The 57,671-nt window shown below is 40.5% G+C and carries 51 protein-coding genes (1 of these 51 running past the window's edge); 35 read left to right on the forward strand and 16 right to left on the reverse strand.

The features are described from left to right. The 5 genes from EG2_RS09205 to EG2_RS09225 form a co-directional block, all read left to right on the forward strand. Positions 1–464 (forward strand): DeoR/GlpR family DNA-binding transcription regulator (locus tag EG2_RS09205; RefSeq protein WP_409359864.1); only part of this gene is annotated, 464 nt, incomplete at its 5' end. 19 nt (positions 465–483) lie between these two features. Beyond that, entirely contained in the window at positions 484–1,878 is a 1,395-nt protein-coding gene (locus EG2_RS09210; RefSeq protein ID WP_060814466.1) for a M24 family metallopeptidase, read from the forward strand. Positions 1,879–1,952: 74 nt separating this feature from the next. Continuing rightward, positions 1,953–2,789 (forward strand): Cof-type HAD-IIB family hydrolase, encoded by an 837-nt coding sequence (locus EG2_RS09215; RefSeq protein ID WP_060814467.1) that lies wholly within the window; start codon positions 1,953–1,955, stop codon positions 2,787–2,789. A gap of 148 nt (positions 2,790–2,937) precedes the next feature. Then, entirely contained in the window at positions 2,938–3,888 is a 951-nt protein-coding gene (locus tag EG2_RS09220) for a hypothetical protein (protein ID WP_060814468.1), read from the forward strand. A gap of 208 nt (positions 3,889–4,096) precedes the next feature. Beyond that, on the forward strand, positions 4,097–5,758 hold the full coding sequence (locus tag EG2_RS09225; protein ID WP_060814469.1) for a peptide ABC transporter substrate-binding protein: 1,662 nt from the start codon (positions 4,097–4,099) through the stop codon (positions 5,756–5,758). Between the two features lie 264 nt (positions 5,759–6,022). On the opposite strand, the gene EG2_RS09230 is transcribed toward EG2_RS09225, so the two are convergent. After that, on the reverse strand, positions 6,023–6,598 hold the full coding sequence (locus EG2_RS09230; protein ID WP_005470607.1) for a polymer-forming cytoskeletal protein: 576 nt from the start codon (positions 6,596–6,598) through the stop codon (positions 6,023–6,025). Positions 6,599–7,391: 793 nt separating this feature from the next. On the opposite strand from EG2_RS09230, the gene EG2_RS09235 reads away from it, so the two are divergent. Then, positions 7,392–7,592: a cold-shock protein gene (locus tag EG2_RS09235; protein WP_003125681.1), complete on the forward strand. Its 201-nt coding sequence runs from the start codon at positions 7,392–7,394 to the stop codon at positions 7,590–7,592. 226 nt (positions 7,593–7,818) lie between these two features. On the opposite strand, the gene EG2_RS09240 is transcribed toward EG2_RS09235, so the two are convergent. Both EG2_RS09240 and EG2_RS09245 read right to left on the reverse strand, forming a co-directional pair. Beyond that, positions 7,819–9,603 carry an ABC transporter ATP-binding protein gene (locus EG2_RS09240; RefSeq protein WP_060814470.1) on the reverse strand — a complete coding sequence of 595 codons (1,785 nt, stop codon included), beginning with the start codon at positions 9,601–9,603 and terminating at the stop codon, positions 7,819–7,821. After that, positions 9,584–11,326: an ABC transporter ATP-binding protein gene (locus EG2_RS09245; RefSeq protein ID WP_060814471.1), complete on the reverse strand. Its 1,743-nt coding sequence runs from the start codon at positions 11,324–11,326 to the stop codon at positions 9,584–9,586. Before EG2_RS09245 ends, EG2_RS09240 begins: the two co-directional genes overlap by 20 nt. Before the next feature lie 82 nt (positions 11,327–11,408). On the opposite strand from EG2_RS09245, the gene EG2_RS09250 reads away from it, so the two are divergent. Next, entirely contained in the window at positions 11,409–12,248 is an 840-nt protein-coding gene (locus EG2_RS09250) for a MerR family transcriptional regulator (RefSeq protein WP_060814472.1), read from the forward strand. A 280-nt stretch (positions 12,249–12,528) separates the two neighbouring features. Here the strand turns inward: EG2_RS09250 and EG2_RS09255 are convergent, their stop codons facing one another. Then, positions 12,529–13,815: a metallophosphoesterase gene (locus EG2_RS09255; RefSeq protein ID WP_060814473.1), complete on the reverse strand. Its 1,287-nt coding sequence runs from the start codon at positions 13,813–13,815 to the stop codon at positions 12,529–12,531. 518 nt (positions 13,816–14,333) lie between these two features. Here EG2_RS09255 and EG2_RS09265 point away from each other — a divergent pair. Beyond that, positions 14,334–15,671, forward strand: a complete 1,338-nt coding sequence (locus EG2_RS09265; RefSeq protein WP_060814475.1) for a CHAP domain-containing protein — start codon at positions 14,334–14,336, stop codon at positions 15,669–15,671. 325 nt (positions 15,672–15,996) lie between these two features. Further along, positions 15,997–16,467, forward strand: a complete 471-nt coding sequence (locus EG2_RS09270; protein WP_060814476.1) for a nucleoside deaminase — start codon at positions 15,997–15,999, stop codon at positions 16,465–16,467. 565 nt (positions 16,468–17,032) lie between these two features. Here EG2_RS09270 and EG2_RS09275 read toward each other — a convergent pair. Beyond that, positions 17,033–19,177 (reverse strand): HelD family protein, encoded by a 2,145-nt coding sequence (locus EG2_RS09275; protein WP_060814477.1) that lies wholly within the window; start codon positions 19,175–19,177, stop codon positions 17,033–17,035. Between the two features lie 353 nt (positions 19,178–19,530). On the opposite strand from EG2_RS09275, the gene EG2_RS09280 reads away from it, so the two are divergent. From EG2_RS09280 to EG2_RS09325, 11 genes are all read left to right on the forward strand, one after another. Then, positions 19,531–20,568 (forward strand): oxidoreductase, encoded by a 1,038-nt coding sequence (locus tag EG2_RS09280; protein WP_060814478.1) that lies wholly within the window; start codon positions 19,531–19,533, stop codon positions 20,566–20,568. Between the two features lie 144 nt (positions 20,569–20,712). Then, positions 20,713–21,030, forward strand: coding sequence for a PadR family transcriptional regulator (locus tag EG2_RS09285; RefSeq protein ID WP_060814479.1), 318 nt, complete (start codon positions 20,713–20,715; stop codon positions 21,028–21,030). A gap of 4 nt (positions 21,031–21,034) precedes the next feature. Then, positions 21,035–21,874, forward strand: a complete 840-nt coding sequence (locus EG2_RS09290) for a DUF1129 domain-containing protein (protein ID WP_060814480.1) — start codon at positions 21,035–21,037, stop codon at positions 21,872–21,874. Between the two features lie 134 nt (positions 21,875–22,008). Continuing rightward, positions 22,009–22,956, forward strand: a complete 948-nt coding sequence (locus tag EG2_RS09295; RefSeq protein WP_060814481.1) for a tocopherol cyclase family protein — start codon at positions 22,009–22,011, stop codon at positions 22,954–22,956. A 78-nt stretch (positions 22,957–23,034) separates the two neighbouring features. After that, on the forward strand, positions 23,035–25,014 hold the full coding sequence (locus EG2_RS09300) for a S9 family peptidase (RefSeq protein ID WP_060814482.1): 1,980 nt from the start codon (positions 23,035–23,037) through the stop codon (positions 25,012–25,014). A gap of 318 nt (positions 25,015–25,332) precedes the next feature. After that, complete coding sequence (gene rpmG, locus EG2_RS18375) at positions 25,333–25,485, forward strand: 50S ribosomal protein L33 (protein ID WP_071870140.1); 153 nt, start codon at positions 25,333–25,335, stop codon at positions 25,483–25,485. 58 nt (positions 25,486–25,543) lie between these two features. Continuing rightward, positions 25,544–25,663, forward strand: coding sequence for a putative metal homeostasis protein (locus tag EG2_RS18825; RefSeq protein ID WP_021150266.1), 120 nt, complete (start codon positions 25,544–25,546; stop codon positions 25,661–25,663). Positions 25,664–25,694: 31 nt separating this feature from the next. Further along, positions 25,695–25,874, forward strand: a complete 180-nt coding sequence (rpmF, locus tag EG2_RS09305) for a 50S ribosomal protein L32 (protein ID WP_060814483.1) — start codon at positions 25,695–25,697, stop codon at positions 25,872–25,874. Between the two features lie 16 nt (positions 25,875–25,890). Next, positions 25,891–26,289, forward strand: coding sequence for a hypothetical protein (locus EG2_RS09310; protein WP_060814484.1), 399 nt, complete (start codon positions 25,891–25,893; stop codon positions 26,287–26,289). Between the two features lie 201 nt (positions 26,290–26,490). Further along, positions 26,491–26,718 carry a hypothetical protein gene (locus EG2_RS09315; RefSeq protein ID WP_060814485.1) on the forward strand — a complete coding sequence of 76 codons (228 nt, stop codon included), beginning with the start codon at positions 26,491–26,493 and terminating at the stop codon, positions 26,716–26,718. A gap of 226 nt (positions 26,719–26,944) precedes the next feature. Next, positions 26,945–27,346, forward strand: a complete 402-nt coding sequence (locus tag EG2_RS09325; RefSeq protein WP_060814487.1) for a NusG domain II-containing protein — start codon at positions 26,945–26,947, stop codon at positions 27,344–27,346. A 77-nt stretch (positions 27,347–27,423) separates the two neighbouring features. Here EG2_RS09325 and EG2_RS19580 read toward each other — a convergent pair whose 3' ends face one another. The 4 genes from EG2_RS19580 to EG2_RS09345 all read right to left on the reverse strand — a co-directional run bounded on the left by EG2_RS19580 (position 27,424) and on the right by EG2_RS09345 (position 31,554). Beyond that, positions 27,424–27,573: a hypothetical protein gene (locus EG2_RS19580; protein WP_249024294.1), complete on the reverse strand. Its 150-nt coding sequence runs from the start codon at positions 27,571–27,573 to the stop codon at positions 27,424–27,426. A gap of 260 nt (positions 27,574–27,833) precedes the next feature. Next, positions 27,834–28,979: a cation:proton antiporter gene (locus tag EG2_RS09335; protein ID WP_060814489.1), complete on the reverse strand. Its 1,146-nt coding sequence runs from the start codon at positions 28,977–28,979 to the stop codon at positions 27,834–27,836. Positions 28,980–29,166: 187 nt separating this feature from the next. Beyond that, a complete protein-coding gene (locus tag EG2_RS09340) occupies positions 29,167–29,979 on the reverse strand; it encodes an alpha/beta hydrolase fold domain-containing protein (RefSeq protein WP_060814490.1) in 813 nt (270 codons plus the stop codon). Beyond that, positions 29,980–31,554, reverse strand: coding sequence for a PucR family transcriptional regulator (locus EG2_RS09345; protein WP_060814491.1), 1,575 nt, complete (start codon positions 31,552–31,554; stop codon positions 29,980–29,982). A 116-nt stretch (positions 31,555–31,670) separates the two neighbouring features. Here EG2_RS09345 and fdrA point away from each other — a divergent pair, with 116 nt between their 5' ends. From fdrA to EG2_RS09405, 10 genes are all read left to right on the forward strand, one after another. Then, the gene (gene fdrA, locus EG2_RS18380) at positions 31,671–34,679 is read left to right on the forward strand and encodes a bifunctional FdrA/YlbE family protein (RefSeq protein ID WP_071870139.1); all 3,009 of its coding nucleotides are present in this window, start codon (positions 31,671–31,673) and stop codon (positions 34,677–34,679) included. After that, complete coding sequence (locus tag EG2_RS09360) at positions 34,672–35,478, forward strand: oxamate carbamoyltransferase subunit AllH family protein (RefSeq protein ID WP_082709544.1); 807 nt, start codon at positions 34,672–34,674, stop codon at positions 35,476–35,478. The genes fdrA and EG2_RS09360 overlap by 8 nt, the downstream gene beginning before the upstream one ends. Before the next feature lie 15 nt (positions 35,479–35,493). Then, positions 35,494–36,744 carry an MFS transporter gene (locus tag EG2_RS09365; protein ID WP_060814492.1) on the forward strand — a complete coding sequence of 417 codons (1,251 nt, stop codon included), beginning with the start codon at positions 35,494–35,496 and terminating at the stop codon, positions 36,742–36,744. Beyond that, positions 36,741–37,673, forward strand: a complete 933-nt coding sequence (gene arcC / locus EG2_RS09370; protein WP_060814493.1) for a carbamate kinase — start codon at positions 36,741–36,743, stop codon at positions 37,671–37,673. The genes EG2_RS09365 and arcC overlap by 4 nt, the downstream gene beginning before the upstream one ends. A 13-nt stretch (positions 37,674–37,686) precedes the next feature. Then, positions 37,687–38,904 carry a dicarboxylate/amino acid:cation symporter gene (locus tag EG2_RS09375; RefSeq protein ID WP_082709545.1) on the forward strand — a complete coding sequence of 406 codons (1,218 nt, stop codon included), beginning with the start codon at positions 37,687–37,689 and terminating at the stop codon, positions 38,902–38,904. Positions 38,905–38,970: 66 nt separating this feature from the next. Continuing rightward, positions 38,971–40,032, forward strand: a complete 1,062-nt coding sequence (gene allD, locus EG2_RS09380) for an ureidoglycolate dehydrogenase (RefSeq protein ID WP_060814494.1) — start codon at positions 38,971–38,973, stop codon at positions 40,030–40,032. A gap of 248 nt (positions 40,033–40,280) precedes the next feature. Beyond that, positions 40,281–41,642: a WD40/YVTN/BNR-like repeat-containing protein gene (locus EG2_RS09385; RefSeq protein ID WP_060814495.1), complete on the forward strand. Its 1,362-nt coding sequence runs from the start codon at positions 40,281–40,283 to the stop codon at positions 41,640–41,642. A 154-nt stretch (positions 41,643–41,796) separates the two neighbouring features. Continuing rightward, a complete protein-coding gene (locus EG2_RS09390) occupies positions 41,797–42,258 on the forward strand; it encodes a single-stranded DNA-binding protein (RefSeq protein ID WP_060814496.1) in 462 nt (153 codons plus the stop codon). Between the two features lie 673 nt (positions 42,259–42,931). Further along, entirely contained in the window at positions 42,932–44,686 is a 1,755-nt protein-coding gene (locus EG2_RS09400; protein ID WP_060814498.1) for an ABC transporter ATP-binding protein, read from the forward strand. Next, complete coding sequence (locus EG2_RS09405; RefSeq protein ID WP_060814499.1) at positions 44,670–46,418, forward strand: ABC transporter ATP-binding protein; 1,749 nt, start codon at positions 44,670–44,672, stop codon at positions 46,416–46,418. The genes EG2_RS09400 and EG2_RS09405 overlap by 17 nt, the downstream gene beginning before the upstream one ends. A gap of 104 nt (positions 46,419–46,522) precedes the next feature. Here the strand turns inward: EG2_RS09405 and EG2_RS19140 are convergent, their stop codons facing one another. Continuing rightward, positions 46,523–46,699 (reverse strand): hypothetical protein, encoded by a 177-nt coding sequence (locus tag EG2_RS19140; protein ID WP_167757172.1) that lies wholly within the window; start codon positions 46,697–46,699, stop codon positions 46,523–46,525. 241 nt (positions 46,700–46,940) lie between these two features. Between EG2_RS19140 and EG2_RS09410 the strand changes: the two genes are divergently transcribed. Beyond that, positions 46,941–47,543 (forward strand): short chain dehydrogenase, encoded by a 603-nt coding sequence (locus EG2_RS09410; protein ID WP_060814500.1) that lies wholly within the window; start codon positions 46,941–46,943, stop codon positions 47,541–47,543. 61 nt (positions 47,544–47,604) lie between these two features. On the opposite strand, the gene EG2_RS09415 is transcribed toward EG2_RS09410, so the two are convergent. From EG2_RS09415 to EG2_RS09425, 3 genes are all read right to left on the reverse strand, one after another. Continuing rightward, positions 47,605–48,186: an SOS response-associated peptidase gene (locus tag EG2_RS09415; protein ID WP_060814501.1), complete on the reverse strand. Its 582-nt coding sequence runs from the start codon at positions 48,184–48,186 to the stop codon at positions 47,605–47,607. Positions 48,187–48,288: 102 nt separating this feature from the next. Next, a complete protein-coding gene (locus EG2_RS09420; protein WP_060814502.1) occupies positions 48,289–49,647 on the reverse strand; it encodes a Y-family DNA polymerase in 1,359 nt (452 codons plus the stop codon). Between the two features lie 381 nt (positions 49,648–50,028). Next, complete coding sequence (locus tag EG2_RS09425; RefSeq protein ID WP_060814503.1) at positions 50,029–51,840, reverse strand: sensor histidine kinase; 1,812 nt, start codon at positions 51,838–51,840, stop codon at positions 50,029–50,031. Between the two features lie 50 nt (positions 51,841–51,890). Here EG2_RS09425 and EG2_RS09430 point away from each other — a divergent pair, with 50 nt between their 5' ends. After that, a complete protein-coding gene (locus EG2_RS09430) occupies positions 51,891–52,601 on the forward strand; it encodes a response regulator transcription factor (RefSeq protein ID WP_060814504.1) in 711 nt (236 codons plus the stop codon). On the opposite strand, the gene citG is transcribed toward EG2_RS09430, so the two are convergent. The 3 genes from citG to EG2_RS09445 all read right to left on the reverse strand — a co-directional run bounded on the left by citG (position 52,598) and on the right by EG2_RS09445 (position 55,640). Further along, entirely contained in the window at positions 52,598–53,461 is an 864-nt protein-coding gene (citG, locus tag EG2_RS09435; RefSeq protein WP_060814505.1) for a triphosphoribosyl-dephospho-CoA synthase CitG, read from the reverse strand. The two genes, EG2_RS09430 and citG, sit on opposite strands and share 4 nt — an antisense overlap. Next, on the reverse strand, positions 53,454–54,149 hold the full coding sequence (locus EG2_RS09440; RefSeq protein WP_003125752.1) for a GntR family transcriptional regulator: 696 nt from the start codon (positions 54,147–54,149) through the stop codon (positions 53,454–53,456). Before EG2_RS09440 ends, citG begins: the two co-directional genes overlap by 8 nt. 144 nt (positions 54,150–54,293) lie before the next feature. Further along, positions 54,294–55,640, reverse strand: coding sequence for a CitMHS family transporter (locus EG2_RS09445; protein ID WP_005470665.1), 1,347 nt, complete (start codon positions 55,638–55,640; stop codon positions 54,294–54,296). A 420-nt stretch (positions 55,641–56,060) separates the two neighbouring features. Between EG2_RS09445 and EG2_RS09450 the strand changes: the two genes are divergently transcribed. The 3 genes in view from EG2_RS09450 to EG2_RS09460 are tightly spaced (at most 47 nt apart) and all read left to right on the forward strand, a layout consistent with a single transcriptional unit that may run on beyond the window. Then, positions 56,061–56,387 (forward strand): hypothetical protein, encoded by a 327-nt coding sequence (locus EG2_RS09450; RefSeq protein WP_060814506.1) that lies wholly within the window; start codon positions 56,061–56,063, stop codon positions 56,385–56,387. A gap of 18 nt (positions 56,388–56,405) precedes the next feature. Beyond that, positions 56,406–56,801, forward strand: a complete 396-nt coding sequence (locus EG2_RS09455) for an acetyl-CoA carboxylase biotin carboxyl carrier protein subunit (RefSeq protein ID WP_060814507.1) — start codon at positions 56,406–56,408, stop codon at positions 56,799–56,801. Between the two features lie 47 nt (positions 56,802–56,848). Beyond that, positions 56,849–57,671 carry the 5' portion of a sodium ion-translocating decarboxylase subunit beta gene (locus tag EG2_RS09460; protein WP_060814508.1) on the forward strand. It continues 293 nt past the right edge of the window, so the window shows 823 of its 1,116 coding nt (coding positions 1–823); the start codon lies at positions 56,849–56,851; the stop codon falls past the right edge of the window.

Raw genomic sequence — 57,671 nt, forward strand, 5'->3', positions numbered from 1 at the left:
ATGCATCGACAACTGTAGAAGCGGTGATCAATGAACTGTCAGATTATCCTCTTCAAGCGATTACTAATTCATTGACTCATGCCCAACGATTGGCAGCGCTAAAACAGAGTACGATTACGGTTTTGCCTGGAAGATTAGACAAAGAACAATTATTTTTATATGGTGCGGATACTGTTGCCAAACTCGCCCAATTTCAGGCAGATTACACACTGTTAGGAGTGTTTGCCCTTTCCACAGAAGGCGTATTTATCCATACGGAAGAAGAAGGCATGGTCAAGCGTCAGATGGTGAAACAAGGAAAGTATGTCATTGCAGTAGCTGACCATACAAAGTTAGCAACGACTGGTTTTTTTAAAGTCTGTGATCTGCCGGAGATCGATCTTTTAATCACCGATCAACAACCAGACATCGAGTTACAAGCAGCACTTGCCGCAGCAAATGTGGCCATTTATGTAACAGAGTAAATCAGAAGGAGTTTTAGCCATGAAAAAAGAGATTGAATTAGCCATTTTACCAGAACCACCTATTTTTGAAGAGGTCGCTCCAGTTTTTTTAAGTGATGCGACCATGAGTCAGCGCAAACAAAGTGTTTTAGAGCGAATGGCTGCTGAAGAGTTTGACACATTGGTGATCTATGCAGACAAAGAACATGGCAGCAACTTTGAATATCTGACAGGATTCCTGCCAAGATTCGAGGAAGGTCTATTGGTTTTAGATAAAACTGGCGCCGCAACACTCATTTTGGGAAATGAAAACTTAAAGCTGCAGGCTCATTCCCGCATAGCGGCAGAGCTAGTCCATTACCCACAGTTTTCGCTGCCGAATCAGCCTATGACAGGAGAAAAATCACTATCCTCTGTTTTTTCTTCTTTAAGGTTTAAAGAGAAGAAAAAAATTGGCATCATTGGGTGGAAGCTGTTCACGACGCATCACGAAGATCCAGCCACACTCTTTGATGTTCCCTATTTTATCGTAGATGCAGTCAAACGGGCAGTCACAAGGACATGTCATGTGGTAAATGCTGCTCATTTGCTGATTGGTGAAAAAGGAAGCCGTAGTCACAACAATGCCAATGAAATCGCTCATTATGAATATGGGGCTAACCTTTCTTCTCGTTGTATTTTGAGTGCGATGAATGCGATTGAAGTTGGCAAAAAAGAAGCCGAAATTGGTGCCTATTTGTTGGCAGAGGGACAAATGCCTTCTGTGGTGCCAATCGCTGCTAGCGGTAAACGATTTGAATTTGCCAATCTTTATCCAACGCACAAACGAATTGCTTTGGGTGATCCTTTCTCAATGACGATTGGTTATAAAGGGGGACTCTCCAGCCGCACGGGGTTTGTCGTCTCAGAAGCAAGTCAATTGCCGGCTGAACAACAAGATTACCTTGAACGTGTCGTGAAACCGTATTACCAGGCGATCACCACTTGGTTGGAAGCAATTCGAATCAACCAAACTGGTGGCGAGATGTATCGATTGATTGAAGAAGTTCTGCCAAAAAAGAGTTATCACTGGCATTTGAATCCTGGACATCTGGTTTCGGATGATGAGTGGATGTCTTCACCAATCTACGCGGACTCTCTTACACCTTTAGAAAGCGGCATGATGTTCCAAGTAGATATCATTCCATCTGTTCCTGAGTATACTGGTGTCAGTGCGGAAGAATGTATTGCATTAGCTGATCAAGAACTGCGACAAGAATTAAAAGCCGATTATCCAGAGTTGTGGGAACGTATCACGAAACGCAAAGAATATCTCGAAAACTGCTTGAATATCCAACTATCTCCCGATGTTCTACTTTTATCAAACACAGTCGCTTATTTGCGTCCATTTTATTTAGCGAAGAATCAAGCATTACGAATCAAAAAATCACGCTAATTGGATTCATCCTTAGGCGAATTTGAGGATGAAGATAGTCGAATGAAAGTCATAGCTAAAGTTAGGAGGCACAAATGAATACGAGAGAAATCAAATTGATCGTAAGCGACATTGATGGAACGATTTTAGATGATACCCATCAGATCGACCCAAACTTACAACAGGTGCTGCAACGATTAAAAGAGCGTAAAATTCCTTTTGTCTTAGCGTCTGCACGATCACCAAAAGGGATGCAGCACTTAGCTGAAGCGTTAGGAATCACCGAGTATCCTTTGGCTTGTTACAATGGCGCGTTAGTTCTGGCAAACGGAAATCTTTCTGCTCCGCCTATCTCAAGTCATGAAGTTGCAATCAAAGAAGTTGTGCGAATCATCAGTGAGACAAGAGCACACTTCCCACAAGTTTCCATCAATCTTTATTCAGGTAAAGTTTGGTATGTGGATCGGCTTGATGAATGGGTAAAAAAAGAAGCCGCAATCACGGGGGAGGTGCCGCAGGAGGCAGATTTATTGGCCTTAGTACAGTCCTTGCAAATACCCGTTCATAAATTACTTTTGATCGGCACGTCTGCTGAGATCCAAAAAGTAAAAGGTTACTGGGAAAAGCGATCTTTGAAGACGAGCGCTCTTTACCTTTCAAAAGATAATTACTTAGAAGTCACGCATCGAGAAGTTTCAAAAGAAAAAGCATTGATGGAACTGGCTTCTTATTACAATGTGCCTTTAGCGCAAACGTTGGCAATAGGAGATAACTTCAATGATTTACCTATGATACTAAAAGCTGGAGTAGGGGTCGCAATGGCCAATGCACCACGAAGGGTCAGGGAACAAGCGGATGCCGTTACACTTTCAAATAACGAGAGTGGAGTTGGAGCTGCTCTTCAGAAATTTGTCTTATCGATCACTTCCTGAAGGCTAGCTGATGGGAATATCCGGAATCGTTAAAGAAAACAAATCGTGTTACAAAATACACAAACGGATCTTTTGACACGATTTTAGCCTCTATTTTACACTCAAAGTTATAACGTTTGTTATAATCTATCGTTTATAAGGAGGACAAATGAATAAGAAGCTCGTAAAAACATTATCTAGTTTTGCGGAGACGTTGGGGTTGTCGGTAGATCCAAAAATGGGTGTGATCTACGGTACGTATCGTTCGTATAAAGTTATATTGACACAATTGAATAATAATAGTTATTCTTTCGCAGCGACTTTTTCGATCAGCAAAAATCAAGAACTACCTAGCTCAGAGCAAGTGAGACAAGTAGTGACTGATTCCAAAGACATATTGGACTGCTCTGTACAAGGTTACCAAGTCACTTATACATTCCGAGGGGCAATGACTGTTGCCAAAACCAAAGAAAAATTGGTTGCTGGTCTAGATACAGTCACTGATTTTCTTAAAGAAAATCACTATCAAACTGTCTGTCAGTTTTGTGGAACAACGGAAGCGCCGATAGATACCTACAGCATCGGTGGGCTGCCAGTGATCGCTTGCAGTGCTTGTTTCAAAAAGCAAAATGAAGCGATGCTTGCTAGCCTACATGAGCAGAATCAGAAGAAAGAAAACTGGCTGGCTGGGATAGTTGGTGCATTTATAGGTTCACTGATTGGGGTCGGTGTCATTATTTTACTTGGCCAATTAGGTTATGTAGCGGCATTATCAGGTATTGCAATGGCTGTCTGTGCTTTAAAAGGGTATGAACTTCTTGGCGGAAAGCTGAGCAACAAAGGCATCATCGGTAGTGTTTTGATTATGGTCATCATGGTTTATCTAGGCAATCGGATTGATTGGTCTATCAGTGTAGCCAATTATTATACCGATGTCGATTATTTCTATGCATTTCGGATTTTGCCTGACTTGCTAAGAGAAGGTTATTTAGAAGCTAGTCAATACTATGGGAACCTAGCTCTTGTCTATCTGTTTACTGCAATTGGTGCGATCCCTACGATTCTTAGTGTGATAAGAGATCGTAAGAATAGTAGAGAAAGCTATAAAATGGAAGCTTGATAACTGTTTGACTGTGAGACGTAAGGAGCTGATAGGATGTTCTTGCGTATCACAGTTTTTTCTTGTTTGAAAGAGAGCATAAAGGTTGTAGATTAGTTATTTATGAAAAAAATGAGCGAAAAACTCTTGCAATTATCATAATTATTGATTAAAATCAAATTCAACTTCAGAAAATTCTGAAAATTATGAACTTAAGGGGAAGAGGAAAATGAAAAAGTGGGCCTTTGGATTGGTAGCAGTGTGTGGTGTCTTATTAGCCGGATGTACGACAGGAGGCACGAGTAACACAGGAGAAAGTACTTCCTCGAATGGAACAGCAGCAGCGGAACAGATCTTCAATGTTGTCGTCCAGCAAGAAATGCCTAGTGCCGATCTTTCTCTTGCAACTGATACGATCAGCTTCAGTGCATTGAATAATGTCTATGAAGGATTGTATCGTTTGGATGCTGACAGTAAGCCGCAACCTGCTGGAGCTGCTGAACTCGCAGAAGTGAGTGAAGATGGATTGATCTACCGATTGAAATTGCGAGAAGATGCTAAGTGGTCGAATGGTGATCCTGTAACAGCTGCGGATTATGTTTACGGCTGGCAACGGACAGTAAAAGCCGAAACAGGTTCAGAATACGCTTATTTGTTTGCCCCAGTAAAGAATGCTGAATCGATCACTGCAGGAAAAACAGATCCTAGCGAGTTAGGGATCAAAGCAGTCAGTGAGTACGAATTAGAGATTACTTTAGAAAAAGCAACCCCCTATTTTGATTATTTACTAGCTTTCCCATCTTTTTTCCCGCAAAATCAAGGAATTGTGGAAGAAAAAGGTGATCAATATGCAACGACCAGTGATAATTCTGTGTACAATGGCCCATTTGTTTTGACAGGATTTGATGGACCGGGTACAGATACGGAATGGTCCTACGAAAAGAATGATCAGTACTGGGACCAAGGAAATGTTAAATTACAAACCATCAATGTCAGTGTTGTCAAAGAATCTGCGACATCGTTGAATCTATTCCAAGATGGTCAAGCAGACGATGTGATCTTAACAGGAGAATTGGCGCAGCAAATGGCAAATGATGAAGCTTTTGTTTCAGAGCCTTTGGCCCGGACCTCTTATATCGAATTGAATCAGCGAGAAGAAAATTCTCCATTCCGTAACGAAGATTTGCGAAAAGCAATTTCTTATGCAATCGATCGTGATGCCCTTGTAACCTCAATTCTGGGGGACGGATCCCTAGCTTCGACAGGATTGATTCCAGAAGGTATGACTTTCAGCCCGACGGATAACAAAGATTTTGTTGAAGATGCTGGCAGTGTGATCGAATACAATGAAGACAAAGCGAAAGAACACTGGGAAAAAGCCAAAGCAGCTTTAGGAATCGACTCATTAGATTTTGAAATCTTGGCTTCTGATACCGACTCGACTAAAAAAGCGATCGAGTATGTCCAAAGTGCAATCGAAAGTACATTGGATGGTGTGAAAGTCAATTTGAGTCCGGTACCTTTTTCTGTTCGGCTAGATCGTTCCAACAACGGAGACTTTGATGTTGTCATGGGCGGATGGGGGGCCGACTATGCAGATGCCAGCAGCTTTACAGATCTGTTTGTTACTGGAAATTCCTATAACCGTGGACGTTGGAGTAATCCAGATTATGATGCAGCAGTGAACGCCGCTGCTTCAACCCATGCGGGAGATCCTGAAGCCCGTTGGCAAGATCTACTAGAAGCAGAAAAAATCATTATGGCGGAACAAGGTGTCATTCCTGTTTACCAAAACGTGGAAGCCCATTTGCGGGCGCCAAAAGTCAAAGGAATCGTTTCTCATGGTGCAGGTGCGCAATATGATTACAAATGGGCTTCTATTGAAGAGTGAGTAGCATTGAATTAAGCAGTTGATCAGCAAGAAGTAAAAAATCCTCTTATCGTCAAACATTCTTGGCAAGTGTGCTTCAGAGTGAAAAACGATGGGAGGATTTTTTTAGATTATCAGAAAATCTTTGTAGTTACTTACACAAAGTTAGTGGAAACGACGATAAAACAGAGAATAAAAAAACACAGAAAAAACCTTGGAGATGAAAAAAATCAAGTCCAAGGTTCCTTTTTCGAAAGTATTTTTCACAAAGAAAACAGTAAAAAATTATTCGCTGACTTTCACGTCACCTGTAACAGATGCGCCTTCTTTATCAAGTGTTGCTGAATCTTGAATTTCTTTAGAAGCGAACGTGATGTTTCCTTCAACTTTAGTGCCGTTCAATACGAAGCCTTTTGCATTTACTTCGATGTCGCCTTTCACTACACCGTTAACGATGTTGAAGTTTTCTGAGTTAACAACTAATTTAGGAACAGTTACAGTGTATTCAGCAGTTACTGTACGGTTTTCGTCTTGAGAGTACAATGCAAATTTACGGTAGATATCATTTGCAGCGTCCCCTTTGTCATGGAATTCGCCGTCAACTGTCAAATCTTTGTCGAAAGTCATGTTGTCTGTAACAGCAACGATCCAGTTACCGTCTGCGCTCAATGCTTTTTCAATGACTGAAGTTTGGTCACTTACTGAAGCTGTTGAAACAACATCATCTGTTGATGCAGTTGTTGCAGTTGAAGCAGCAGTTGATGAACTTGCAGTTGTATTGTTATCAGAACTACATGCAGCTAGAAGAGTTCCTCCCATTAGCAATGAAGCAGCGATTAAAGTGATTTTTGTTTTTTTCATGTTACCTTCTCCTTTGTATGCCCATAGTTTTCTTAAAAACAAAATGATTATACCATAGAGGAGTTTAGTTTGTGAAACAAAAAACATAAATGAGGAGAAATTTAATAAATATCAAGCAATTCTTACTGAAAATATCATAATCTAGTTTCAAGAAAGAAAAATCCATGAGAAAGGCAGCTTTAATGAAAATTATCTTTGCAGGGATGAGAGGGGTATCTACGAATCAATTGACGTTTCAGGGAGTCATTGGGAATTTTCTCTACTGACTTTTAAATAATTTTACTTTTAAATAATTTTAAAATAGAACTAGAATAAAAAGAAGGCTAAAAATTTCCTTAAAGTTTCCAGAGAAAAGTTTGTTAAAATAAAAGAATTGCTTGATGCGTGTTGCTACAAGAGGCAAGTATCGATTGGCGTTGAGTCTTGTACTTGAAACCATAGCCTAGATAGCACTGTCTTAGAATTCGCTATTTTACATGTTCTTATGTACGCAAAAATGTCGTTTGTTCTACAAATATTCTACAAAGCGCAAAGAATATGTGAAAGGAATAAGGTGATAAAAGGGCTAGAGACAGGATTAGAAAAGCTTTTGCCAAGGAAAACTTAAGGTTTTACGAGTATTGAAAAAGAAAAGCAGCATTATCATTGCTATTTTTCTTCTGGCATGGTATTCTATAAAAGTAAAGTTCTGATATGTTAATACTTGTTTATCTTTTGATACGCACTTCAATTACACATCATTTTCTATTACAAAAATAAACACACACGATGTGTAATATGGAGGTATACGTTTATGAATAACGGTACAGTAAAATGGTTTAATGCAGATAAAGGTTTTGGATTTATTACAGGTGAAGATGGCAATGATGTATTTGCACACTTTTCAGCTATCCAAGGCGACGGCTTCAAAACTTTAGATGAAGGTCAAGCAGTGACTTTCGACGTTGAAGAAGGCCAACGCGGCTTGCAAGCAACAAACATTGTTAAAGCTTAATAACAACTTTTAGAAGAAGATCGGTAACGGTCTTCTTTTTTTGTTTTAAAGTAAACCCATTTTCTGACGGCTTGAGAAGCTCTGAGGAAAAAATGATGGAATGATTCAATGAATCTCAAAAAAGGACTGCGTCTAGTTAACAGACACAGTCCTTTTTTTGTTGGTCATGATTTTTCGTTTTTGACCTCTGTTGGCTTTCTTTCTGAAACGTGATAGGTGTTGCGGATCAGTGACTGGCAAATTGGCTATTGTATAGTTGAGCATACAATGATGGTTTTGCTAACAGTTCCTCATGATTGCCTTGCTCAATGATTTGTCCTGCTTCCATCACAAGGATCAAATCAGCATTCTTGATCGTAGAGAGGCGATGGGCGATGACAAAACTTGTGCGATCTTTCGTCAATGTGTCCATTGCTGTTTGGATCATTTGTTCGGTTCGGGTATCAACACTGGAAGTCGCTTCATCCAGAATCAAAATAGCTGGATCAGCCAAAATTGCACGAGCAATCGTCAAAAGTTGTTGCTGACCTTGTGATAGTTCGGTTTCAGATCCTATGATCGTCTCGTAGCCCTTCGGCAGTGTCCGAATAAAATGATCGCATTGTGCTGCTTTTGCGGCGGCAATGATTGCCTCTTTCGTTGCATCTTCTTTTCCGTAAGCAATATTCTCTGCAATCGTTCCTTCAAACAACCATGTGTCTTGTAAAACCATCCCAAATTTTTTGCGAATGTCTGTGGCTGAGAAATCTGTCATATCATAGCGATCGATCCGGATCTTGCCTCCATTCAGTGGATAGAAGCGCATCAGCAAGTTGATCAAAGTTGTCTTGCCGGCCCCAGTAGGCCCCACGATGGCTACTGTCTGTCTAGGTGCAACTTGTAGGTTCACATGTTGCATCAATAATTTATCTGGAGAATAACCAAAAGAAACATCTTCAAAATCGATTCTCCCCGACAATTCTTCTGGGACTGCAAGAGGGTGTTGGGTTTCTTTTTCTTCTGGATAATCCAAAATCTCAAAGATCCGTTCCAATGACGCTAATGCACTTTGTAACGTATTGATAATATAAGAAGCTTGTGTGATCGGTTCGGAAACTTGATTGGTATATTGCAGGTAGGCTTGGATCAACCCGATGGATAACTGTCCATTGATTACCATCATTCCACCAATCACAGCACTTACGACAAACCCGATTTGGTTGATAAAGCGAATGAACGGATTGATCGCATAGCTAGCAAATTGTGCTTTACGAAAAGCATGAAATTGCTTTTCACTTAATTCGTGCATTTCTGAAGCGACAGCAGATTGCTGATTGTAGGATTTGATCAATAAATGGGCAGTATAAAACTCTTCTGCCCGGCTACCGACTGCTCCCAATGTTGTCTGATTTTCTGAAAAGTAAACCAAATTTCGCTGAGCCAGTCGATGGGTAGCGAAAGCACTTATCAGTAGGATGATGATAATCCCTACAGTTAATAATGGACTGAGCCAAAACATCACACCAAGACCAAATAAGATACTGAGAGTGGCTGTAATGAGTTGCATCAATCCGACTTGAAGGACTTCAGAGACTTTATCCAGGTCTAGAATCGCTCGGCTTAAAATATCGCCTGTCTGATGCGTATCGTAAAATCGTACCGGCAACCGATTAAACTTGTGCGTCAATTCTTTTCTGAGGGTTAAGGTCAATGTTTCGCTGACACTGGCCATTGTGTATTCTTGTAAAAATGAAAATAGACTGATCATCAGCCAGGAAATCCCTAGAAGGAGCAGTGGCCATTTGATGACTTGCAAGAATTCACTTGGTTGCCAGCCTCCTTGCTGAAGCAAAGTGATGAGATTATCCAATCCTTGACCCAACAGTAATGGTGCGATTGTCATAAGTGTCGCGTAGCAGAGAGCGGAAATCAAAATCAGTCCGAAGCGGCTTTTTTGCTGGAATAATAAGTGTAAGAGCCGCATGCTCGTATGTTTTAAATTTTTTGGTGCATCAGTTATTTTTTTGTTCATTTTTTTCTCCTCCTATTCCTTGCGAAGCCGCAAATTCTTGATAGGTGTTACAGGTTTTCATCAGTTCTGAATGGGTCCCTTTTCCGACGATTTTTCCTTCATCAAGAACGATGATTTGATCAGCATCCATGACAGTTGCAACACGCTGTGCCACGATCACTACGGCTGAATTATGGACATAAGTCTTTAATGCTCGCCGTAAATTTGCATCTGTTTGATAGTCAAGCGCCGAAAAACTGTCATCAAAAAAGTAAATGTGAGCGGGCTTCACTAATGCGCGTGCAATACTCAAACGTTGTTTTTGTCCACCAGAAAAATTGCTGCCTTTTTGAGCAACGTGACTGTCAATCCCATTGGGCAGACTCTCGATAAACGACTCTGCTTGCGCGATTTTGACGGCCTGTGCTACTTGTTGCGGATCGGGATTGACAATCCCGAAAGTCAATGTGTCCCAGATCGATCCACTGATCAACAATGCTTTTTGAGGAACATAGCTGATAAATGATCGTAGTGCGACCTGTGAGACTTCTCGGATATCACGATCATATAATGTGATTGAGCCGTTAGAAACGTCTTTTAACCGCAAAAGTGCTTTGGCGATCGTACTTTTTCCTGATCCGGTGCCGCCAACAATCGCAGTGGTCTGTCCGCGATGGATCTCAAAATCAATATCTTCCAGTATGGGTTCCTCTGCCCCAGCATAGGTGAAGGAGACATGATGAAAGGCAGCTACTAATGAGCTTTCTTTTGGCAAGATTGGCTGTGGACCGTCTGTCATCGTTTCTTCTTCAGACAAAACTTCTTCAATCCGCTGCAAGGATGTCAAGCCTTTTGGGATCATGACGATCACCATTGCTGCCATGGTCAAAAACCAAAGGCTCAAAACGGTATATTCGATGATCGCAGTGATACTGCCGATGGGCAGGTTTCCTGAAAGACTTTGGAAACCGCCGAATCCCAAAATGCTTAGAATGGAAAGCCCCATAAAAAAGTGTACGGCTGGATTCAAAACAGCGAATAAACGATTGACTTGGATCATCACTTTTGCGTACCCTTCAAAGGTTTGGTCTGTCCGCTTTTTTTCGAAACTAGCTTTGTCAAAGGCGCGAATCACCCGCACGCCTGTATAGGTTTCACGCAAAATCCGCATCATCGCATCTACTTTTTTCTGCGTTTTTTTTGCCAAAGGGATTGCTTGATAAATGACAAAAAGTGCGACGATCGAGAAACAAGCAATCGCTGCAATAGGGATCCACACCATTCGCCAAGATACACTACCTGTTAAAATAATCGAAGCCAAAATGATCAGTGGAGCGGGAAGAATCATTTGTAACGCCATCATCAAGATTTGTTGAATGTTATTGATGTCATTCGTTGTTCTTGCAAGCAAGGTTGGTGTACCATATTTTTCAAAACTAGAGATCGCAAGCTCCTGAATTTTGTTAAATAGTTTGATCCGAAGATGATGCCCGAACTTCCCTGCTAGATGGGCAGAAAAATAACTAGCACTGACAGCAATCACACCAGTTCCTAGTGCAACAGCCAGCATCCAGGCTCCATAGCGGATGATCGCTGATTGATCTTGTTTTAAAATGCCATCATCAATGATCTTGGCTACAAAATAGGGAAGAAAAAGTGTCCCAAAAGAATGGATCAGCATAAATAAAAAAGTACCTAGAAATAGGCGTTTTTCGGTGAAAAAAAATTGTTTTAATTGTTTCATAAAAATTCCCTCCAATTACGTCGTTCTGTGCTAGAATAAACTGTAACGTAACGTCACAGTCAATAGGAGGGAGGCATTTTTTTTGAAAAAATTTTTGACCATCAGTGAACTTACGGCTTATGGCGGTGTTAGTCGTCGTACACTGCTTTATTATGATCAAATCGGGCTGTTCAAACCTAAACAGATCGGTGAAAACGGGTATCGTTATTACGGATTTGAACAGTGTGCGGAATTAGATGTGATTTTGGTCTTGCGAGCATTGGATATGTCCTTAGAGGAAATCCAAACATTTCTAAGAAACCGCAATCCTGAGACGATGCAAAAAGAGTTGATTGTCCGTCGTAAAGAAGTAGATCAGAAAATAACGGAACTAGAGGAACATAAAGCCGTTTTGGATCGGTTCATTTCGCGATTTGAAAAAGTACAGACAGCCGATTTTACCAATATGACTTATAGTTATCGGTCAGAAGAATATTTTGCTGTTTCTGAAGAAATCAATGAGTACGATGAGACTTCGGTCTTTCAGGCTTTTTCACGTTTTTATCCTTATTTAGATTACAAGGATTTATTTAGTGGCTACCCCATCGGTTATTTAGTAGAAGGATCTGCATTCGATCAAGAGTCGATCCATGAAGCGCCGTACCGTGCATTAGTGATGATCCCCAAAGAACGACTGCCTCTGTACTCGGAGCAGGCAATTATTTGTAGACCAGCAGGCAATTATGTGTCGGGATTCGTCAGAGGGGAGATCCATCATTTAAAAGATTTTACAAAACGATTCAAAGCCTATCTGGAATCATTTAATTTACAGATAGATGGAGATATCTGGGAACTGATGTGGCAAGATGATGTATCCACGGATCAAAAAGAACAGCAGATTTTTGAAGTGATGTTGCCTGTTAAGGAAAGAACACCAAGCTAAATCTACGCAAGAATTGAGAGGGAGTCTGTTGGCGACATTTTTGCTAAAATGTGTTATACTAGTTAAATACGAGAAATATTTTTGTACCAACGTTATCTTGTTTTTAGGAAATTTATTCAAAACTGGCGTAACTTCAGAGTTACAAGGATGCAGTAGAGGTTAGGGATTGCATCGTTTAAATGAGAAATAAATAATAGTAGTAATAGTCTGCTTCAACTTTCAAAGAATAAATATTGCATCGTTAGATAGCCTTCCCGTCTTATGACAGGAAGGCTATCGTTCATTTTATAGGAAGTGTCAGCCCATTATCTGGACTCTTGTCTTCCAATAGCGAGTCAACATATTGTTTTAGAAAATAAGAATATGTTGCCAGCAGCTGGTATTCTTCGGAATGGCGAATCGTTTCTTTTTCTTCTTGCGAATAAGTATCGTCACCAGTAAATAACGCTGCATTCATCTTTGAAATAAATGTACATAATATGTTGATTTGTTCTTCTGTCAATTCAGTAACAGATGCGAGCTGTTGGCGCACCATTTTAGTTGTGTCTTGTTGAAAAATGGTTGCTTGATAGTTGCTATACTGCAAAAGATGAGGATCTGTCCGCTTGTTCTTAGCAGCCCATTGGTCCAAATCAATCACCTTTTTTTGGTAGTTGATCGTTTTATCAGTAAGTGTTACGACCCCATAGCCAAGTTCTTGTGTGGAATAAGAGCCGGTGACAATTTCCTGAATACCAGAGGGTCCTTCTGTAATATCTTGGATATGGATGTGTCCAGAAAAAATCGCTGGTACCTGATAAGCAGTTAGTAATTGCTGCAATTGCGCCGAGTTATCTAAAATATAACCTTCCTTCAACAATGAATTATGTTCCAGAAGATTATGGTGCATGAAGAGAAGTGGTGTCTGCTGCTGTTGTTTAGCTGCTTCTAGTTGATCCTTCAGCCATTCTAAGGTGCTTTCTTTCAACCGTCCATTCGTAGTTGGCTGGTTCCAATTCACTTGCTCTTCATAAATACATGAATCAAGTAATACTAAGCGATACTGGTCATTGAGATTGATGCTATAGCTTAATGAGGTCCGATCAACACTGTCGGCTTTCTCGTAGCCTTCGGAAAAAATATCTTTGAAATCTTGCGGGCTGATTTGATCGGCATAAAATTCCTTATCCCCATCAAAAATTCTGGCCCAACCATTGTAAATCTCATGATTGCCGGGCAAACTCAGTACCATGATCGAAGCTTCTTGTAATGGTGCCAATAACTCGGCGAGAGATTCTGCACTTGCTTTCTCTCCATTCAATGTCATGTCCCCTGTCAAGATCACTCCTGTTGGCCGTTTTTCTAGAGCTTCAGCAACAAAAGCTTCCAAACTTTCTGTCTGATAGCGCATTTCTTTACCAGCGGCACCTTCAGCAAACTGGTTGAAGGCTATACCATTATCGTGAAGTGTTGAAGACAGGAAGTGAACATCGCTTAGCAGCCAAAATTCGCTTTCTGAATCTTGCTGCAATACACTGTTCGCTTTTTTTGTTGTCCAAAGAGCAAGCAAAAGTAAGCCGCAAACCAAAGCGCTACTGATCCAGATAATTATTTTTCTTTTGGAAATGATGCTTCCTCCTTTCGAGTGGTATCCTTCCTATTATAGGAAGAGAAAACTTGCTTGTCACTTAGAAAGGATCAAGTATTTTGCTTACACAGTATTTTCTTTAATGAAAAAAAGAAACGGATAAAGAGAGAGCCAAAAGAGAGAAAAAAGAGGATTCACGCTGTAAAAAAGCAAATTTTTTGGTTTTTTCAAGAGTTTTTGGACTGCCTGAAAAATAAAAAAGCGCTTTTTTATCGATTTCTTTTTTTGAAAAACATTTTTAAAATGCTGTTTTATCAAGCTTTATAGCTAGCATAGAAGAATATTTCTGATAAGAATTGTCTTTGAAACATTTTTGTAACATTCCTTTTATCTGTATGTCATATGCTTATGTTAGAATTCATTTGTCGTTAAATCGAACTTTAAATTTTCTTATATTAAGTAAATTTTTTATTAAGACAACTAATTTACACAAAAAGCGCTAGTCGGAGGAAAAACGAGTGAAGAAAAGTTTGTTATCAGCATTAATGGTGTGTTCTTTAACATTAACAGCAGTTGCAGGACCAGGAGTAGTATCAGCAGATTCCATTGATGATCAAATCGAACAACAAAATCAAAAAATCGATTCCCTAAAAGGACAACAAGCAGATGCTCAATCACAAATCGATTCTCTAGAAGCAGAAATTGATTCAGTGAGTGCAAAAGTCAGTGACTTAGAAGCCAAACAAGTTGCACTAGGTAAAGAAGCAGAAAAATTGCAAGATAAAATTGCAACTTTAAAATTACGTATCGCAAAACGTGAAGAAGCCATCAAAAAACAAGCACGCGATGTGCAAGTAAATGGTCAAAGCACAAACTTTATCGATGCAGTTCTAGAAGCAGATTCTTTGACGGATGTTATTGGTCGAGTACAAGCCATGACAACAATCGTAAATGCCAACAATGATCTAGTTGAGCAGCAAAAACGCGACAAAGAAGATGTTGAACAAAAAGTAGAAGAAAATGAAAGCAAAATTCAAGAAGTAGCAGCAACTCAAGCTGAGCTGCAAAATCAAAAAGATGCATTAGCTACGAAACAAGTAGACTTGAATGTGTTAAAAGCTAATTTAGCTGCTGAACAAGCAACAGCTGAAAAAGACAAAGATGCGTTGAACAAGAAAAAACAAGAAGCGGAAGCTGAAAAAGCACGTGTCTTGAAAGCTCAACAAGAAGCAGCGGCTGCTAAAAAAGCAGAAGAAGCAAAACAGGCAGCAGCATTGAAAGAAGCGCAAGAAAAAGCAGCTGTTACAGAAGATGTTCAAACAAGTACAACGAAGACAGAAAGTTCTTCAGATACTTCTGTTGTTGAAACAGCAACTGCTGGATCATCAAGCAGCTCAAGTTCATCAAGTAATAGTTCAAATTCATCAAACAGTTCTTCATCAAATACAAATAACAGCAATAATTCTACAGTTAATACCGGTGGTAGTGGCAAAGACCACTCATCATCAGGTAACATGTATGCAGTAGGACAATGTACATGGTATGTTAAAAATCGCGCACCATGGGTTGGTACTTACTGGGGAAATGGTGCCCAATGGGGTGCCTCAGCAGCAGCTGATGGCTACACAGTGAATGGAACACCAGCCGCTGGAGCAGTTGTTGTCTTTGCCGCAGGCCAATCCGTTGGCGGAGAGTGGACAGCAGATGGTACGTATGGACACGTAGCCTATGTAGAATCTTATGATCCTGCAAGCAATACCATTACGATCTCTCAAGGTGGAATGGGCTTCCCTTCACCTACAGGACCAAACACAGCAACAATGAATGCATCAGGTTATACTTACATTCATCGTTAATCAAAATAATCTGGGACAGAATACATGACTTCTGTCCCTTTTTTTGTTTAGTGATGTGAGCGAATGTTTTTTACTTAATATATTCAAAAATATTTTGTTGGCTTTAAATGTTAATTGTTGGAGCTACCAGAACGTTTAGAATAAGGTGACAGGATGACTATCATAGTTTAACAAGATTTTTTTTACAATATGCAAGTTAAAAAAGTACGTGCATGTATTCTTTGAAATAATTTATTACGTTCTTTTGAACATCAACTACATGAAAAAAATTAATTTGGTGTTTTTGTTTAGTTCTAAAAATAGCTCATTGATAGGAGTGGTATTAATGAAAAAAAACGATAATGATGAACATTTTATGGAAATAGCACTATCATTAGCTGAATTAGCCGTCACTAATGGAAACGAGCCATTTGGTGCTGTACTGGTTAAAGATAACGAAGTTGTCTTCACTAACGAGAATCAAATAAATTCATTAAGCGATCCTACTTTTCATGCGGAACATGGTTTGATAAGACAATTTTGTCATGTGAATAATATTATGGATTTATCCGACTATACCCTTTACTCTAGCTGTGAACCATGTTTTATGTGTTCAGGTTCAATGGTATGGTCGCGGCTCGGTCGGTTGGTATTTAGTGCCTCTGCTAAAGATTTAGATCAGATTTTAGGTGAGCAATCCGAAACAGAACCTAGCAAAATTGTATTTTCACATTCAGTTTGGTCCCCGCAAGTGACGGATAATATTCTTAGAGAAACTGGCGTTAAATTATTGAAGAAGTATTTTGCAACGTTTTAAAATTATTTGTGAAAACAGGGTTCAGGAATAATCAGTTCCAGTTTTTCAACCTTAAAAACCACTAATGATGAATCATTAGTGGTTTTTTTGTGGATGAAAGTTCTTTGTTTAATAAATATTTTTAATTGAATAGATGTAGATTGAATAGATGTGAAAGTTGCGGAAGGTAAATTATTTTTTTGATGTTTGTCAAAATTTGCCAAAGAAATGTTTATTGGCAAAAACGATATCAGTAGTGGCGCTCAGACGATGGTTGGTCCAAATGTCACTGTCCTGCCAGGAGAAATCCTTGTGTTTGCGTTTGTAAGAGCACAGAAGAAGACAGTCAAATACTATCAAAAAGGCATGTAGATCAACGAAAAAGAGTCGAAAGTAGCGGAAAATCATAAAAAACTGAGGAGAAATAAAGTGAACTTTCATTTCTCCTCAGTATAAAGCGCATTTGTTCAAATTTACGAAAAAAGATGATTTTTTTGAAGGAAAATTATTGGTAGGACGTTTGTTCTATCACTAATCTTTATCTAGATTTATTTTGTGATTCATCCAAGAATCAATTCTTTTCGGATCAGAAAAAGGCACTAAGTTCTTTTTTATAAGTAACCAGCATGCTTTCCATGCCACGGGACAGCAGTGTATATAATATTCGCTTGTCTTGCGTTGTATGGAATTGTTCGTTTGAAACGTCATAAAGAATGACATGATCAAATTCTCTTCCTTTAGCGATATCAATCGAATAAACAGGAAAGGGGAGTTGATTTGTCTGTCCTTTGAGATATTCTTCCAAAAAAGCAGCCTCCTTATGGCTCTTTGTCAGTATCGTATATTGCTTTCCCTTTTTTATGAAAGGTGTGATAGTTGCCAGCCATTCCAACTCGTTTTCAAAACGAATAAATCGGGGAGGCTCTCCGGCCGGGCGAACAGGCATGATCGACATAGTTGTATGGTTGGCAAGCTTTGCAAACAATTTAGTAATTTCACCACTGGAACGGTAACTAGTTCGTAAGTCATAGCGTGTGACTGATCGATTGTTAGCCTCAAAGATTTCTTGAATCTCTCTAAAATCAATCGCAGAATTAAAAATTGCTTGATTTTCATCTCCAACCATGGTGAAGGCTGCTCGGGGAAATAGTGTCAATAACAGCGCACACTGAGCGGGTGTATAATCTTGGATTTCATCGATCAGCAAAAAAGCCAGCGAGGGTACTGGAAGTTTCTCGATAAATAAGTGTCGGTTGAATAAGCGAATTACTGCTTCATCTAACGTGATAGTAGAATGTTTCAGATAAGGCTGTTGGGTGAACGCCGTATAATAGTGTTCTAAAAATTGATCCTCATCGATCCAGCTATTCTGGTTCAATTGTTCATCAACGACTTGATACCTGGTTCGCAATAATTGTTCGGTATACTTTTGAATACTGGAGGGAGAGTCATCTTCGATCAAATGACCAAAGTATCGTTGCTGCTGCTGTTCAGGAAGTGCTAATACTTGATCTTGCAAGTGGTTCTTTTTGGCATTTCTGATCAATTGTGACTCCCACTCACTTATTAATCGTTTCTTGGTTGCTTGCAATCGCTCGATCATAGGGAGTTGTGGTGTAGATTGATAGATTGACTGAATCTTTTCTTTGGCTATAACGACTTTACCCTTTCGAAGGATTGAGTGAAACAAAGGTTCGATCAGGGCTGTCTTGCTGGCTGATTCTTGCAGAAAAGCCACAAACTTATTGCTGCGGAGCGTTTCTGTTTGAAAAGAAGTAGGTTCTTGTAAACGGGAAAAATAGGCTTCCTCATTTTCTAAAGGAACTGTATTTGCTTCTTGCAGCAAATACGAACAAAATTGACGAATCGTCTGATTTAAAGGATTCTTTTCACCTAATGAAGGCAAGACATCTGAGATATAGTGGATAAAATCTTGATTGGGTGAAAGGATCAGTACATTGTCAGATGTGATCTGACTACGGTATTGATACAATAAATAAGCGACCCGTTGCATAATAACTGAGGTTTTTCCACTACCGGCTACCCCATTGACCAATAAGGTTTGACTTGATTGGTCACGAATGACTGCATTCTGCTCTCTTTGGATGGATGCTGTGATGTCGCGCATTTTTTTGCCGTCGTTCTTTTCTAGTGCGGTCAATAAGACATCATCTTGGATCGCGACAGAAGTATCGAAAAAGCGGATCAGTTTATCATGAGCAACAATTAATTGCCGTCTATTTTCAATAGATACAGCAATTTCATGTTCATTGACTTGGTAAGAAGAATCCCCTAACGTATTGTTATAAAAAAGCTCAGCGATTGGAGAGCGCCAATCATAGACTAAGTTATGACTATCTTCATCTGCAAAGCCGTTGATACCAATATAAAAGGATTCAGCGGATTCACCATCAAGAAAGTCAACGACTATTTTCCCAAAATAGGGTGACTGGAGCAAACGTTCTACGGCTGCCAGTTCTTTTTCAGCTGTTTGTAAACTCAGATTCATTTGGTCAATTTCACGATTTTTGCTCTCAATGGCAGCATAAGTTTCCAGACTGTCTGACAAGTTATCAAAATTGAGTCGAATATCCGTGTCAATTGTTTGGAGGTCTTGCAAATGGCTTGCGTAGCCTTTATCCAGAAAAGAGCGTAGGGCTTTTTTTCGAGTGACCAATTTTTGATAAACAAAAGATAAATGACGTTCCTCTAATATGCGTTGCTTTTCCATCTGTTTTCACATCCATTTCCCAGAGTATGTTTCATTATACGAGGTAGCGGCAAAAATACTAGTCTGTTTTTTACTCGTTTTTTCCTGTATAATAACTATAGGGAAAAGAATTGCTGATAGAATTATTAATCAGCAATTCTTTATTATTTTTAAAAATAATAAAGGCTAACTCCATACCTAGCTAACGGGAGACTGTAGTTTTCAGCAAAGTAAATTGACTTTTGGTCTATTAGCCTACTGTTCTTTGATTCATGTTCAAAAAACAAACTCTTTCTGCTTGTATTTCTATGTGTAACAACTATACTGATAACAAGCAGAAAATGCAATTTAATGAGTAGCGGAGGAATGTCAGTATGTCATTACTATTATCGCCAGTTGAACTGGCGGGGTTATCGTTAGAGAATCGTGTTGTCCTTTCACCAATGTGCATGTATGAAGTGAAAAAAGAGGATGGGGTTGCCACGCCATTTCACTTTGTTCACTATGGTGCTCGTGCATTAAGTAAAGTTGGCTTGCTGATCATTGAGTCAACTGCTGTGGAAGCAGATGGAAGAATCACCAAGAATGATCTTGGTTTATGGAATGAAGCGCAACAAGTTGAGCTATCAAAACTTGTTGCATTGCTGCATGGTTTCGGTAGCAAAGTGGGGCTTCAGTTGAACCATGCTGGGCGCAAAGCAGCGGATGCAGGTTACCCAATAGCACCTAGCGCCGTTCGCTTTAACGAAAGCTATGCTGTACCTCATGAAATGACGCTTGCTGAAATCAATCGCGTCCAAGAATCCTTTGTGGCAGCAGCCAAACGTGCGCAAGCTGCTGGCGTAGACATGATTGAATTGCACGGAGCTCACGGATATTTGATTGATCAATTTCTCTCACCAATCGTGAATCAGCGGACAGATGAATATGGCGGATCATTAGCAAGTCGCTATCGTTTCGTTAAAGAAATTGTTCAAGCGGTTCGAGCTGTTTTTGATGGTTCACTTTGGATGCGGTTGTCGTTAACCGATTATGAAACAGATGATAAACAAAATTCAATCACAGAATGGCAACAAATTGGACAGTGGCTTGAAGCAGATGGGATTGATTGTTTAGATATCTCTACGGGCGGTTTGTTAGATAGAAAGCCAACGATCCCGATTTATGAAGGGTATCAAACACCTTTTGCAACAGCTATGAAAGCAGCTGTTAAGATCCCAGTGGCTACCGTTGGGATGCTGGATAACCCTAATTTATGTGAGCACATTCTGCAAACCAATCAAGCAGATTTGATCTTACAAGGTCGAGCAATGATCAGAAACATCAATTGGTTGGCAGATGCTGCTACCCAGCTCCACGATCGCTCATTTCAACCTTATAATGATTCCTATGGGCGAGGAATCAAAAGGTAATCAGACGCACAGTATGTTCAAGCATACTGTGTGTCTGATTTTTTTGTAACTAGTATGCTTTACATACTAGTTGGTTCCTGTTATACTCAAAACAACTAATATGTAAAACATACTAGTCGGAGATGATTCGGGGAGGTGAATGTCGTGAGAGAAACGCAACTGTTAAAGGGCGTCTTAGATGGATGTGTCTTGCAGATTATTTCAAAAAAAGAAATTTATGGGTACGAGCTTGTACAAGAATTGAGAGGATATGGTTTTGAAACGATCGTTGGCGGTACGATTTACCCCTTACTTCAGAAACTGGAGAAACAACGTTTGATCAAAGCTGAACTGAAAAAATCACCAGATGGACCAGACAGGAAATATTTTTCATTGACAGAAGCTGGAGAAGAGTACCTAAACAGCTTTAAAAAACAGTGGGAAAACCTAGTAAGTAAAGTAGAACGAATTATTGAGGAGTGAGAATATGAATAAGAAAAAACAGATGGCATTCTACCGAGACAAGACCAATGAGATCGCAAAAAAATTATCAGGAAGCAATCAGAAGTTTTTTGAAGAGTTGAGGGAATATGTGCTTTTTTCTAGTCTTTTTTATGATGAGGCTACCATCGTTGCTCAACTCTATGAAATTGCAAATGATTTATTTGAAGCGCAAAGACATGGGGAAGAGGCACAGCATTATTTTGGCAACAATCCCAAAGAAGCAGCGGACGAAATTCTTCGTAATACGCCTAAAAGCAGGTTGAGTGATCAGCTCTATCTGATTTATATGATGGTCGGTATTTCATGGCTGATCCAATTGTTTAATGATTTTTCTGCGAACAATATTTTGCAACTGAATCTTTTTTCTTATGCTATAACAGCTGTGTATTCTATCCTTTTGGTCATTCTTTTTTTCTTTGGTATGCAAAAAAACGTATACTTGAAAAAGAATTTTATCAATAGTAAAGCAAAGAAATTTCTAATTCTGTGGGGCATAGCGAGTTTGTGGATTGGTGGCTTGATTTTGTTGAATCGATACACCCCAAATCTTTGGCTGGTAACGGTGCCTTCTCCGATGGATAGTGTGTTTATGCTTATGCTATTAGTGGCTGCCTGGAGCATGCTTTACTTGCGAAAAGAAAAAGATTTTTATCCATTCGGTTTTATGTTAACGATTTTCGTTGTACTGGGAGTAATCCAAAGATGGGCTTTCAAGGAAAATTGGACACATGAGGTCTGGTATAAAGGAATGCTAATCGCTTTGCTTTTAGCTGCATTTGCTGTCTATATCATTTGGACCAGACGTTCGACGAAAGAAAAATAAGCTAGTTATCTATCGAGGACAGAAAATAAGCGCAATGCTTCAGAGTAGCTCGCTGCACTGGATGAGAGAAAACGTCATAAAGCGAATTTTCTGCAATTCATGCTACACTAGTTGTAGCTGAATGGAGGGAACATATGGCGATTACAACAGATCTTTTTTTTCATGGCAATACGAAGAAAGCTGCATTTTTTGAAGGATGGTATTTCAAACATCAAATTGGGGATGCGGTTTATGCATTTATTCCAGGGCTATCGATTGAATCGGATGGAAGAAAACAGCCATTTATTCAAGTGATTAGTCATGAGGGCTCCCATTATTTCCCCTTTAGTGAAGCGGAATTTTCAGCTGCTGAAGACCAATTATCAATTAAGATCGGGGAGAATCACTTTAGTGAACAAGGAATTTCGCTATCATTAGAGAGTACTGAATTATCAGTTAAAGGCACATTGACCTACGGTGCCTTTCATCCAATATCTCGTAGTCGCTATGCACCAAGTATTATGGGTCCTTTTTCTTACCTCTCCTTTATGGAGTGCTATCATGGTATTTTAAGTATGGCTCATCGCCTCTCTGGCACTTTGAAGTGGAAGGATCAAACACTGGATTTTTCTGAAGGTATTGGTTATCTCGAAAAAGACTGGGGAACATCGTTTCCCGCTGCCTATCTTTGGGCGCAATGCAATCAATTTGAAGCGCCTGATGTCCGATTCTTTTTCTCAGCAGCAGACATTCCTTTTTTAGGAACGGCTTTTTTAGGGATTATTTCAGTCTTACAAATAGGGGATAAAGAATATCGCTTGGCAACGTATTATGGTGCCCGCTTAGATTCTGTGACTCGCAAACAAGGTCGATTAGTGATTATTGTTAGGCAAAAAGGGCTTGAACTAACGATTGAAGTTGCAGAAAAAGAGGGCCATTCCTTGATGGCACCAACGGATGGTGTGATGAATCGAATCATTCGGGAAAGTGCCAGTACGGAGATTTTGCTGACGTTGATAGAAAATGGCCAGACGATTTTCCGACAAACGGGTTTCTCTGCCGGTTTTGAAGAATCTGGCATCGTTCGTGGATATACCTATTAAGATTAAAGAGCGAATCCGCTGACATCATGTCAGCGGATTTTGCTATAATGGAAGTATCCTAATTTTGGAGGCGGGTAAATGAAAATAAAAAAAGAGTCGTTGTTTGAGTTGAAGAGTGTGGCACAGCCAGTAGCTGCTGGTGAGCGCATATTCTATCTTGAGAATACGGTCAATGAGGAAAAGAATTGCTATGAATCGGAGATATTCAGTGTTGATCGAGTGACAAAAGAATCTCAGGTATGGGGCAACCAATTAAAAAATAGTACCGAGCTAAAAGTTTCTCCCGATGAAAAATGGCTGAGCTTTCTATCCACAGAGAAAGAAACAGAAAAAAATCAACTAATGATTATGCCGTTAAACGGTGGACGAGCTTCTGTCTTAGTAGCAGAGCAGGGAATCAGCAATTATTTTTGGACAGACGATGCTACAGCGATCTATTATCAAGTCTCAGCAGATAAATCAAAAGAACGAGTGGATGACTCTGAAAAAAATCACGATACGTCTAAAGAAAAAGCTGCTGAAAAAGATTTTCCTAAAATAAAAATGACGACCAAATTAGGCTATCAAGCAGATGGTGCGGGCTTTTTATCTGAGAAAATCACGCGAGTAAAGAAAGTCTTATTAACGACGAAAGAATCAACAACTATTTTTGAAACAGATCTGGAAATCCATCTTGAAGCAATCATGGAAAAAGAGCAAGGCCTGCTCTATACCGCAGAGACGAAACCTGAACGAGAATGGCATTATGGAAGTATGCTGTATGCGTATGATCTGACAACGAATCAGCATCACTCATTTGAATCTGATCTGCCTGAAGGGACCTATTCTTTTGCTGCTTTATCTGGCAACCAATTGCTGCTTTTGGGGAATGACCTAACCTATGGATTTGTTACCCAGGAAGATCTTTATCTCATGGACCTTGAAACAAAGGAAGTAGTCAACCTCTCAAATGAACAAGACCTTGCCATCGGCAATACGATCATCGGTGATTTTCAACAAAAAAATCGTGGTGTTTCAGTAACCTGGATCAACAAACAGCAGTTTATTGTACCAGTGACTACTCATGGGAAATTGCAATTGTACCGTGTCGATACGAAAGGACAATGGACATTACTATTTGATCAATTAATGGATATCACGGATGCAGCAAAGATTGATGAAACCCACTTAGCAATCACTTATTCGACACCAACGATCCCAAGTCGACTAGCGGTGCTTGACTTAACTAGTGGCGAGCTAGAACTAGTAGCTGATCCGAATGAAGCTTTGATGAATGACCTGTCGATCAGTGAACCGCAGCGTTTTTGGTATGAGGGAGCAGATGGTTGGCAAATCCAAGGATGGTATCTTCCACCGATCGAGACGAGTCAAGGGCACCCTGCGATTTTATATATTCACGGTGGACCGCAAGTTTGCTATGGGGAGACTTTCTTTCACGAAATGCAAGTTCATGCAGCCAATGGTTACGGAGTGATTTTGCTGAATCCTCGCGGTGGGCAAGGCTATGGTCAGGAGTTTGTTCGCTCGATCCTAGGAGATTATGGCAATAAAGATTACCAAGACTTGCTCTTAGGCGTGGATGACGTGCTTAATCATCATCCAGAGATCGATCCCAAAAAAATTCATGTCGTTGGCGGTAGTTATGGGGGCTTTATGACCAATTGGATCGTAGGGCACACGGATCGTTTCTGCTCTGCCGTCACACAGCGGTCTATCTCCAATTGGATCAGTTTCTATGGAACCAGCGACATTGGACCATTTTTCGTAAAATATCAGTTGCTGCATGACCTAGATGAGTCTAAGACACTCTGGGAAATGTCACCATTAGCGTATGCAGATCATGTCAGCACACCAACGCTTGTTTTACATGGCGAAAATGATCTGCGTTGTCCGCAAGAACAGGGGCAACAATTTTATACGGCATTAAAACGAAATGACATTGACACGAAATTGATCCTTTTTCCGCATTCTAGTCACGGCCTTTCTCGCAGCGGGTTACCCAATTTACGCCTTGAACGGTTGTCGGCTATCACGGAATGGATGAAGATACACGAATAATAAAAAAACAAGATACCAATAAAGTGTTGGGTAATTACTAGGATGATTTTTAAGAAGTTGTTCTAAAATACCAGCTTGCGGGTATCTTTTTTTTTGTTAAATTAAAGTTTTCAAAGAGAGAAACAGCTATTTTTAGTTCTGGTATTTTATTAAATAGATTTTTTTTCAGAAACGATCAACGACTCATATGAAATATCTTTCATTTATAAAATAACAAAAATATAAAAAACTTCTTGAATCTTCTACTTTTCTATGATAAGGTTTAAAACGTAATCGTTACGTTTTGTTTTTAGAGAGATTTTTGGAAGGAGTTTGAGGATGCGAAATAATATTATATTGGAATGTGTAGAAACCAGAGAACGACTCTATCTGACTAGCAAAAATCAGTGCAACACACCCTATCGATTGGAATTAAAAAAATATTTACCAAAACTACGGCGAAAAGCAATTTTTCGCGAAATAAAGAAGTGAGTAAAGAATACAGATGAATCTTGAAGAGAGAAGTAGGACGATAAAGGAGGAAAAATGATTGGAAAAAACAGATCTGGCAAGTGCTTATCGCCGCTTGAAAAGTCCAAATATCAAGACTCGCAAGCGTGCGCTAAAAATTATCCATGAATACAAGCGGAACAAGAAAAAAATTAGCTAACGAAACTATTTTTCCAAGAAAGGAGTAAAAAATGGCAGTACCAGCTAGAAAAACTTCAAGGGCAAAGAAAAACCGGCGGCGGGGAAATCAACAATTGAAGAAGCCAGCCATCCATTTTGACAGAACCAGTGGGAATTATACACGAAGTCACCATGTGTCATTAAAGGAATATCTTTTGAAGAAACCGATCATAACGAAAGCAAATGGCTGAAAGGAAGTAGAGAATAATGATGATCCAATATCCATCATTGGTTGAAGAGGCCTATTGGTACCAAAAGAAAGTTGATCCGACAGTCACTAAAGCAGAAATTTTTCAGCTTTTATATCAAAAAGGATTGATTGGGCCAAAGGGTGAGCCAACCAAAGAAGCATTAGATTCAGGTTACGTAAAGGATTATACAGAGTCCATGGACCTGACATACACTGATTTCTTAATTCTCTATCCAGTATTTGCCAGATTTTCGGCTGACCATTTCAAAAAGATCGACCATTTCTGGGAAATGGATCGAACACTGCAAGAAAGGATTTTAGGTGAAGTAGAAACGAATCAGTTTACAGAGGATGAATTGATTGATTTATCGGCTTATTTTGAAGACCGTAGATTATCAGAACCAACTGTCGAATAGAAAGATCAATTGAAAAAAGCCTTTTTTTCAATTGAAGATATGCAAATACTTTAACGAAAAAAAGGTGTTGTTTTCCATCCGAAAAATAGCCCTTCCTACTTTTGTTTTTCTTTTGGAGATATTAAAACTGAGAAAAACAAAGCAAATCAATTTGGTTTTTAAATAGAAGTTGCTACAATAAGATTCAGGAGGGGAAGTACAATGAAAAAAATTGAAGATGTGAAAGAAACTGAGGTGCTTGCCAAAGCCTATATCGCTGTAAAAGGGTATCAAGACCAAATCAATGTTTCAGGGGATGAAGTAAGTTTTTCTGGAGAAGTCGACAGTGGTAAGCATGATGGGGCACCAAGCAAATTACCCGATACAGAAGATGAAATCAAACAAGCAATCGATCAAATGATTGAAACCATTAAAAAAGAAACGATTTAAGTAGCCACAGCTGACAATGATGCAAAAACAGGAAGCATCCATTGAAACGCATGATGAGCACAACCAATCATTTATGATTTTAATTGTATTCAATAAAAAGACATTGGCAAAATCAGGTGATTTTTGCCAATGTCTTTTTATTCAATTATTGAAATCAGCAAAGGACATAACTAGACGACTAGCTGTTTTAAAGAAAAAATAGTAAAAAAAGAAAGAGGTGATACGAATGAAGCCGCTAGATTCTTTTATTCGTTTATTAAAACCCTTCGATTACCTCCTCTTGGCTGCATTGATCGTAGGATCTTTTCTGCCATTCTTTTTCTCTGCACAGGCTGCGGAGAATACAGGTGATCGTTACGCGATCGTTCGAATCAACGGGCAAGAGGTTGACCGATTCAATCTCGAACAAATTGAATCATTGACAAAAACGTATGCTCCGTCTGGAAAACAATATAATATTATCGAAATAAATAACGGGAAAATACGCGTGAAAGAAGATAATAGTCCAGATCAGATTGCTGTTAAAACTGGCTGGATCTCTCAAAATGGACAAACCAGTATTTGTTTACCTCATAAATTAGTCATCGAGATCTATCAGGCAGGAAGCGATGACTATTATATTTACTGATTGAGACCGTCTGGATTGAATAGTATTTATCGTAGAAGCAGTTGAAAAGTGCTCTTGCCAGTTATTCTAAATAAGAGTCAGTTCTGCCTTTTTGAATGATCAGCAACTCGTCGTTGTTCTTCCGAAAAATAGTTGAATGTTTCGTCATTGTTTCCGGTAATATCGATGGTGCCTCTATTGATTTTAACGAGTGCACCATTGGCACCGCCTGATCCGGTATCGACCATGGGGTGCCACCCTTTATGAGGATCTTTTCCTCTTTCACGTAATTCAAAGTTCTTTTTTCTTAAAATCAGTTTTTTTGCTCTTTTTTCTTTTGGTGATTTTCAATGGAGTTTTTGATGATTTTCATGAGAATACGCCCTTTCACGGTGTGTTGTCGGCCTTTTGATTCTATATAGCTTGATTGTAATATTTTTTTGCTTTAAATACAATAAAACACCTTCTCAATTCAGTTGAGAAGGTGTTTTACTTTTTACGAATTGCATCAATAGATTTTTTTTGTAAAATATTTCAAAATCAGCGGGGAGATCAATGTGCTTAATAAGACAACGATCACTAACGGTGAATAAAGATCAGGTGTGATCAGGTTATTTTGTTGCCCGATTTGTAAAATGATCAGAGCCATTTCGCCGCGAGATATCATCCCTGCACCAACCATCCAAGCACTATTGTTGGAGAACTGAGCGATTTTTCCGCCAGCAAAGCCTCCGACAAGTTTAGTCAAAATAGCTACTACCGTAAAGGCTAAGATAAAGAGTAATTGCTCATTCAACAAAGAAAAGTCTACTTCTAAGCCGACACTAACAAAGAATACTGGAATAAACACTGCATATCCCAATGCTTCTACACTGTGTTCCACTTCTTCTTTGACTTTTGTTTGGCTAACAGCGATCCCGGCAAAGAAAGCACCAATCACAGAGCTCAAACCGACCAAGTCAGCAAGATAAGCCATACCTAAACAGATGATCAGAGACATGATGATGACTGAGGCGTTGGCAAAGAGCTTTTCTGCTAAAGAAAGTAAGAACGGCGCAATCCATTTAACAAGTAAGAAGATCAAAACAAAATAAATAAGTTCTACAAATAGTGTGACAGGCAAAGGGGTGCTTTGCGTACCAGAACCTCCCAAAAAGGAAAGGCTGAGGCTCAATACCAAAACGACCAAAATATCGTCGACGACTGAGGCGCCTAGAATCGTCGAACCCTCTTTGGTATTAACAACATTTAGTTCTTTGAGTACCTCAACAGAGATGCTGACAGAAGTTGCTGCTAGAACAATACCAAAAAAGAAAGCTTCCGTTCCGCTGCTTTGAAATCCGATACCTGTGAGATAACCGAATAACATCGGGAAAAGGATCCCCAAGATCGCTACAAACATTCCAGGGCGAAAATAGCGTTTCAGTAAAGAAATATCACTTTCTAAACCAGCTAAAAACATTAGCAAAATAACACCGATCTCAGAAAAATCGTGTACTAAAATGTCTGGATGTACCCAATTAAGTCCTGCACCTCCTAATAAAACACCAGCCAACAATTGCCCAATTACAGCAGGGACGCCAATCCGTCTTGCTATATGAGAGAAAAGAGTTGTTGTGAGGAGGATTAGGCATAAGATACCCACAAATTCCATTAAATTCATCCTTCTTTCTTTCAAATAATCATTTTTAGTATAGCATGTAACCAGCAATCTTGGTGTAAGTAAGCATTGTTTGCTGATTTTCAAGTTGAAAGAGAAGAAAAACTGAACAAAGACAGCAGAGGTTTCTTTTTATAACACTCTGCTGCCTGTCAAAAATGATTTTGTTTTAGTTTTTTTGTCAGTGGTCATTTAGCCAGGTATTTAAACGGGAAAAAACCATTTGGACTTGGTCATCATCTGTTTCTTTCAAGAAGTCATGAGGCAGGTCATAAACAGCTATAAATTTACTATCTGGAATTTTCTTTAATGCCTTACTATAGCGAAAAGGGACTTCTTCATCGGTACTGCTGGCTGTACTAAAAACAGGAGGGAAGAGTTGCAGCTCTTCCGCTGTGAGCGCATAATCCGTCAACGGATTGGAGGAAATGCCATATACCTCAGTCAATTTTTGTTGCTGAAGCGCATAAATATAAAAGAGATAACGTTGAAACTGGGGATCATCCCATACGTTCTCTGTTAATTCGATTTTTGGCAGAAGGGACTCAGACAATGGTGGATGAGTCGTCTGACGAGAAGTTTCAATGAAAGCTAAGTCTGTATAGCCATAAAAGTTAATTAGGCTTTCGGGCATTGGCAGTTTTTCAGCAAAAATTTTTTTCGTCAATGCCATCATCAAATACCCTCCCGCTGAACGACCGCAGATTCGATAAGGGCGCTCCTTGATTACTTTCGCTTTTAATTCCAAGAAATTCTCCCAGGTAGCGGCAATAATTTCAGAAAGTGAACTGTTAGGTGCCAACAAATAGTCCATAGATAGGATCGTATAGTTGTGTTCATGAAACAATTCGACCAATGGTTTGGGAATATCCTGCCGACTGCCGTAAACGAATCCGCCGCCATGCAAGTAAATCAGATAGCTCTCTTGCTCAGTGGAATCAGCAGGGTAAAGACTAACCGAGGCACCGGTAGATAGTAAAAAGTCTGTTTTCATTTATAAACGACTCCTTTTCTTTAATTCTAATAAATACGTACCGATTTCATAATTGACCAATTGGATAGGATTTGTCAAATCAATCTCCAGCAACTGCTCGATTTTGTTGAGACGATAGCGAATCGTTTTCGAATGCAGAAAAAGAGCCTCGGCAGTTTTCTTGTAATTGCGGTTGCTGATAAAAAAAGTATAGAAAGTAGTGAATAATTCCTCGTCTTCTTCTGACATTTGGTACAACTTTGGGGGAATGCTTTGCTGCAGTCGTTCCAGCTGATTTTCTTTGATAAAGGAGCTAAAGATCCCTAAATCACTGTAAGTTAAAATCGGTCCTAGATAGAACTGGCGGTTGAAGCGAATGGCATCGAGACATTGGGGCAAGATTTCCTTGATATGTTCTTTAGGGAAAACTTCGCTGACTGCTAAGCAAGCAGATTCTTCTGATAAGAGAGAGACTTCAAATTGTTTTTCCAAGTTCTTTTTACTGATCTCTTGAGTTAGTTGTTGAAAATTATATAGGACGACTAAATAATTATGATGCTCAAAAAACACATGGGCAGTTTTCAATGCCCGTAATTTGTGCAAGACAGCTATTTTTCTTTGCTTATCCTTAAAGGTATTGGAGGCAAAAGCAATTCCTTGGTAATAATCATAACGATCTAATTGTGCCTCTTGCAGCAATGCAGCTAATTCTTCGGAATTATTCGGTGTACTCTGCAAAATGGCTTCGGCAAGATTGTTCATCCGATTATAGCGCTCTTTTTTTAGAAGATATTCCATTTGCAGCCGTTCATAGATGACGTCTACTACGTTCTCGATGATCATGACTTTTGCTTCGGGGATCTGGGAATCCTTTTGATAAACGATCAATGTACATAAATCATTGAAGGGATTGATGATATCCACTTTGATTGCAGTGACATACTGATTGTTCTCATGAGAAAAAAGTTCAAGATATTCATAATGATTTTTTGTGAATTCAATGGTTTTCATTGGTTCACTTTTTGTGACCACATAATTCTTAAAGGATTGACCGATCGCAACTTGTACATCCAAATGCGGAATGCGCAATGAACAAGGTTTTTCGATCAACTGAAAAAATTCTTGCATGATCTGCTCAAAGGACGAATGATTGCGTTCGACCTTCATGAAACGCTGACGGACCTCATAGTAGGTCCGCAAGAGATGTGTTTGGTGATTCAAAAGCGGTTCATAAACCGCCAACATAATGGCTTCGTAACTAACATCTTGCTGTACTTTGATCAATGGGATCTGATAATCAAAACTAAGCCCAATGATCCATTCAGGAATCATTGGAATCAGGCGATCGACTTTGACGACTAACCCACTGACCCCAATCTGCTGCATCTTTTCAAAAAAAACACGCAACTGATTCATAGAAAGATCCGTGAAGGCATAGAATGAAGTCAAGATCAACTGATCTTTCTTACTCCATTTTTCGATGTCGATGGCTTCAAGCACCATGACAGAGGCCACCGGATTTGTTAAACCAATCGTGCCAGTCAGTGTCTTGCTATTTTTGAAAAGTGGCAGCTCAATCAATTCTTTTAATTGCATAAGATTCTCCTTTTTCCCCTTTTGGATAAAAAGTATAGCATTTTTTTAGACTTTTATCCAATGAAAACGCAAACAAGTCGCGTTAGAATAAAAATATAAGAAAAGGAGGAGAACAAATGTTAAACACAGTGATCTTAAAGAACAACTATCAAGATTCGATCAATCTCATGTTGTTGACGAATACGATCAATGATCTTGATGGCGTGACAATGAGTCAGATCATGATGGGGACAGATGCAAACAAAGATATTTTAAATAACACTGGCTTGCTGACGTCTGAAGCAGAAGCTGCTTCACCAAATGACATGATGATCGTTGTCGACAGTGAAGACGAGCAAATCATGGAGGAAGTTTTACCGGCGATCGATGCCTTTCTAGCCGATCTTTCCGCTAAAGGTGACGACAAGGAGAAACCTGCTGCAGCTTCTTGGCAAGAAGCACTGACTGCTTTGCCGGATGCCAATGTGGCTTTGTTCAGTATCCCGGGAGAATACGGCGCAGCTGAGATGGAAAAGGCTTTGAAGAATGGTCTGCATGTTTTTTCTTTTACGGACAATGTAGCTATTGAAGATGAAGTTCGCTTAAAGAAATTAGCGCATGAAAAAGGATTATTAATGATGGGACCAGACTGTGGGACAGGAATCATCTCTAGTATCCCGATTGCCTTCACCAATGTGGTTTCACCTGGAAATATTGGTGTAGTTGGTGCATCAGGGACAGGGATCCAAGAAGTCACAACGATCATCGATCGTCTAGGTGGCGGGGTAGTACATGCAATCGGAACTGGTGGACGTGACCTCAGTGATAAGGTGGGAGCCATCACTGTGAAAGATGCGATCGTCGCTCTGGAAAATCATGAACCAACTGATGTGATTTGTGTCATTTCGAAGCCACCTGCAAAAGAAGTGCGGGATGAAGTCGTTCAATTGCTGCAAAGCATCAGCAAGCCAGTCGTTGCTATTTTCTTAGGAGAAAAACCTGAAGCCCATGAAGGAAAAGTTTACTTGGCACACACATTGGAAGAAACTGCACAAATCGCTGTTGATTTGGCAAATGAAGAAGCAGTCAAACGGAATTATTTTACAAAATTGGAAAAACCAAACGTATCCGTTTTAGAAAAAGACAAAGTTGTTAAAGGCCTTTATTCTGGTGGCACACTAGCTGCTGAAGCTGGCATGTTGATTTCGGAAGCGTTGAACTTAGAAGGTTTAGTCAAGCAAGAAGGGTATATCTTGCATTCTCACGGATACGATGTGATCGATCTAGGCGATGATATTTATACTCAAGGAAAACCTCATCCAATGATCGATCCAGAGGTACGGATTCAAAAAATAGAAGAGTATGCAGAGGATGAACAAACAGGAATTATTTTGTTTGACGTGGTTTTAGGTTACGGTGCCCATGAAGATATGGTCGGGGCATTGCTACCTGCCATCGAAGCAGCACAAACAACAGCAAAAACAGCTGGGCGTGATCTTTATTTCGTGGCTACAGTCTGCGGAACTACGAAAGATCCACAAAATTATCAAGATGCAGTCGATCGCTTGAAAGCCGCGGGGGTTTATGTAGCAGAAAGCAACGCTAAAGCTGTTCAATTAGCACTCTTGTTAAAAGGTGTCGAAATGTCAGAAGCAGATAAAGCGGTGGAAGACTACAAGGGGACAACGATTGATGTCCCAACTGTTAGTGAGAAAGTGATGGAATTATTGACGACAAAACCGCGAATCATCAATGTCGGTTTGCAAAGCTTTAATGAATCGATCTTGCAATATGGTGGACAAACGGAGCAATTTAACTGGCGTCCTAGAGCGAGCGGCAATAAAAAAATGATTCGCATTCTGGATGCACTGGAAGATTTTGAGGATCAAATTGCAGCGGACAACCAAGAAGTGACAGACAAAATCAAGAATGCGCAACCTTTCTTGATCGATGTGGTACCTGCTAAAACAGTCATTGCTGAACTAAATGAGCAGCAAAAAACGTTATTGCATGCTGGACCTCCAATCGAGTGGTCAGAAATGACTGGACCGATGCAAGGTTCTTGTATTGGCGCGGCGTTATTTGAACGGTGGGCAACGAATGAAGAAGAAGCACGTCGATTGTTGGAAAGCGGAGAAGTTCGTTTCATGCCTTGTCATCATGTACAAGCTGTTGGCCCGATGGGTGGAATCACTTCTGCAAACATGCCTGTCTTTGTGGTTGAAAATCGTCTGACAGGAAATCGTGCTTACTGTATTTTGAACGAGGGCATCGGTAAAGTGTTACGTTTTGGTGCTTATTCCCAAGAAGTCATTGATCGCTTGGATTGGATCAAAGATGTTTTAGGACCAACGATCGCTAAAGCATTGCAGTTAACAGAAGAAGGCATCAATTTGAATGTCTTGATCGCGCGTTCGATCACGATGGGGGATGAATTCCACCAACGAAACATTGCGGCCTCATTGAACTTCTTGAAAGAGATTTCGCCACTAATCATTCAAACAGATATTCCGGAAGATCAAAAGTACGAAGTTATCAAGTTCTTAGCAGATACTGATCAATTCTTCTTGAACATCATGATGGCTACCGGTAAGGCCATAGTTGACGGTGCTCGTTCAGAAACAAAAGGGACAGTGGTGACAACGATGACTCGGAACGGTGTCAATTTTGGGATTCGTATCGCAGAAACAGAGGACGAATGGCACATTGCCCCGGTCAATACGCCAAAAGGTCTGTACTTTACCGGCTTTACTGAAGCAGACGGTAATCCTGATATCGGAGACAGCGCCATTACGGAAACAGTCGGTGTTGGGGCAATGGCAATGGTTGCTGCACCAGGCGTAACACGTTTTGTCGGTGCTGGAGGTTTTGAAGATGCCTTGGAAACATCGAATGAAATGGCAAAAATTTGTCTGGGACACAATTCGACATTTTCGATCCCAACATGGGACTTCCAAGGAACATGTTTAGGAATCGACATTCGAAAAGTAGTCGAAACAGGTATCACACCAGTGATCAATACTGGAATCGCCCACAAAGAAGCTGGAGTAGGACAAGTTGGTGCGGGAACGGTTAGAGCACCTCTAGGCTGTTTTGAAAATGCTCTAACAGCTTATGCGAAGAAACTAGGGATCAACGTTGACTGAAAAAATCATTGCTAGTGATTACCTGTTTCCGATCCAGCAATTTGGAGGAATGGGGAAAATCCATAGTGTATTTGATCGTTCATTTAATATTCAAGTCAATGAACAGTTGATCAACATCAATAATTACCGCAGCTATCTGGCAGGATTTGGGATGTATTTACCTGAAGAACAGTTTCGGGCAATCATGCCTTATGTGGAGCCGGGAAATTTAGTCAAGATACGTAGTCATGGTTTGACATTTTATAGTACCAAAGGAACGATTGTTTTGCCTTTGACAGATGTTGCTTTTGTTTCGCTGCAAGTGAAGGATCTTACCTTCACTGCAGCGGAGCGAAACAGCTTAAAAGAAATACTGATCCAGCAAAATTTAGTAGAAAAAATTGGACTTCCTTTAGAAAAACGAGCCCTAGAAATTTTTGAAGCGTTGCGGCATCCCGAGCCAGATTGGCAGCAAGTGACTGCTTATCTAATTGGTCGAGGGAAGGGATTGACACCTAGCGGAGATGATTTATTAGTTGCTTACCAAGCAATGCTTTATGCCTTTGACCAACCAGCTGAGAAGTTAGCAACTGCTCTAGCGGTTCCTTTGTCTACTACTGATGTCAGTAAAGCCTATATTTCCGCCTCTATCAAAGGTTATGTCAATTCATTGATCTATCGATTATTGACTGATTTGAAAAGCCAAGATCAGCAGCTGATCGAAAAAGATGTAAAGGATGTCATGAAAATCGGCCATTCATCGGGCATTGATCTGTGTTTTGGCATGCTGCTAGCATTGGAATCAATCACTTTAGAATAGAAAAGAGGAGAAATCATGGAATCTATCAACCAGCGACCAGCTGAAAAAGTAAGTAACAATTATTGGAAAAAAGTTGTTGCCATTTTCTTTGTGGGTTGGATCTTAATGTATGCCACAAGGACGATCTTTAATCCAATCATGGGTGTGATCGGAGAACAATTCAATTTAAGCAATACGCAACTAGGTCTAGCAAATAGTATCTTCTTCTTGACCTATGCCATCGCCCAAATTCCTTTTGGGATCGTTGGGGACAAAATCGGACGAAAGCTAGTCATTGCCATTGGTTTTGTACTGCTGGCCGTGACCACGTATTTCAGTGGATTAGCTACGAGTTTTGTCTTGTTCTTAGTAATTCGCGCACTTGCTGGTATCGGTCAAGGTGCGTATTATGGGCCTCAATACGCGCTATCAACAGAAGCGATTCCAGATAACAAACGAACCGTTGGGAATGCGATTATCAACAGCGGAATGGCTTTTGGTACTTCTGGCGGGTATCTATTGTCAAGTAAACTTGTTTTGGATAATGGCGATCATTGGAGCAAACCATTCTTTATCATGGCAATCCCAACATTGATTCTCGGTATCCTGTTTTACACGGTATTGAAAGAGAAAGTCATCCGTCCTGAAGATGAAGAAAAAGTGGTTAAAGAAGAAGGTCCAAAAGAAAAAATCTCTCTTAAACAAATTTTTTCTAATCGTAATTTAGTTGCTGCCTTTATCTTATGTTTTACTAGCATTTATGCAAATTTCGTTATCATTACATGGTTACCACAATTTTTGATTGCAGAACGTGGATTTGAAGGAGCAAGTGTTGGATTTATTGCTTCTCTCGTCCCATGGGCTTCCATTCCTGGTGCCTTGATTTTTGCTCGGTTGAACGACAAAACAGGAGCAACGAAAAAATTGGTGTATTTCTTGGTACCCCTTGCGACACTTTCAGTTTTTGCGATTGCCTTTGTTACAGACCGCACGATATTGATCGCCGTGTTGATTTTGTATGGATTGACGGGCAAGCTTGCTCTTGATCCAATCGTGGTGACATTTGTAACGAAAAATGCACCAGCCGGAGCGTTAGGCACGACACTTAGTGCCTACAACTTCATCGGAATGTCTGGTTCGATCCTCGCACCATATGTCACTGGATTTTTAGCAGATTCATTAGGATCAATGCAAGTTGGTTTTTACTTATCGTGTGTGTTGCTGCTGATCGGATTAGGAATATTTGCCGTATTAGCGAAGGAAAATGAGAAGGAGACAGTAAAATGAGTTTAAATGTGATCGCACTAGGCGGAAATGCCATTTTGGATAAAGACCCTAGTGATAGTGGACAAAAAGCGGTAGTTGCTCAAGCAGCCAAATATATTGCTGATTTTGTTGAAAAAGGAGAACAAGTGATTTTGTGTCATGGAAATGGCCCACAAGTCGGTAATTTGCTGCTTCAGCAAAAAGCTGGTGAAAGCGAAAAAAATCCACAGCTGAAATTGGATACCTGTGTTGCGATGACACAAGGAAGTATCGGCTATTGGTTGCAACATGCACTAACCAATGAATTTGCCCAACGAGGTGTGCCGCAGTCTGTGATTTCTTTAGTCACACAAGTCAGAGTGGATAAAAACGATCCTTCTTTCCAGAAACCATCGAAACCGATTGGTCCTTTTTATGATAAAGAAGAAGCGGAAGCAGCGATGGCTAAAACCGGGGGTGTTTATCAAGAAGATGCCGGACGGGGCTACCGAAAAGTAGTTCCTTCTCCGATGCCACAAGAAATCGTAGAAAAAGACGTGATCAAGACCCTAGTCGATGCTGGGGTAATCACGATTTGTGCTGGAGGTGGTGGGGTACCTGTTTATCAAGAAAATCAGCACTATGTTGGCGTGGAAGCAGTCAATGACAAAGATTTTGCAGCCAAGGTTTTGGCAGACAATGTCCAAGCAGATCGTCTGATTATTTTAACGGGTGTTGATAATATCTACATTAACTACAATCAACCAGACCAACAAGCTCTCAAAGAAATCACTGTCGATCAAGCAGAACAGTACATTGAAGAAGGACACTTTGCTGCTGGCAGTATGTTACCGAAGATCCAGGCAGCCATCGGCTTTGTAAACGAGGATGCGTCAAGGACAGCGATCATTACCTCGATTGAAAATTTAGCTGTACTTGATCAACAGGTAGGGACTATACTCCGCAAATAAAGAGGGGATCAAGGTGAAAATAAAAAAAATACCAATGGTCACACAAATCGTTATTGCTGTTTTGCTGGGGATCGTTTTTGGATTGCTGTTTTCACAAGCGGGCGTTCACTTAAAAATCGTTGGCGATATTTTTCTACGGCTCATGCAAATGGCAATACCGGTATTGATCTTAGGGCAAATCATTCAGGCTGTGGGGGGCATTGCCCCCAAAGAATTGACACGGTTAGGTGGGAAAACAATCGCGGTCTTCGGGATTTCCTCCTTACTTGCTGCGGCTTGGGGTGTCGCAATGGCAGTTTTCTTTACCCCTGGTAAAGGGATCGATTTTTCACAAACCGTTGCTGACACTGTCCAAGCGCAAGAAATCTCACCATCGGAGACGCTGATCAATTTTATTCCTACCAATATTTTCGATGCCTTGTCAAAAGGATCGATCATTCAGATCATCGTTTTTGCCCTGTTTTTTGGGATTGCTTTAAATCGTTTTTTGCAAAAGAATCCACAGTCGCAATTATTAACGATCATTGTTGACTTCAATGAAGTCGTGCTGACGATCATCCGCTATGTCATGATTTTAGCGCCCATCGGGATCTTTGCACTGATTGCTTCAACAATCAGTTCTTTGGGGTTACAGATCATTTTACCTCTAGGAAAGTATCTTCTAATCTATGGGTTAGCCACACTGACGTTTCTTGCCTTATGGATTGTTGCTTTGATGATCTATTGTCGCGTGAATCCATGGCGCTTGATCCAAAATATGAAAAATATGACCATTATGGCATTAGCGACTACCTCGTCTGCCATCACATTACCGGTCGCTATGGAAGAAGCTCAACATAAGCTAGGATTAAGCAGCCGTATCACAAATCTAGTCTTACCACTAGGAATGTCTTTAAATAGTAATGGTTCTGCGATGCATATGGCGATCACAGTGATGACGATTGCCCAGATGTATCAAATGCCTTTTGATTTGATCCAAATGATTACAGTGGCTGTCACTGCAACATTCGTGTCCTTGGCGAATGCGGTTGTTCCAGGAGCTGGCCTCGTTTCACTGGCGATTGTTGTCCCTCAATTAGGACTCCCAATCGAGAGTATCGCGATTTTTGCTGGTGTAGAATGGTTTGTCGGCATGCTGCGAACGATTTTGAATGTCAATTCAGATGTTTATTCTGCTATGATCATTGCGAAATCGGCGGATGAATTGGACTATCAGACATTTAATCAATAAGAGAAAGGAGAAGTCGCTGTTGTCACTATCAGGTACTTCTCCTTTATTGTTAAAGGAGGATTCACGATGGAAGAACTAGTCACTCTTTCTATTACTCAATTGGAAGAATTGATGAAGAAAAAACTGATCGCTGCTGGATTGCCGCAAGAAGCTGCCAGCGAAACGGCGAAACATTTAGCTATTGCAGATGCAACAGGTGTCCATTCCCACGGTGCTGTACGCATGGACTATTATGCAGAACGGATCGCTAAAGGCGGAATCACACTGGCGCCTAAATTATCTTTTGAGAAAACCGGTCCTGCTACAGGGATTTTTCATGGCGACAATGGTATGGGACAATACGTCTGTAATGAAGCGATGAAGATTGCGATCCATCTTGCCAAAGAAGCTGGAATTGCCTATGTCGGTGTCGAACAAACCAGTCATAGTGGTACTATGGCTTATTATGTCAAAAAAGCGGCAGAAGAAGAGTTGATCGCATTAGCGATGTGTCAATCAGATCCAATGGCAGTTCCCTTTGGCGGTACCCGCAATTACTTTGGCACGAACCCAATTGCATTTGCTGCGCCACGAGCGGGACATGAGCCCATTGTTTTTGATATGGCTACCACCGTTCAAGCGTGGGGCAAAATACTCGATGCCCGAGCCAAAAATCAGCCGATCCCAGAGAATTGGGCAGTGGACGAGACAGGACAACCAACCACAGACCCTACGGCCGTTAAAGGATTATTACCGATCGCTGGCGCCAAGGGCTATGGCTTGATGATGATGGTGGATATTTTAGCCGGTTCACTGTTAGGACTGCCTTTCGGAAAACATGTATCTTCTATGTATGCCGATCTCACTGAAAAAAGACGCCTAGGACAAATGTTTCTAGTCATTGATCCCAAACGCTTTACGGATCTTTCGGCATTTAAAGAACAGATGGATCAAATGGTAAATGAATTACATGAAATTCCGCCTGTAGAAGGACAATCAACGGTCTATTATCCAGGCGAGGTCAGTCAACTACAGTTTGAGAAAGCAAAGCAAGATGGCGTACAGATTCCGCGTTCCATCTACGAGTACTTGATCAGTGAAACCATCCACCAGAACAAGTATGGAGGGCAAGATGCATTTGCGAAGTAGGTGCTGAGGAGTCTATATCCGTTTTAAGAAGCAAGCCAAAAAGAATTTATAAAAATGAACCACGTTTTCGATCCGATCCCTTTGTCCAAGGATCGGATTATTTGCATTTTCATTGAACAATGCGGCTTTTTTGAAGTAAATATCATGATCCCTTTTCTTAATTTCTTAAGAAGTGAAAAAGCATCTTGTGAGAAAAGAAACTTTTCATTATACTTCAAGTAATTGAAAACAAAAGGTGGGTTTTCCCCGTGAAAGAGCATAAAAAAATAGCAGCAATTCGGGTAGCGTTAGCTGTCGGTTTGACACTGATTGTGATTGGACTAGTCATCTGGTTCGTCATTGGCTTTTCTGTAGGACGAGTGGTCAGTTCGAGTGGTTCAAAATCATCAACTGTAGAGACTTCTCAAGTAAACCAATCCGCTATCAAAGAACAGCCCGTTACTTATTTTAATCAATTTCTGCCCTTTGAAAGCGAATTTAACTATGATCCGAATACACAAGGATTTAATTTATTTTATGATTTGATGCGCTATTTTTCTTCTGTGAAGGTGCAAGAAGATGTACGGATCGACTCTTACAGTGTGAGTGGCGCAACCTATCAAGATGGACTGCTGACGGTAAAATTTACTGTGTGGCCCAAGTCGATCAATCGAGAGACGATGACATCTTATTGGGGAAAAGTTTCCGATGACGGTTCTGTGCGGGATATTTGTTGGCAAGTTAAGGTTGCTACGACTGCTCAAGGGGATAAAGCAATCACGAATGTAGATGCGGGAGATCTAAGTACGATCACCGATAAGAACAATCAAATGACAACCTCAAAGGAAACGAATCAGACGATTGCGTATAAAACAGAAATTGGTAAGAGCCAATTGAAATTAACTTATGATAGTTGGAAACATCAAATCATTCTGCCCTATCCGTTAGATGATTTTTTTGGCGGCGAGTATAGTGGCGACAAACAAGCGCTGATCGCTGGCAGCTATATTTTGACTCCTGAACGGACTGGATTTATCCGAACGGAATATGCTAGTGAGGGCAGTCCAACTCAAAATGTCTATTATACTTATACGGAAAATCAAGGAAATACGTGGAAGAATGTTGCTCTGGCAGAGCAGACAGCAGCTATACGTTTTCGCAAATTGACATTTGGCCAAGACGGTTTTGGTTACATTTTCTTATCTGGTGGCCGCGTAATGGGGCAGGAAGGTTATCTCTCATATGTGACCCAAGATGGTGGCAAGACTTGGCATGAAAAGCAAGTGGCTAAGGGAATCAGCCAACTCTTGACGGACGCGTGCTATCTCAACGAGAATGTTGGCTTTATGAGTTTCGGCGGAGTAACGCCAACAGAACCAAGCCTCTATGTGACGACAGACGGAGGAAACACATGGCTGGAAGCTGCTTTTGAAATGCCTGATGAATGGAAGAAGGTTTTCGTGGTTGCTGAAGCACCTTATCTAGAAGATGGAAAGTTGAAAATCATGGTCAATCAAGGTCCCATGGGGGATTACAAAGGTGGTACAGTCAAAGGCGTATTTACCTCAGAGGACAATGGCATGACGTGGACGTATGTCTCTGAAATAGATTCAACGACTGATGAAGGCTAAGCTCGATTAAATTTTGTTTAAAAGTCAGCGACAAAAACTGTAGAAGATCACTATAGAAGTTCTCAAAAGAATTGCAAGAAATTTTTTTTGTGATAGACTATGGCTAATCTTGCATGAGTGCGAGTCTAAATAAAATGTAGAGTGAGGGAGTAACGTGGCAACGAACAAGGTGATCCTTACTGGGAAAATCAATGAGATGCCCAGTCGAGAACAACTGGCTTCTGCAGCAGCAAATAATACGTGTGTACGGTTTAATTTAGCAGTCGCTGCACAGTGGCAAACAAGCGAACAGTTGCAAACAGAATGGTTTGCTTGTGTGATCAATGGCAAGCAAGCAGAAACTTTTTTGCGGTATACTCAGAAAGGTGCAAGTGTTAAAATCAATGGACATTTGCATATGTGTCCTTTTGAAACCAAGGAAGGACAATCTGTCTATGGTGCCGAAGTTGTAGTAGATAGTTTCCAATTGCTGGAATTGCCGCCAGAATGTCTACAGGAAACCGTCGAATCGATCGCTCAACCTGCAGTCTCACCTAATCCTCGTCAGGAAGCTTCTGATACGGATACATTGAAAAATCAAGTATTGGAATTTTTGAAGGATGAACATTTTATTTAAGCTCTAAAAGGATGATGCCCATTTTTTCATCTTCTGAACTGGTATCGGACATCCTATTTCAAAAAAAGTGTGGCAAAAAAGAGACGGAAATGACCTTCATAAGCCTGCTCAAACGAGTAATGGTTCGTCGATTATTAAAATAGTGAATAACAAAGTGTTGAAAAACGAAACTTTTTTAAGAAAAGACTTCCCATGCAGGAAGTCTTTTTTTGGGGAGCAGATTTCTTTGTGGGCGGATTATGAAAAACTTTTTTTTGTGCCAAATAATGGCGTCCTTTGTCTTGACAGACTAAGGATTATCAAGACAAAAGAGAAAAAAGAACAAGAAGAATTCTTTCAGAATAGGAAAAGAATAAAGGGTCTTTTTTTATCATCAAGTGATGAAAAGGACTATAAGAAAGTCAATCATTTTTAAAAAAAATTAATAAAAATTCTTGCAAATTCTCATAGTTATCTGTAAAGTGTTACTTGTAGTCAGCAAATAAAAAAAGAAGGAGGGATTACGATGCAAAACGTTACAGCAAAATTCGCAAACAACAAAATAGTAGTTAATCCCTTATTCGGTAATCCGTTAGTACACAGATAGTGTCGATATTTTTTGACGTTATGCTCTGTCCTTTTTCCGAAAGGGCAGAGCTTTTTTGTGTACTTTTTTAGATTGAGAGGGAAGAAAATGAAATATATTTTACAACAATTAACGACGTATTTTAAAGCGCATAAATTGCGTTATGCAATCGTATTTATTTTTATGGTTATTGCCAGCGGGATGTATGTGGCACCGATCTATATTTTGCGCTTATTCATTGATGCACTGATTCAAGATGATTTTACGATGGCAATTTTGATTCGCTATGTCAGCTTGTTTGCCGGTGCGATACTTTTAGGCTATATTGCAGAATTTATTTGGACATTTAATTTATTTATCGGATCATACGATTTGCAAAAGCAATTGCGTCAGCAATTGATGAAGCATTTCTTGAACATGGGGGCTCCCTTTTATCATCGGTTTCGAACGGGAGACTTAATGACTCGTTCTAGTGACGATGTTCAAGTCATGGGAATGACCGTAGGCTATGGGTTGATGGTTTTCTTGAATACGAGTCTCTATTTGAGTTTTATCGTTGCCATGATGGCGATTACAGTCTCTTGGGTATTGACAATCATTGCACTGATTCCTATGCCTCTCTTGGCATACTACATTTTCAAATGGGGTTCGCAAGTAGATAAAGCCTTTACAGAAGCACAAAACTCTGTTTCCGAGATGAATAGTGAAGTGTTGGAGATCATCGATGGTATCCGAGTGGTACGAGCATTCGGCTTAGAAGCAGCAACGACGCAGCAATTTCAGCAAAAAACAACAGAGACTCGTGAAAAAAACGACATCGTTTCCGAGATTGATTCCCGTTTTGGGCCGCTGATTACAATCATTTTGGCGATTAGTTTTGTGATGAGTTTTGGGATCGGGGCTTTCCTAGTAGCCAACCAACAAATCACTATTGGTGCGATGCTATCTTTCCAAGTCTATTTAACGATGGTGGTTTGGCCGATGATTTCAGCAGGAGATCTGGTAAATGTGATGCAGCAAGGAGCTGCTTCTTGGCGTCGGATCAATGAAGTATTGCAGACTGGCGATCAGCTAGAATCTGCAGGACAACAACTTGTACCGACGATCCAAACAATTGAATTCTCTCGGTACAGTTTCAAATATCCGAATACGGAACGATTTGTCTTACAAGATGTTGATCTGACTATTACCAAAGGAGAAGTGGTGGGGATCGTCGGCAAAACAGGTAGTGGTAAGACTTCCTTGCTACGTCAGTTCGGACATCGGTACCCGTATTCAAATCAAATGCCATTGATCAATGGGCAGCCTTTGACTGCTTTTCAGACAGAAGAGATTCGTCGTCACTTTGCGGAAGTTCCGCAAGAGCATACGTTGTTTTCACGAACGATTCGAGAAAACCTATTGTTCGGGGATCCAGACGCATCCGAAGAACGCTTATGGCAAGCGTTATCACTCGCATGTTTCGCTGAAGACATCAAACGGATGCCAGAATGTCTTGAAACATTAGTCGGTGAAAAGGGAGTTTCTTTATCAGGGGGGCAAAAGCAACGTTTGTCGTTAGCACGGGCCTTTCTGCGAAGGAGTGATGTACTGTTGCTGGATGATGCTTTGTCAGCTGTCGATGCAAAAACAGAGCAAACGATCATCGCAAACCTTAAAGAAATGACAGATGCACCGACTTCGATCATCGTGACCCACCGCTTATCCGCCATTACGGACGCCGACCAAGTGATCGTTTTGGAAGATGGGCATGTTATCCAAAGAGGGACCCATCAGGAGCTGATCGCAGTTCCTGGATGGTACCAAGAGCAATATTATCATCAACAGTTAAAGGAGGACGATCAAGATGTTCTCAACGATTAAGCGCCTGCTGTCTTATGTAGGCTATTACAAAAAACAATTTTCGATCGGTGCAGTGTTGTTATTGCTAGGTGCTGCACTGGAATTGACATCACCGCTGATTGCCAAACGGTTGATTGACGGCGTCATGACTCCATCGGTTGAGACAGGGAATTTGAATATCCTTTTCTTGATCCAATTGTTAGCGGGTTACTTGCTGATCAATTTGATTGGCTCGCTCTTTCGTTATATCAGCTTGCTGCAGTTGCGTAAAATGTCAAACCGCATTGTGAAGAAAATGCGGGACCAGCTTTTTGACCATATGCATCAATTGCCCGTTTCTTATTTTGATCAGATTCCTGCTGGGAAAGTAGTCGCGCGAATCACGAATGACACGGAAGTTTTGCGCTCCAATTTCTATGTGATCGTCATCAGTAATTTGATGAGCAATATCATTCAAATCATTGGGGCTTTCTTGGCACTCTTTTTCCTGAATCATACTCTAGGATTGGCTATGCTTATTCTGATTCCGATTCTGGGTATTTGGCAACATGTTTATACGAAGTATGCTTCCCGTTATAATATTGCCATGCGGGAATATATTTCTCAAATCAGTGGTCAGTTAAATGAATTTGTTCAAGGAATGGCAGTTATTCAGGCCTTTCAGAGAGAAGGCCAACTGCAGAAAGAATTCAATGAGACCGTCGAGAAATGGTTTCAGACAGGCCGAAAGTATCTGTTATTGGATTCGAGTATTGCCTGGGGATTGGGCAATCTTTTACGGAATTCAACGATCCTGATTCTGATCACGACATTATCGGCATTCTTCTTGGATGGCCGGCTCGCTATCTCCGCAGGTTTGCTTTATGCCTTTATTGATTATATCAATCGACTCTATGACCCAATTGAAGGTCTGGTCCAAACGATCACCAATGTTCAGCAATCGCTAGCTGCCGGCAAACGAGTCTTTGAGTTTGCTGATCAGCCAATTGAAAAACAGCAAGAAGCAGCCATCGCTATCAAGGAAGGAAATGTTTCTTTCAATCAAGTAACCTTTGGGTATGATCCAGAGCAAGCTGTTTTACATGAGATCGATTTTCAAGTATCTGCAGGTGAAACAGTCGCATTAGTAGGGCATACAGGATCTGGGAAATCCAGTATCTTGAACTTACTGTTCCGTTTTTATGACCCTCAAGCAGGGACTATCACGATCGATGATCAAGTGATCGAAGCATTTGACCGTCACAGCGTTCGTCGTTCGATGGCAATCGTGATGCAAGATCCCTATCTGTTTACAGGAACGATTGCCAGTAATATCGGTATGAATGATCCGTCAATCACAGAAGAGATGATCCTATCCGCATTAGAACAAGTTGGTGCCGGTTACCTGCTGACGCGTTATCCGAAAGGTATCCATCACCCCGTCGTAGAAAAAGGCAATGAGTTTTCCAGTGGCGAACGTCAATTGATCAGCTTTGCTCGTGCTTTGGTATTTGATCCAAAAATCTTGATTCTAGATGAAGCAACGAGTCACGTTGATACCGAAACGGAGTCGATCATTCAAAAAGCAATGACAGTCTTGCAAAAAGGACGGACCACTTTTATGATCGCTCACCGCTTATCAACGATTAAGCAAGCAGAGCAAATCCTAGTTTTAGATCAAGGTAGAATCGTTGAACGGGGCAATCATGCCAGTCTGGTACAAGCTGGGGGAATCTATCAGCAAATGTACCAAATGCAGTCAGAGCAACTCTGATTCATCAAGGATAAGACTCACTTTTTTAATAAGATAGAAGAAGCGTCAAGCCTAGGAATTTCCTTGTTTGCTTGACGCTTTTTTAGAACAGTCTTTACTAACCGCTAATCGGTCAATGGCTGGATGTCACTGAGTTTGGCTACGCCGTAGTTGCCCCCTTCTAAAAGTTCGACAGTCGCTGTATTACTCAGTAAGCGAATGATCTTGATCTTTTGTAAGGTAGGTTGTCCGATTACTTTCGCTAAATAGAATTTACTTGTACAAAGTTCTTCTTTTTTCATAAGCTTCACCTTCTTTTTTAGAGTTATACCATAGAAGTCCTTTTACAAGGAAGGCGTTTCACAAAACATTCAAACTTTTTTCGTAATTTGACAATAGCTGTCTTTATCCTATCCTCTTAATTCAAGACTTACCTACACAGAAAGAGGGGAAAGAGGAGAAAGAGGAAAAGGACAGCTAACGTTTGTAAAAAGAAAAAATCTGCCGTAGAATGAGAAAAAATAGGCGAAATGAGATGATTGTATGAAAGTTCTTTTAGTGGGACATACCGGAACATTAGGGAAAATTTTGCTGGCTGGTTTACAAGACAAATCTGTTGAGGTTATCACGGCGAGTCGAAGTGCAGGGGACTACCGCGTGGAGATTGCTGATCCGGAAAGTATTCGGACGCTGTTTGCAGAGATCGGTACTGTAGATGCTATTATTTCCGCAGCGGGTAGTACCGTCTTCAAACCTTTTGCGGAGTTGACACCGGAAGAAAATCAGCGCTCCATTGACAGCAAGCTGCAAGGCCAAGTCAATCTAGTGTTGATCGGACAGCATTATTTAACGGAGGGCGGCAGTATCACGTTGACCTCAGGCATCATTCAAGACGAGTTTATTCCGATGGGTACTTCTTCGGCGCTGGTGAATGGCGCAATCGGTGCTTTTGTTGCTTCAGCGGCGTTAGAAATTGGTCGTGGCATTCGTATCAATGCGGTCAGTCCGAATGCGTTGGCAGGCTCTTGGGAGACCTATGCTCCCTCATTCCAAGGATTTCTGCCTGTCGCGGATGAAAAAGTTTTTGCTGCCTATGAAAAATCAGTTTTTGGTATCATGACAGGACGGACCTTTACTGTTTATTAAAGCCGTCACTCGCGAAAAAAACGCCGTCAGAAGAAGCAAATTCTTCTGGCGGCGTTTTGGTTTACGAAACAGGTTGTGGGTGAATATCAGGCATCGTTTGGAGTAGATAGTTTCTTGCGAAAGTCACATCCGTGATCCAAGGCAAAACATCTGCCTTCGACAACAAAACAGGCATCCGATCATGAATTGGTGCAATCGTTGCATTGGGCTTGGTCGTCAGAATAATGGATTCATCTTCCGAACCGCTGGCAGTAGAATGGTTCCGATAGAAACCAGCAAGGTAGAGGGGCTCCGAGGAGTCAAAGAGAAACTTGTGCTTATCGCTATCCCACTCATAAAAGCCAGACATTGGAAAGGCACAGCGATTTTCCAGAAATGGCTTCTTGAAAGTACGTTTTTCTTCTACGGTTTCTGCTCGGGCATTGATTAAAAGTTGGCCTTTTTTGAAACCAGTAAAGCCCCAATGGGTTAGGATCGGTACGATTTGCTGCGAATCATCGGCAATCAGCGTGACGACTTGGTTGGAAGGGAAAACTTCATCAACAGCGATTTTTTTGTTTTGTTCTTTGGCTATCGTGACTAGTTCTTGATAATAATCAGACAGCTCCCCTGTCCTTGGATCAAATAAATATCTCCCACACATGGTGTTTCCTCCTTTTTAGCAATGCTGTGAATTCCGACTGGTCCACAGATTCAATTTATCAGCAAAAGAGATAGGCGTATAGCAAAATGCTTAGCCGCCATCCTATTTTGGTCGAACTGCTTTGCCTTGAGGTTCGTTTGAGATACCATCCATTCCACCGGCATGTCCACCAACGAGATTCGCCCGTGCAATCGCTCGTCCGCCTTCCAGTTTGCTGGCAGCATGAACGATCGAAGTAAATCCATATTTGGCGCGAATTTTATCGATCAGTAAATCAAGCTTTCGCTGTTTTAGTTGTTCTTCCGGATCTTGGAACAAATCGAGCTGAACGCTTTGGGTAAAAACCAGTCTCGAATAAGTGATCCCCACATGACGTACCACTTGTCCTGTGTAGTATTTGCGAAATAAGAACAGTGCGTGAGCAATCAATAGTTTGGTGTTATCTGTCGCAGGGATTTTCATTTGGTGGGCAAAGCCCTTCTGTGTCTCTCCAAAAGCTGTTCCAATATAGAGATGGATACATTGTGTTTGGCAGCCTTCACGACGGATTCGGGCGGCGACTTGTTCTGCCATTTCTTTGATAACTAATTCGATCTCGCTCTGCAAGTAATAATTTCGATTTAAGACTTGATTATTGCCATAACTTTTTTCCATTGTTTTTGGGGCCGGTTCCGCTAAAATCGTTCGATCGATCCCGTTGGCATGGTGGTATAATTGTTCCCCAATGATACCCATACGGCTGCGCAAAAAATCTGGATCGGCATGAGCCAATGCTTTGATCGATTCGATCCCTAACTGAGTCAATCGTTTTTGGGTTCGAGAACCAATCCCCCAAAAATCAGTCATCCGCGAAATTCCCCATACTTTACTTTCCACATCTTGATACGTCCATTCGGCAATGAAGGTGGGATTTTTCTTTGCTTCGGTATCGAGGGCCAATTTTGCAAGAAGAGGATTATCACCGATCCCGACAGTTACCCGCAGTCCGGTCGCTTTGAAGACATGGGCTTTGATTTTTTCTGCCATTTTGTGCCGCTTCTCGCTTCTAGAAAGAGAAGGATCAGGAAAAAATAAATGTAACGTTTGCGTCACATCCATCAGCGACTCATCAATTGAATAGAGTAAGAGGTCTTCGTCCGCCACATAGTTCCGATAAACGTTGTTGACTTTCAAATTTTCTTTGATATATAGATTCATGCGAGGAGAAACTTTATATAGATCCGGATGGTTGGGCAAGTTGTCAGCACGAGTGACATTGGTGATCCCCAGAACAGTTTTCGCCATTGGCGAAGCTGCTAAGACTAACCCGTTTCCTGTGTTATCTGAATGAGACATGACTACGAGCAGGGCGGTCAAAGGATCTAGCCCTCTCTGGACACATTCGACAGATGCATAGAAAGATTTTACATCAATGAACAAAATATCCCGTAACGGTTCTTCTTCATAATTAAATCTCCCCATCAAAAACGCCTCCCTAGTTGTATAATACAAACATATGTTCTCTTTTGTAAAGCGAACACACCTTAAAATTTTTGGTTTTTGTAAAATAATCGCGACAATTAAAAACAGCTGCAACAAAAAAAAGCCCTTGAGAAGGGCTTTAATGAGATAAAAGCAGAACAGAAGCTGGCGCTAATAGTCACGCGATGAGCTATCCTGTAATTTTTTCATTGCGGAAAAACAAGAGGGAATTTCCGTGACAAACTAAAATGAGTTTCGGCTAATGACGACAAACAATAGCTGGTTTTTTATTGTACTTTTCGTCAAACCTTCATTCTTTTTCGTTATAATAAAGGTATAGTGAATGAACGAACAAAAGGCTTAGATAAGCAATGCAAGCGATTACTGAATGTTGTCGCTATCTATTGGGATTCCTAGTGTAAAGGTCGTTCCATAGACGGTGCTTTTTACTTGTAAGATCCAATCGTTTTTCTTAGCAATCGATGAGACGATGAATAAGCCGAGACCAGTTCCATTGGACTCTGTCTTCGTTGTGAAAAAAGGCGTGAACATTTTACTTTCTATTTCTTTCGGGATCCCTGGACCATTATCTGTCACGGTAAGTTGTGCAAAATGTTTGTCGCAATAAGCAAGTGAATGGTTTTGGAATGCTGTCAACTGCTTATCTGCTGCTGCACTAAGTCTGACTTGGATGTGCGGGTTTTCTGGCTGAGCCTGATAAGCATTGGTGATCAAATTGTATAAGATAACTTGTAAGTCACTGGCTTCAATGAGTGCAGTGCCCACAAAAGAAGCTTGATACGTCAATGTGACTTTCTTTGGTACGAGTACGCGCATGGTGTCAATGGCTTCTGATACCACTTCTTCGATCGAGAGGGATTCTTTCGTTTTGATCCCAGTCTTAGTAAAGCGCAATACATTAGTAGAAAGGTTTTGGCCTTTTTGCGCTGCTTGGTAGACTTCATTTAGATCAGCAACAAGCGCTTCGTTTGACTGGTATTCTTCAATCAACAGTTGCAGATTTCCGATCATCGGAGTAAGAAAATTATTCATGTCATGAACAATGGTAGTGGTTAGCAGACCTACTGTTTCCAATTGCGATTTTTGCATCATTGATTTTTCAAGGGCATGCTTTTCCTTCAAAAAATTTTGCCGTTCAACTAAACGCAGATTTTCGATATAGGTCCGGTTTTGGCGATTGTAATGACTAAAACTGACTGCTAAAAGAATGATGATTGCTAAGAGAATGGTCAGTAAGCCAAGTATGATCAGATTTTTTTGCAGTGCGAGTCCATTTCGTTCATAAAAGTCCGATGAACTGGCAACGATCCAGCGTGCATCCCCAACCGTAATCCATTCATAGGCTGAGATTTTTAAAACTTTTTTGGGGTCTTCTTCTGTCCACCAGTAAGAATTGTAGCTTAATGTTCCTTTTTCATTGGTCTTTTGGACATCTTCTAAATGAGCCAAATCGCTGTAGTCGAGGTCAGGATATTTCAGCTTTCGCCCATTGATGATGTCTAATCCGATTTGTTCGGTGGAAGGGTGCATGAGCACTTTCATTTCTTCATTTTTGACCATCGTATAGCCATTTTGGTTTTCTGTTGTGTCAATCTCTTGCTGATACAGCTCTTCAAGATTGATTGGCAGAACCAAGATAGATTGAAGCACATGATGCTTGTCATAGACCGGCCGATATAAATTGACATAAGACGTATTATCAGCAAAGTAAGCTTCGCCGTTTTGAAGAACCGAACCCTTTAAAGCTTTGAGATAAAGGGGATCTTGATCAAAAGCCGTGACTTTGACAGGTTCTTTAACAAATTGGTCTGCATGGATGTCTTTGCCAGAAAGGAGAGTGCCCGTTGGTGAAACAAGATATAATCCGGCGGCAGCCGAGGTCTTGAATAGGAGACTGTTGTCCAACTGAGTGTCTTCGATCAGTTCATGGTAATTTTTTTCATTAAAAATATTCGAAGCATAATCTTCCAGTGCTAAAGTATAAGATTTGATTTCCAATCGCAATATTTTGATTACAGAGTCATTGATTTTGGCTAGTTGATTCTCCCCCATTTTTAACGCATGTTTTTGTGTCTGCTGATAGCTGTTTGCTGTGATGACCATTCCTAATACAGTCAAAAAAAGGACGGTCATCATTCCTAGAACAAGCAATCTGCTTGAAGGCTTTTTCATAAAAAACGCTCCCTTTAATAATTTGATCCAAAGAACTAGGAGGAAAAAAAGTGAGAAACGAAAAAATTCTTGTCGTTGATGATGATCCAGCAATACGACGATTGATATGGAAATCACTCCAATCGACCGGAATCTTGATTTATCAAAGTGATTCAGTTGAAAAGACAGTCGATATCATGACACGGGTAAAATTTGATTTATTTTTATTGGACATTAGTTTAGAACATGAAAACGATGGGTACTATCTTGCTCAGATTATACGTGAAGAAGATCCACTTGTCCCGATCATTTTTCTCAGTGGCAAGAAAAATGAAGAAGACATCATTACTGGATTGGAAATGGGCGGAGATTATTATATTACCAAGCCATTTTTGCCTAACTTATTAAAAGCACAAGTAACAGTGACCCTTGATAGAGGTCAAGTTCTCAAAGAGCATCGTGCCCTTTCAAAAGAGAGCAAAATCATGATTGGGGATTTCTGCTTTGACAAGTCCCGCTACCAACTCTACAAAAAGGAAGAGCCAATCAAGCTCTCATCCAAGGAAACAAAATTGATGCAATTCTTTATAGAAAACCCGGATCAAGTTTTTTCGAAAGAACAAATCTATCAAAGCGTATGGAACGGCAGTGAGCTAGACGCAAATACGGTCATGGTTTTTATCAATCATTTAAGAAATAAGATTGAAGATGATCCAAAGCAAGCACGCTATATCAAGACAGTATGGGGATTAGGCTATACCTTTTTGCCCGATGGTGCTTAAAGGATCTCTTCTAGTTGAGCAAAATAAATACCTAATGCCAATAGATCAGCAGAACCTCCAGGACTTAAGTGGCGTTGAGTCAAAATCCTATCATAGCTTTGTAATTCATCAAGCAATTCTTCTTTTGAGAAGGTGGCTTGGTGAATTTTTTTGCTTTCTTCTTTCACTGTTTGCCAAGCGGATAAACCACCGCGATGCAATAAATTCCCATCTTCGATCTCACTCATCAAGAAAATCAGTCCCCGCAATAAACGTTCCTCCATTGGGAAATCAACAGTTGTTCGTAGAAAGGGGAGTAGTTTATGCGATAAACTAGGGTAGCCTGCTGCGGCTTCTCCTCGAATCCCGGTTATTCCATATTCCAGGTAAAGCTTTTCGCCATAAGTGAGCTGGGTCTTTTTCTCTAAGTCATTGAAATCTTCTGCGAGTAGGTGGTTTGTCATTTGCTGCGTGTAAGTCAAAATCCTCTCGCTATCTTCTTTTATTAAAGGCAATGTCTTTTCTTCTTGCAAGTACCAACCAGTCGCCCCTAAAATGACTGCAAAAGAAAAATTGGCTCCTTTATGCGTATTGATGGCATGTGTCGCACGCAGCATGGCTTTTTCTGCAGCTACTCCGATTTTTCTAAGCTTATCAAACAACTCCCTAGGGGTTCCTTTGTGTGTCAGCCCCGCATGTAGATACTGGTGAAAATACGGACGTAAGCTGATCGTGCTATCGATAAATGTAAATAAGTTCATGTCTTGGTGCGCACCGGTTGTCAAGGGATCCACAAGTCCAGGTTTAGGACTGAGACTGACTTCATAGAACAATGCTTTGATGGCATAGTCGGTAATCTGGTTCGAAAGGGACTCAGTCAATTTGTCTACGCTCCATTTCCGCCAAAATAAACTGCAAGGATCGATCAAGGTGTTCATGCGTGATCAGCGTGATTTGTTCGACATTTTTTGTTTTCATCCCGCGAAAAATCAACCAGTGTTCTTCCAATGCTTTATCTCTTCGTTTCGTCGAACGGATAGCGATGTCGCGAAAATAAACGAGATAGGCTTGTAGTTCTAGGACAATTGATTTTAAGCGAGGCATTTGACTTTTTTCGTAGATAAATGCGTTGAAATCAGAGAAATTTTTTAAAACCAGCTCTATTTCATCGGCCTCATTATATTGTTCCCCTTGTTCTAATAATGTTTGCAGTTCTTGGAAATCTGCTTCAGTCATTTGATTCATGGCTTTGATCGTTGCTAGGGTATCTAATGATTTACGGATATCATAAATTTCGTAGGCATCTTTGATGCGAATACCTTTGACGACGATTCCCGCTTTAGGAATATGTTCGACAAGTTTTTCATTCACTAATTGCTTCATAGCTAGGCGAATAGGAGTTCGACTAATATTCAATTCTTCAGCAAAGACTTTCTCGTTGATTCGAGTACCTGCTGGAATATCACCAAGGATGATGGTTTTTCGAAACGCTTCATAAATCAGAACGTTTAATGTTTTGTTTTGTGTTAAATCAAGATTTTTTTTTACGGCTTCAACTATATTACTCATTTATTTTCCTCATTTCTCATGATACCTCTGAAAATAAAACATGCTAGTAAATTTTTTTCAAGATTTTCTTTGATTTCCTCATGTATTACTAATAAAAATAGGGACGAGACCGCAATGACGACCCGTCCCAATCAATCCTGAATATTATTGTGGAATGTAAAGCGGCATATGACCTAATAACACAATGGTAACGATAAAGATGACAAAGATCCCCAATGCATATTTTGCTGATTCTTTTTGCCATTGACCCATATCCAATCCAGTCAAACGTAACAGCAAGTAGATAAAGGCAACCAATGGGCTTAACAAGTGGAACGCCTGTCCCATCAATGAAGCAAGAGCCATCTGCATATTGGTAAAGCCATAAGCACGTCCTGCTTCTGCCAATACAGGTAACACACCAAAATAGAAACCATCATTTGAGATGAAGAAGGTACCTGGCGCAGAAATAAGGGCGATGACTAGCCCCCAGAAGCCGGCTAATTCTTTCGGAATAATGTGAGTAAAGCTGTTAGCCAATGCTTCTGCCATACCTGAACCTTGGAACAATCCCATAAATACGCCAGCTGCAAAGACTAAGATAACGACTTGAACAGCATCTCCGCCATTGGCTCCAATTCGTGAAGATTGGTCTTTTAAAACAGGGTAGTTGACCATTAAAGCAATACATGTTCCAACTAAGAACAACAAAAGTGGTGGCAGTGCAATCGAGTCAATGAATGAGCTAGCTACGAGCCATGCAATCAATCCAATCGTCAAGATACCATTGAAAAGAAAGTTTTTTGGCCGGCGAATCTGTAGTGTTTCAGGGTCTGTTACCGTTGTCATTTCTTCGATTTCATCTGCAGTCAATTCAGTGATTCCTAAGCGTGCCCGTTCCTGTTTCCCCATTCTGCGAGCAACAAAGAAGATGACATAAAGAACTGAGATGATCATTCCTGGTGCCAGATAAGTAAGGATATCGGCATCAACTTCTAAAACGGCCATCGCACGAGCAGTAGGTCCTCCCCAAGGGAGCAAGTTCATGATGGTGTTTTGCAAGATCACCAGTACCCCGAGGTTCATCATTTTCATGTTTAATTTTTTATAAATCGGAATAAAGGCTGAACAGCAGATCAGGGTAGTGGTCGTTCCATCCCCATTTAGAGAAACGGTGGCCGCAACGACAGCAGTTGCCATCAAAACTTTCATCGGATCGCCTTTTGCGAAATAGATCATTTTTTTGGTAATCGGATCAAATAATCCAGCGTCCAGCATGATCGAGAAGTATAGTATCGCAAACAGCAACATAATCCCCGTATTAGAAGTTGTTTTGATTCCTTCTAGAACAAAATCCCCGATGTTTCCCTCTTTGGATACTCCTGACACCATTGCAACTAAGGTAAAAATCAAAGGAATGACTACCAAAGAAGTGAATGGAGACATTTTCTTTTTCATGATTACAAACATAAAGACAATAATCATGGCATAAGATAAAACCGTCAATAACATATTTTTCTTCCTTTCTACAACTGATTTAATAATTTCTGTTTTTGTAAACGGTGCCAATTCATTCCAATAAAAAACAAAGCTTCATGCCTTTGGGGGAGAAAGACACGTATTGGAAACAAGTAGCTTTTCCGTTTGACGACTATAGAATAAGCAATATTCATTTGATAAGATAGATTGAATTCTGAAAAAGAACAGGAAAAAAACAATTTGGTATAGGTGTTCTTAAAAGAGGCTTAACAAGATATTAATAAAATCTTAACGACTGGTAAACGTTGATTTAACAATGTTTATCAGCCTTTTTGTTATAAGGCGAAGAAATAGGAACAGAAAAAAAACAATAATCTTTGATTTAGAACTACCGAATTGGTCCATTATCAATATAATGTGGTTGAGAACGAAAAAAATGAAAGGAGTAACTTCATGGGATTATTCGCCCGACTGTTCAAAAAAAGTGAACCACATCAAGAAATAACAAAAATATCTTCTGAAACCCTCGATGATAATGAATCTGGAATGAAATGGAAAGCGGTTCCTGCATATATCGAAGCTAGTGCAGAAGAATATCAACTTGTTAGTTTGATCGCCACAGCCATTGCGGCAGGTGATCAACCTAAGAGCCAATTTGTGGTCAAGAAAGTAATGCAGCGCAATCCGGAGGCGAAACTTGTTTCCATCATCGCGTCAAGTCTAGCTGCTGGATTAAATGAAAAGAGTCAGTTTGTTATTCGAAGAATCAATAAAAATTAGCATTTTGGAGGAAAAACAATGTTACGTAAATTTAAAATTTCGATTGATGGCAAAGAATATCTAGTAGAGATGGAAGAAATTGGTGGTACACCACAACCTGTGCTACCAGTTCAACCTGTAGTTGAAACACCAGCTCCACAAACCGCAACACCAGCCGCAGCCGAGGCACCATCTGTTTCTGAGGCACCCATTGCTGCAGGCGCAGATGCCATGTCTTCTCCAATGCCGGGAACGATTTTGAGAATCTTAGTGAATGTTGGAGATACTGTGGAGGAAAATCAGCCATTGATGATATTAGAAGCCATGAAAATGGAAAATGAGATTGTTGCCGGAAAAGCGGGAACAGTAGCTGGTATTCATGTGAATCAAGGAGAGATGGTCAATCCTGGTGACCCATTGATTACGATTCATTAATAGGGATGAATCAATAAAAAATTTAATGAATAGAGGAAGTGACGTTAGTGGAAACTCTGATTGAAGGCTTTTTAGGGATGGGACAAGAACCCGGACGGATTGTCATGATGGTAGTCGGTGGCATCCTGATGTATTTAGGAATCAAAAAAGAATATGAACCAACGCTGCTAGTTCCGATGGGACTAGGAACGATTTTAGTAAATTTCCCGAACTCTGGTGTTTTGAGTGCTGGCGGGGAACCTGGTCCTTTTCAAGTATTGTTTGATATGGGGATCTCAACCGAGTTATTTCCATTGCTTTTGTTTATCGGAATTGGTGCCATGATCGACTTCGGTCCGCTGCTCCAAAATCCTTTTCTTCTTTTATTTGGGGCTGCAGCCCAATTTGGTATTTTCTTTACGATCATCGTCGCTGTCTTATTAGGATTTGATTTAAATGATGCAGCTTCCATTGGAATCATTGGAGCCGCCGATGGTCCAACATCGATCTTTGTAGCCAACACTTTGAATTCCAAATATATGGGAGCAATCATGGTTGCTGCTTATTCTTATATGGCTTTGGTGCCGATCATTCAGCCGGTTGCGATCAAGGCGGTCACAACGAAAAAAGAGCGTTCGATTCGTATGAATTATCGCGCTGGCGAAGTCTCACAAACAGCAAAAATTCTTTTTCCGATCGTTATCTCTGTCGTTGCCGGGCTCATTGCCCCTGTATCTCTGCCATTAGTTGGTTTCTTGATGTTCGGAAATCTCTTGAGAGAATGCGGCGTATTAGACCGACTTTCTATCACAGCTCAAAATGAGTTGGTAAACATCATTAGTATTTTGTTGGGGCTCTCTATCTCAGTAAAAATGCAGTATGAAGAATTTT

Origin of the sequence: Enterococcus gallinarum NBRC 100675, assembly GCF_001544275.1 — a bacterium.
In the GTDB taxonomy this organism is placed as follows: domain Bacteria; phylum Bacillota; class Bacilli; order Lactobacillales; family Enterococcaceae; genus Enterococcus_D; species Enterococcus_D gallinarum.

Excerpts from the sequence above, each read along its gene's own strand:
- fdrA (WP_071870139.1), top strand. The coding sequence starts at position 31,671 with ATGTTAAACACAGTGATCTTAAAGAACAACTATCAAGATTCGATCAAT.
- EG2_RS09280 (WP_060814478.1), top strand. The coding sequence starts at position 19,531 with ATGTCATTACTATTATCGCCAGTTGAACTGGCGGGGTTATCGTTAGAG.
- EG2_RS09220 (WP_060814468.1), top strand. The coding sequence starts at position 2,938 with ATGAATAAGAAGCTCGTAAAAACATTATCTAGTTTTGCGGAGACGTTG.
- EG2_RS19140 (WP_167757172.1), bottom strand. The coding sequence starts at position 46,699 with ATGAAAAAAGAAGAACTTTGTACAAGTAAATTCTATTTAGCGAAAGTA.
- EG2_RS09215 (WP_060814467.1), top strand. The coding sequence starts at position 1,953 with ATGAATACGAGAGAAATCAAATTGATCGTAAGCGACATTGATGGAACG.
- EG2_RS09440 (WP_003125752.1), bottom strand. The coding sequence starts at position 54,149 with ATGAGTAATATAGTTGAAGCCGTAAAAAAAAATCTTGATTTAACACAA.
- EG2_RS09240 (WP_060814470.1), bottom strand. The coding sequence starts at position 9,603 with ATGAACAAAAAAATAACTGATGCACCAAAAAATTTAAAACATACGAGC.
- EG2_RS09445 (WP_005470665.1), bottom strand. The coding sequence starts at position 55,640 with ATGTTATTGACGGTTTTATCTTATGCCATGATTATTGTCTTTATGTTT.
- EG2_RS09210 (WP_060814466.1), top strand. The coding sequence starts at position 484 with ATGAAAAAAGAGATTGAATTAGCCATTTTACCAGAACCACCTATTTTT.
- EG2_RS09325 (WP_060814487.1), top strand. The coding sequence starts at position 26,945 with ATGAAGCCGCTAGATTCTTTTATTCGTTTATTAAAACCCTTCGATTAC.
- EG2_RS09410 (WP_060814500.1), top strand. The coding sequence starts at position 46,941 with ATGAAAGTTCTTTTAGTGGGACATACCGGAACATTAGGGAAAATTTTG.
- EG2_RS09275 (WP_060814477.1), bottom strand. The coding sequence starts at position 19,177 with ATGGAAAAGCAACGCATATTAGAGGAACGTCATTTATCTTTTGTTTAT.
- EG2_RS09345 (WP_060814491.1), bottom strand. The coding sequence starts at position 31,554 with ATGCAATTAAAAGAATTGATTGAGCTGCCACTTTTCAAAAATAGCAAG.
- EG2_RS09245 (WP_060814471.1), bottom strand. The coding sequence starts at position 11,326 with ATGAAACAATTAAAACAATTTTTTTTCACCGAAAAACGCCTATTTCTA.
- EG2_RS09230 (WP_005470607.1), bottom strand. The coding sequence starts at position 6,598 with ATGAAAAAAACAAAAATCACTTTAATCGCTGCTTCATTGCTAATGGGA.
- arcC (WP_060814493.1), top strand. The coding sequence starts at position 36,741 with ATGAGTTTAAATGTGATCGCACTAGGCGGAAATGCCATTTTGGATAAA.
- EG2_RS09290 (WP_060814480.1), top strand. The coding sequence starts at position 21,035 with ATGAATAAGAAAAAACAGATGGCATTCTACCGAGACAAGACCAATGAG.
- EG2_RS09405 (WP_060814499.1), top strand. The coding sequence starts at position 44,670 with ATGTTCTCAACGATTAAGCGCCTGCTGTCTTATGTAGGCTATTACAAA.
- EG2_RS09300 (WP_060814482.1), top strand. The coding sequence starts at position 23,035 with ATGAAAATAAAAAAAGAGTCGTTGTTTGAGTTGAAGAGTGTGGCACAG.
- rpmG (WP_071870140.1), top strand. The coding sequence starts at position 25,333 with ATGCGAAATAATATTATATTGGAATGTGTAGAAACCAGAGAACGACTC.
- EG2_RS09225 (WP_060814469.1), top strand. The coding sequence starts at position 4,097 with ATGAAAAAGTGGGCCTTTGGATTGGTAGCAGTGTGTGGTGTCTTATTA.
- EG2_RS09425 (WP_060814503.1), bottom strand. The coding sequence starts at position 51,840 with ATGAAAAAGCCTTCAAGCAGATTGCTTGTTCTAGGAATGATGACCGTC.
- EG2_RS09235 (WP_003125681.1), top strand. The coding sequence starts at position 7,392 with ATGAATAACGGTACAGTAAAATGGTTTAATGCAGATAAAGGTTTTGGA.
- allD (WP_060814494.1), top strand. The coding sequence starts at position 38,971 with ATGGAAGAACTAGTCACTCTTTCTATTACTCAATTGGAAGAATTGATG.
- EG2_RS19580 (WP_249024294.1), bottom strand. The coding sequence starts at position 27,573 with ATGGTCGATACCGGATCAGGCGGTGCCAATGGTGCACTCGTTAAAATC.
- rpmF (WP_060814483.1), top strand. The coding sequence starts at position 25,695 with ATGGCAGTACCAGCTAGAAAAACTTCAAGGGCAAAGAAAAACCGGCGG.
- EG2_RS09340 (WP_060814490.1), bottom strand. The coding sequence starts at position 29,979 with ATGAAAACAGACTTTTTACTATCTACCGGTGCCTCGGTTAGTCTTTAC.
- EG2_RS09310 (WP_060814484.1), top strand. The coding sequence starts at position 25,891 with ATGATGATCCAATATCCATCATTGGTTGAAGAGGCCTATTGGTACCAA.
- EG2_RS09415 (WP_060814501.1), bottom strand. The coding sequence starts at position 48,186 with ATGTGTGGGAGATATTTATTTGATCCAAGGACAGGGGAGCTGTCTGAT.
- EG2_RS09365 (WP_060814492.1), top strand. The coding sequence starts at position 35,494 with ATGGAATCTATCAACCAGCGACCAGCTGAAAAAGTAAGTAACAATTAT.
- EG2_RS09420 (WP_060814502.1), bottom strand. The coding sequence starts at position 49,647 with ATGGGGAGATTTAATTATGAAGAAGAACCGTTACGGGATATTTTGTTC.
- EG2_RS09335 (WP_060814489.1), bottom strand. The coding sequence starts at position 28,979 with ATGGAATTTGTGGGTATCTTATGCCTAATCCTCCTCACAACAACTCTT.
- EG2_RS09295 (WP_060814481.1), top strand. The coding sequence starts at position 22,009 with ATGGCGATTACAACAGATCTTTTTTTTCATGGCAATACGAAGAAAGCT.
- EG2_RS09400 (WP_060814498.1), top strand. The coding sequence starts at position 42,932 with ATGAAATATATTTTACAACAATTAACGACGTATTTTAAAGCGCATAAA.
- EG2_RS09315 (WP_060814485.1), top strand. The coding sequence starts at position 26,491 with ATGAAAAAAATTGAAGATGTGAAAGAAACTGAGGTGCTTGCCAAAGCC.
- EG2_RS09450 (WP_060814506.1), top strand. The coding sequence starts at position 56,061 with ATGGGATTATTCGCCCGACTGTTCAAAAAAAGTGAACCACATCAAGAA.
- EG2_RS09270 (WP_060814476.1), top strand. The coding sequence starts at position 15,997 with ATGAAAAAAAACGATAATGATGAACATTTTATGGAAATAGCACTATCA.
- EG2_RS09455 (WP_060814507.1), top strand. The coding sequence starts at position 56,406 with ATGTTACGTAAATTTAAAATTTCGATTGATGGCAAAGAATATCTAGTA.